At 35.5% G+C, this 57,671-nt stretch carries 46 protein-coding genes, 2 pseudogenes and 2 riboswitches (2 of these 50 cut by a window edge); of the genes and pseudogenes, 35 read left to right on the forward strand and 13 right to left on the reverse strand.

The features are described 5' to 3' along the window. Together ACWNMZ_RS07595 and ACWNMZ_RS07600 are read right to left on the reverse strand one after the other, a co-directional pair. Window positions 1-362, reverse strand: the start of a protein-coding gene (locus tag ACWNMZ_RS07595; protein ID WP_031540452.1) for an MFS transporter. 880 nt of this gene lie to the left of the window's left edge; 362 of the gene's 1,242 nt are visible here — the first part of the coding sequence; its start codon is at window positions 360-362; its stop codon lies off the left edge, out of view. A 53-nt stretch (window positions 363-415) separates the two neighbouring features. After that, a complete protein-coding gene (locus ACWNMZ_RS07600) occupies window positions 416-889 on the reverse strand; it encodes a hypothetical protein (protein ID WP_031540451.1) in 474 nt (157 codons plus the stop codon). Between the two features lie 188 nt (window positions 890-1,077). Between ACWNMZ_RS07600 and ACWNMZ_RS07605 the strand changes: the two genes are divergently transcribed. Continuing rightward, complete coding sequence (locus tag ACWNMZ_RS07605) at window positions 1,078-2,343, forward strand: ATP-binding protein (protein WP_031540450.1); 1,266 nt, start codon at window positions 1,078-1,080, stop codon at window positions 2,341-2,343. A gap of 113 nt (window positions 2,344-2,456) precedes the next feature. Here the strand turns inward: ACWNMZ_RS07605 and ACWNMZ_RS07610 are convergent, their stop codons facing one another. Beyond that, on the reverse strand, window positions 2,457-3,017 hold the full coding sequence (locus ACWNMZ_RS07610; RefSeq protein ID WP_031540449.1) for a BsuPI-related putative proteinase inhibitor: 561 nt from the start codon (window positions 3,015-3,017) through the stop codon (window positions 2,457-2,459). A 306-nt stretch (window positions 3,018-3,323) separates the two neighbouring features. On the opposite strand from ACWNMZ_RS07610, the gene ACWNMZ_RS07615 reads away from it, so the two are divergent. The 5 genes from ACWNMZ_RS07615 (at window position 3,324) to ACWNMZ_RS07635 (ending at window position 13,670) form a co-directional block, all read left to right on the forward strand. Next, window positions 3,324-7,853: an immune inhibitor A domain-containing protein gene (locus ACWNMZ_RS07615; protein WP_065429045.1), complete on the forward strand. Its 4,530-nt coding sequence runs from the start codon at window positions 3,324-3,326 to the stop codon at window positions 7,851-7,853. Between the two features lie 158 nt (window positions 7,854-8,011). Then, window positions 8,012-9,202 (forward strand): MalY/PatB family protein, encoded by a 1,191-nt coding sequence (locus tag ACWNMZ_RS07620; protein WP_251627650.1) that lies wholly within the window; start codon window positions 8,012-8,014, stop codon window positions 9,200-9,202. A gap of 421 nt (window positions 9,203-9,623) precedes the next feature. Continuing rightward, entirely contained in the window at window positions 9,624-10,979 is a 1,356-nt protein-coding gene (locus tag ACWNMZ_RS07625) for a polysaccharide pyruvyl transferase family protein (RefSeq protein ID WP_235252429.1), read from the forward strand. Window positions 10,980-11,249: 270 nt separating this feature from the next. After that, the gene (locus ACWNMZ_RS07630; RefSeq protein WP_251627649.1) at window positions 11,250-12,602 is read left to right on the forward strand and encodes a polysaccharide pyruvyl transferase family protein; all 1,353 of its coding nucleotides are present in this window, start codon (window positions 11,250-11,252) and stop codon (window positions 12,600-12,602) included. Window positions 12,603-12,809: 207 nt separating this feature from the next. Further along, a complete protein-coding gene (locus ACWNMZ_RS07635) occupies window positions 12,810-13,670 on the forward strand; it encodes a hypothetical protein (protein ID WP_031540444.1) in 861 nt (286 codons plus the stop codon). Between the two features lie 134 nt (window positions 13,671-13,804). On the opposite strand, the gene ACWNMZ_RS07640 is transcribed toward ACWNMZ_RS07635, so the two are convergent. The 4 genes from ACWNMZ_RS07640 to ACWNMZ_RS07655 form a co-directional block, all read right to left on the reverse strand. Beyond that, window positions 13,805-15,748: an FtsX-like permease family protein gene (locus ACWNMZ_RS07640; protein ID WP_251627647.1), complete on the reverse strand. Its 1,944-nt coding sequence runs from the start codon at window positions 15,746-15,748 to the stop codon at window positions 13,805-13,807. Next, window positions 15,735-16,499: an ABC transporter ATP-binding protein gene (locus ACWNMZ_RS07645; RefSeq protein ID WP_031540442.1), complete on the reverse strand. Its 765-nt coding sequence runs from the start codon at window positions 16,497-16,499 to the stop codon at window positions 15,735-15,737. Before ACWNMZ_RS07645 ends, ACWNMZ_RS07640 begins: the two co-directional genes overlap by 14 nt. Window positions 16,500-16,626: 127 nt before the next feature. Next, entirely contained in the window at window positions 16,627-17,628 is a 1,002-nt protein-coding gene (locus tag ACWNMZ_RS07650) for a sensor histidine kinase (RefSeq protein WP_251627646.1), read from the reverse strand. Next, window positions 17,625-18,314 carry a response regulator transcription factor gene (locus ACWNMZ_RS07655; protein ID WP_031540440.1) on the reverse strand — a complete coding sequence of 230 codons (690 nt, stop codon included), beginning with the start codon at window positions 18,312-18,314 and terminating at the stop codon, window positions 17,625-17,627. The genes ACWNMZ_RS07650 and ACWNMZ_RS07655 overlap by 4 nt, the downstream gene beginning before the upstream one ends. Window positions 18,315-19,007: 693 nt before the next feature. Between ACWNMZ_RS07655 and ACWNMZ_RS07660 the strand changes: the two are divergent. The 7 genes and pseudogenes from ACWNMZ_RS07660 to ACWNMZ_RS07690 form a co-directional block, all read left to right on the forward strand. Next, window positions 19,008-19,328, forward strand: a pseudogene (locus ACWNMZ_RS07660) (methyl-accepting chemotaxis protein); the annotation flags it as partial. A 144-nt stretch (window positions 19,329-19,472) separates the two neighbouring features. Continuing rightward, window positions 19,473-19,574: riboswitch (purine riboswitch) on the forward strand. 165 nt (window positions 19,575-19,739) lie between these two features. Continuing rightward, window positions 19,740-20,348 (forward strand): xanthine phosphoribosyltransferase, encoded by a 609-nt coding sequence (locus ACWNMZ_RS07665; protein ID WP_031540438.1) that lies wholly within the window; start codon window positions 19,740-19,742, stop codon window positions 20,346-20,348. A gap of 1 nt (window position 20,349) precedes the next feature. Further along, window positions 20,350-21,657, forward strand: a complete 1,308-nt coding sequence (locus ACWNMZ_RS07670; protein ID WP_031540437.1) for a nucleobase:cation symporter-2 family protein — start codon at window positions 20,350-20,352, stop codon at window positions 21,655-21,657. Window positions 21,658-21,950: 293 nt separating this feature from the next. Then, entirely contained in the window at window positions 21,951-22,778 is an 828-nt protein-coding gene (kdsA, locus tag ACWNMZ_RS07675; protein WP_031540436.1) for a 3-deoxy-8-phosphooctulonate synthase, read from the forward strand. 17 nt (window positions 22,779-22,795) lie between these two features. Next, on the forward strand, window positions 22,796-23,779 hold the full coding sequence (locus ACWNMZ_RS07680; protein ID WP_031540435.1) for a KpsF/GutQ family sugar-phosphate isomerase: 984 nt from the start codon (window positions 22,796-22,798) through the stop codon (window positions 23,777-23,779). A gap of 8 nt (window positions 23,780-23,787) precedes the next feature. Beyond that, the gene (locus ACWNMZ_RS07685; RefSeq protein WP_031540434.1) at window positions 23,788-24,309 is read left to right on the forward strand and encodes a KdsC family phosphatase; all 522 of its coding nucleotides are present in this window, start codon (window positions 23,788-23,790) and stop codon (window positions 24,307-24,309) included. 438 nt (window positions 24,310-24,747) lie between these two features. Beyond that, complete coding sequence (locus ACWNMZ_RS07690; protein ID WP_031540433.1) at window positions 24,748-25,929, forward strand: NupC/NupG family nucleoside CNT transporter; 1,182 nt, start codon at window positions 24,748-24,750, stop codon at window positions 25,927-25,929. Between the two features lie 56 nt (window positions 25,930-25,985). Here the strand turns inward: ACWNMZ_RS07690 and ACWNMZ_RS07695 are convergent, their stop codons facing one another. From ACWNMZ_RS07695 to ACWNMZ_RS07705, 3 genes are all read right to left on the reverse strand, one after another. After that, window positions 25,986-26,576, reverse strand: coding sequence for a DUF421 domain-containing protein (locus ACWNMZ_RS07695; RefSeq protein ID WP_031540432.1), 591 nt, complete (start codon window positions 26,574-26,576; stop codon window positions 25,986-25,988). A 183-nt stretch (window positions 26,577-26,759) separates the two neighbouring features. Next, complete coding sequence (locus ACWNMZ_RS07700) at window positions 26,760-27,164, reverse strand: YkvA family protein (protein ID WP_031540431.1); 405 nt, start codon at window positions 27,162-27,164, stop codon at window positions 26,760-26,762. 97 nt (window positions 27,165-27,261) lie between these two features. Continuing rightward, window positions 27,262-27,444, reverse strand: a complete 183-nt coding sequence (locus ACWNMZ_RS07705) for a hypothetical protein (protein ID WP_235250406.1) — start codon at window positions 27,442-27,444, stop codon at window positions 27,262-27,264. 37 nt (window positions 27,445-27,481) lie between these two features. Then, a riboswitch (cyclic di-GMP riboswitch) is annotated at window positions 27,482-27,598 on the reverse strand. 503 nt (window positions 27,599-28,101) lie between these two features. On the opposite strand from ACWNMZ_RS07705, the gene ACWNMZ_RS07710 reads away from it, so the two are divergent. The 5 genes from ACWNMZ_RS07710 (at window position 28,102) to ACWNMZ_RS07730 (ending at window position 32,960) form a co-directional block, all read left to right on the forward strand. Then, complete coding sequence (locus ACWNMZ_RS07710; protein WP_031540429.1) at window positions 28,102-29,796, forward strand: spore germination protein; 1,695 nt, start codon at window positions 28,102-28,104, stop codon at window positions 29,794-29,796. Continuing rightward, window positions 29,793-31,004: a Ger(x)C family spore germination protein gene (locus tag ACWNMZ_RS07715; protein ID WP_251627645.1), complete on the forward strand. Its 1,212-nt coding sequence runs from the start codon at window positions 29,793-29,795 to the stop codon at window positions 31,002-31,004. The genes ACWNMZ_RS07710 and ACWNMZ_RS07715 overlap by 4 nt, the downstream gene beginning before the upstream one ends. Then, window positions 31,004-32,113: a GerAB/ArcD/ProY family transporter gene (locus ACWNMZ_RS07720; protein ID WP_031540427.1), complete on the forward strand. Its 1,110-nt coding sequence runs from the start codon at window positions 31,004-31,006 to the stop codon at window positions 32,111-32,113. The genes ACWNMZ_RS07715 and ACWNMZ_RS07720 overlap by 1 nt, the downstream gene beginning before the upstream one ends. Before the next feature lie 99 nt (window positions 32,114-32,212). Then, window positions 32,213-32,689 (forward strand): hypothetical protein, encoded by a 477-nt coding sequence (locus ACWNMZ_RS07725; RefSeq protein WP_031540426.1) that lies wholly within the window; start codon window positions 32,213-32,215, stop codon window positions 32,687-32,689. Window positions 32,690-32,807: 118 nt separating this feature from the next. Then, the gene (locus tag ACWNMZ_RS07730; RefSeq protein ID WP_155986809.1) at window positions 32,808-32,960 is read left to right on the forward strand and encodes a hypothetical protein; all 153 of its coding nucleotides are present in this window, start codon (window positions 32,808-32,810) and stop codon (window positions 32,958-32,960) included. Window positions 32,961-33,154: 194 nt separating this feature from the next. Here ACWNMZ_RS07730 and ACWNMZ_RS07735 read toward each other — a convergent pair whose 3' ends face one another. Beyond that, complete coding sequence (locus ACWNMZ_RS07735) at window positions 33,155-34,789, reverse strand: PucR family transcriptional regulator (RefSeq protein WP_251627643.1); 1,635 nt, start codon at window positions 34,787-34,789, stop codon at window positions 33,155-33,157. A gap of 185 nt (window positions 34,790-34,974) precedes the next feature. On the opposite strand from ACWNMZ_RS07735, the pseudogene ACWNMZ_RS07740 reads away from it, so the two are divergent. The 8 genes and pseudogenes from ACWNMZ_RS07740 to ACWNMZ_RS07775 all read left to right on the forward strand — a co-directional run bounded on the left by ACWNMZ_RS07740 (window position 34,975) and on the right by ACWNMZ_RS07775 (window position 46,007). Then, window positions 34,975-36,351 (forward strand): annotated as a pseudogene (locus ACWNMZ_RS07740) (aminotransferase). A 407-nt stretch (window positions 36,352-36,758) separates the two neighbouring features. Further along, window positions 36,759-38,132 (forward strand): NAD(P)-dependent oxidoreductase, encoded by a 1,374-nt coding sequence (locus ACWNMZ_RS07745; protein WP_109767400.1) that lies wholly within the window; start codon window positions 36,759-36,761, stop codon window positions 38,130-38,132. Between the two features lie 15 nt (window positions 38,133-38,147). Continuing rightward, entirely contained in the window at window positions 38,148-39,434 is a 1,287-nt protein-coding gene (preA, locus tag ACWNMZ_RS07750) for an NAD-dependent dihydropyrimidine dehydrogenase subunit PreA (protein ID WP_031540421.1), read from the forward strand. Window positions 39,435-39,491: 57 nt separating this feature from the next. Further along, window positions 39,492-40,910, forward strand: coding sequence for a dihydropyrimidinase (hydA, locus tag ACWNMZ_RS07755; RefSeq protein WP_031540420.1), 1,419 nt, complete (start codon window positions 39,492-39,494; stop codon window positions 40,908-40,910). A 57-nt stretch (window positions 40,911-40,967) separates the two neighbouring features. After that, window positions 40,968-42,443, forward strand: a complete 1,476-nt coding sequence (locus ACWNMZ_RS07760) for an NCS1 family transporter (RefSeq protein WP_031540419.1) — start codon at window positions 40,968-40,970, stop codon at window positions 42,441-42,443. 137 nt (window positions 42,444-42,580) lie between these two features. Continuing rightward, entirely contained in the window at window positions 42,581-42,823 is a 243-nt protein-coding gene (locus ACWNMZ_RS07765) for a hypothetical protein (RefSeq protein WP_031540418.1), read from the forward strand. 19 nt (window positions 42,824-42,842) lie between these two features. Further along, on the forward strand, window positions 42,843-44,075 hold the full coding sequence (locus ACWNMZ_RS07770; RefSeq protein ID WP_031540417.1) for a Zn-dependent hydrolase: 1,233 nt from the start codon (window positions 42,843-42,845) through the stop codon (window positions 44,073-44,075). A 450-nt stretch (window positions 44,076-44,525) separates the two neighbouring features. Beyond that, on the forward strand, window positions 44,526-46,007 hold the full coding sequence (locus ACWNMZ_RS07775) for a glycosyltransferase family 2 protein (RefSeq protein WP_251627693.1): 1,482 nt from the start codon (window positions 44,526-44,528) through the stop codon (window positions 46,005-46,007). Between the two features lie 114 nt (window positions 46,008-46,121). On the opposite strand, the gene ACWNMZ_RS07780 is transcribed toward ACWNMZ_RS07775, so the two are convergent. Further along, entirely contained in the window at window positions 46,122-46,832 is a 711-nt protein-coding gene (locus tag ACWNMZ_RS07780; RefSeq protein ID WP_031540415.1) for a Crp/Fnr family transcriptional regulator, read from the reverse strand. Window positions 46,833-46,985: 153 nt separating this feature from the next. Between ACWNMZ_RS07780 and ric the strand changes: the two genes are divergently transcribed. After that, entirely contained in the window at window positions 46,986-47,675 is a 690-nt protein-coding gene (ric, locus tag ACWNMZ_RS07785) for an iron-sulfur cluster repair di-iron protein (protein WP_251627641.1), read from the forward strand. Window positions 47,676-47,808: 133 nt separating this feature from the next. Then, the gene (locus ACWNMZ_RS07790; protein ID WP_251627639.1) at window positions 47,809-48,672 is read left to right on the forward strand and encodes an NAD(P)-dependent oxidoreductase; all 864 of its coding nucleotides are present in this window, start codon (window positions 47,809-47,811) and stop codon (window positions 48,670-48,672) included. A gap of 31 nt (window positions 48,673-48,703) precedes the next feature. On the opposite strand, the gene ACWNMZ_RS07795 is transcribed toward ACWNMZ_RS07790, so the two are convergent. Next, the gene (locus ACWNMZ_RS07795; protein ID WP_031540412.1) at window positions 48,704-49,792 is read right to left on the reverse strand and encodes an iron-containing alcohol dehydrogenase family protein; all 1,089 of its coding nucleotides are present in this window, start codon (window positions 49,790-49,792) and stop codon (window positions 48,704-48,706) included. 175 nt (window positions 49,793-49,967) lie between these two features. Between ACWNMZ_RS07795 and ACWNMZ_RS07800 the strand changes: the two genes are divergently transcribed. The 7 genes from ACWNMZ_RS07800 to ACWNMZ_RS07830 all read left to right on the forward strand — a co-directional run. Then, complete coding sequence (locus ACWNMZ_RS07800; RefSeq protein ID WP_031540410.1) at window positions 49,968-50,552, forward strand: AAA family ATPase; 585 nt, start codon at window positions 49,968-49,970, stop codon at window positions 50,550-50,552. A 48-nt stretch (window positions 50,553-50,600) separates the two neighbouring features. After that, complete coding sequence (locus ACWNMZ_RS07805) at window positions 50,601-51,413, forward strand: MurR/RpiR family transcriptional regulator (protein WP_031540409.1); 813 nt, start codon at window positions 50,601-50,603, stop codon at window positions 51,411-51,413. A 107-nt stretch (window positions 51,414-51,520) separates the two neighbouring features. Continuing rightward, on the forward strand, window positions 51,521-52,516 hold the full coding sequence (locus ACWNMZ_RS07810; protein WP_251627690.1) for an NADPH:quinone oxidoreductase family protein: 996 nt from the start codon (window positions 51,521-51,523) through the stop codon (window positions 52,514-52,516). A 108-nt stretch (window positions 52,517-52,624) separates the two neighbouring features. Then, window positions 52,625-53,482 carry a nuclease-related domain-containing protein gene (locus ACWNMZ_RS07815; protein ID WP_449598555.1) on the forward strand — a complete coding sequence of 286 codons (858 nt, stop codon included), beginning with the start codon at window positions 52,625-52,627 and terminating at the stop codon, window positions 53,480-53,482. A 1,080-nt stretch (window positions 53,483-54,562) separates the two neighbouring features. Continuing rightward, window positions 54,563-55,003, forward strand: coding sequence for a VanZ family protein (locus tag ACWNMZ_RS07820; RefSeq protein ID WP_251627635.1), 441 nt, complete (start codon window positions 54,563-54,565; stop codon window positions 55,001-55,003). Window positions 55,004-55,255: 252 nt separating this feature from the next. After that, window positions 55,256-57,496, forward strand: coding sequence for a GAP1-N2 domain-containing protein (locus ACWNMZ_RS07825; protein WP_031540405.1), 2,241 nt, complete (start codon window positions 55,256-55,258; stop codon window positions 57,494-57,496). 152 nt (window positions 57,497-57,648) lie between these two features. Continuing rightward, window positions 57,649-57,671: the 5' portion of an NAD-dependent succinate-semialdehyde dehydrogenase gene (locus ACWNMZ_RS07830; protein ID WP_235250484.1), read on the forward strand. 1,411 nt of this gene lie beyond the right edge of the window; 23 of the gene's 1,434 nt are visible here — the first part of the coding sequence; the start codon lies at window positions 57,649-57,651; the stop codon falls past the right edge of the window.

The following is a 57,671-nucleotide window of genomic DNA, read 5'->3' on the forward strand; positions in this document are numbered from 1 at the left end:
CCATTTCCAATATATAAAAGGAAATAGGAAGAAGAAAGGGCAAAATATTTTTCAGAGAAATATAGACATATGCCAGAGACAGCCATTGATGCAAAAGCAACAATACCTGTCCATTTAATGCCAATCCTATTTGCTAAAGCAGCTGTAAAGGTACAGGCAATTAAATAGCCGAGGGAGTTGATTGCAAGCAAAAATCCTATTTGCGACTCACTTAAAAGGAAGTCAGCTTGAATGATTGGTATGGCAGGTCCTTTCACATTTTCTGATAATCCGAAAATAAGAAAACCGCCAAAAATGACAATAAGAAGAAGATAGTAATTAAGTTTTGACTTTTCTTTACTAGAAGCGTTTAAGTGATCCATAGGCATCCTTTCTTTTTCCTAAATGTGGTGTGATATAAAGATTATGAAAATACTTATTTATGATATCGGGATTGACGAGATGGAAGATGTTCATTATTTTCGACAGTAGGACTGTCGTTACTGTCTGATCGATTGTTTCTTTTATGAAAAGTCTTTTTAATTCCTTTAAAAATTAAGGTGATAACTAGATATATTCCGAAAAAAAGAAGGAAACCGTTAATACCCGCCACAGCATCTGCGAACTCCATATTCCCCCGTCCAGTAATCCCCTGCTGAATTTCAATAGCAAATACTAATACGAGGATGAGCGTAAAAGTATAGATAAAAGAAATGCTCTTAATGCTCCAGGCTGCTAAGCGTTTAAAGATGAATTGCACAATAAAGAATGAAATAATTCCAATGATACCAATAATCCATAAATGTAAGTCTTTATCTGTAGCTTGCCAGCCAAGAATAGAGGCAACGTCCATAATAATATCGTGGAGAATATTGACAATTTCAGCTATTATTTTAAAAAACTCTACCATTTTATACCTCCTTTAAAAAGTCATCTTTCATCAAATTATACTTGACGATGGGAAAAAATAAAATAAGTAATCTATTATTCTATCCTTGAAATATCCTTCAAGTTAAGGGATAAACATGTTACTATAGGAGAAAAGATGTTCATTACAACGAACAGTTTTGGAAATAATATATTGAAGGGGCAATGACCATGCTACTTTGGAATCGTAATAGACAAATATGGGGACAAATTACGTTAGTATTAATCTCTGTATTATTTACTACTTACCAATTTGTGATTAATCATGATCCATTTTTTACTATTGATTTTTTCCTGTTTACGATATTAGCATGGATTGTTGGCTGGAGATATGATCTATCTCGATATTATGAAAAGAAGGCAAAGGATAGTGAAGAAAGCTATCGACTCCTTATGGATTCTTTGCCTGAATCCATATTCATCCAATCACAATGTGACAATAAATTGATTTATGTCAATCATGCCGCTATAAGAATGATGGGAGCATCGAGTAGAGAGGAGTTAATCAATCAATCTTTTGGAGAATTTGTATCGGCTGATTATATAGAACGCTGGAAAATGAGAGTAAAGATAGCGATGAAAAAAAAGAGGCCACTATCTCATATCGAGTATAAAATGAAAAGGATAGATGGAAGTGATTTTTTCTATGAAGCATCCTGTTTAGCGATTAAGTTATATGGAAAAGAAGCAGTATTGTCTATCGGAAAAGACGTTACAGCTAGTAAAGAGGAGACAATGAATTTACTGCAAAAGTCGGAAAAACTAGCGATTTTGGGAGAAATGTCTGCAGGGATTGCACATGAAATTAGAAATCCACTAACTTCTATTAAAGGGTTTATTCAACTTGCTATATCAGAAAACCCCCAAAATAAGTATTTTGCAATTGTATTATCAGAGATTGAAAGAATTAATAGTATTGTTGGAGAGTTGCTTTTCCTTGCTAAACCTACTGCTGATGTTTTTTTAGTTAAAGATATTCGAAATATTATTAAAGATGTGGTTACTTTAATACATACCCAATTGAGCTTACATAACATACAGATTAATGAAGTATATGACTGGGATATACCGAAAATTTTATGTGAAGAGCAGCGATTGAAACAAGTATTTATTAATCTTTTGCAAAATGCCATCGAAGCTATGCCAAAAGGTGGGTATATTTCTATTAAGGGGACTTTCTTGGGCGAGGGCAATATTTCGATTGAAATCATGGATCAAGGAGTTGGAATTCCTGAGGAAAGAATTTCTACACTCGGTGAACCATTTTATACAACAAAGGAAAAAGGGACAGGTCTTGGTCTAATGACCTGTTATAAAATTATTGAAAGTCATAATGGCAAACTTTGCTTTCAAAGTGAAGTAAACAAAGGAACAAAAGTAACAATTATTTTTCCAGCTGCCACACAGGATACTTTGCTAGGCACAGCCATTCATTGAATGAAGACATGAAGAGATAAAATAATCAAAATCCCCGCTCATATAGTGGGGATTTTGATTATGAAATGCATTTTGCGGAAATAGAACTTAGCTTTTTTGTTGAAGCTATTTCCTTACTGCTCTACAGAAAAATCGAAAGACTTCTTTAATTCTAATTCTTTGGCGAGAAATACAAAACTAATCGTGTAAGAACCAGGTGGCAGCTTTTCTTCTGAAACTTCATACAAGGAAGAGCCTCCAGGCTTTATGAATACAGTAGAAGGCAGCTTTATATCAGATGATGTTTTAACCTGCTTCACAAGTTCTCCGTCTGCTTTTCTAATCGTGTATGCATATTGCTGCATCGTATCAAAGTGAAAAGTAAAATCGTGCTTAGCGTTATTTGTTACTTGAAAAACAAAATGTAGACTTGATTCTTCTTCTGTATAAGAAATCGAAGCTTCTATTTTACTTAAAACATTTTTATCCTCCCCTTGAAAGTCGAAATCATCTTTTGCAGGAACAGTAGTCTCTATCTCCTTATCTTCGTTCTCCGTTTTAGGTGAACGAATGGGAGAAGCTGATTCCTCTTGTTCGCTGGTAGAGGGCTGGTTTTGGGACTCTGTCATATTTCCATCTGAGCAAGCGGTTAACATTAGGAAAATAGATAAAACAATTCCCTTTTTAACTCCCATGCTAAAACCTCCTTTACTATTTTTCTTTTTAAAATCTATAAATATTACAAAACTTCTCGAAGAAGGCTTTTACTCTATTATTCCTTATTATTTACAATATTATAATAATATTGTAATAGTTGCTAAGAAAAAGTAAGAAATTAGTAATATTTATTGGAAAATATATTCTTTTTCTCTATTGTTTTTGTTATAGTAATATTCAGACATCTCAGAATTTTCCTATATAAATATTATGAAAATACAAAGAGACACTTCAAAAGGAGGGATTGGAGAAAACTGTCATAAAAAAACATTGGGGGATTTGAAATGGTAAATTGGAAGAAAGTGATGGGAACTTCAGTATTATCCGCTAGTTTAGTTTTTACTTCTTTTGGTTCATTATTTGGAAATGTTGATAAAGTGGAAGCAAAGACTAGCCCTGTATTACATACTCATGATGATTCTGCTCTGCCGTTTATGAGCAAGCATGCAAGTGGTCCATTTGATATTGGAATGGTGAATGAAGAAAAGGTACTTGCATCTTTAATTGAACAAGGAATTATTAGTAAAAATGCGTCGAAAGATGAACAACAGAAGAAATTATTATCCTACTTAAAGAATCGTGCTGACAAAGCGGAAGCATTGGTTGATGATCCAAAAGAAGCACGGAATGAAATTCAAAAGAAAACCGGGCTAGATCCTGTTGCTGCTGGGATTCCAAAAGAGTCAAAAAAAGAAAAAATTGCTGCCAAAAAGACATCACCAGATTCTATTGTAGAGGAGAATTGGGATGGCGAAGTAATTGAAGACGAAGTGTTAGTATTACTGATTGATTTCCCAGACTATCCACATAGTAGTATTACTCAAGAGGATAATCCAGTACTCTTATATGATGACTATTCAAAAGAACACTATGAAGAAATGGTATTTGGAGACACTACTTATAAAGGTGGAAATGATGAAGATTTCATCTCCATGAAAGCATATTATGAAGAACAATCAGGGGGAAGCTATACCATTGATGGAGTAGTATCTGACTGGTATACAGCAAAACATCCAGCTGCCTATTATGGTGGAAACTATCCTACAGCAGATGGCAGTGATATTCGTCCAAGAGATTTAGTGCAAGAAGCCTTAGAAGCTGCATCAAAGGATCCTAATATTGATCTGTCTCAATTCGATAGAGAAGATCTATATGATTTAGACGGAGATGGAGATTATCGTGAACCAGATGGCATCATTGATCACTTGATGATCGTTCACTCTGGAACAGGAGAAGAAGCAGGTGGTGGCGCTATTGGTGCTGATGCTATTTGGTCACATAGTTGGAGTCTAGCAGAGCCTACTGTTATTTCTGGTACGGAAGGACAAGCAGAAGTCCCTTACTGGGGTGGAGGGTTAACTGCTTATGACTATACTATTCAGCCAGAAGATGGTGCAACAGGTGTTTTTGCCCATGAATTCGGCCATGATTTAGGCTTACCTGATGAATATGATACGAATTATACGGCTGGTGGTGTAGGTGCACCTACCGATTATTGGACGATTATGGCATCTGGAAGCTGGGCAGGTATCATTGGCGGTACAGAGCCTACTGGATTTAGTCCATACGATAAGGAGTACTTGCAAAATAAATGGCCAAATTCTAACTGGTTCAAACCAGTAGAATATAGCCTAGACGATATTATGAATGGTACGAAAACACTGAATATCGATCAAGCAAGTATGAAAGGGACAAACGCAGATGCCATAAGAGTATCTCTTCCTAATAAGAAAACAGTTATTAACACGCCAACTAGTGGAGAATACGAGTATCATAGTGGAAGTGGGAATGATTTAAATAATGATCTCGTTACAACCGTTGATTTAACGAAAGCTACAGAAGCTGCATTAACTTTTAATGCTAATTATGATATTGAAGAAAATTGGGATTACGCTTCTGTACAAGTAGACGAAGGTTCAGGATGGAAGGCAATTCCAGGTAATATTACAACCGATCAGGATCCAGAAGGATATGGACAAAATCCAGGACATGGTATTACAGGAACATCGAATGGATGGGTCAATGCTTCATTTGATTTATCTGCATATGCAGGGAAAGAAATTAAACTGAAAATAAATTACTGGACAGATAGTTATGTTGCAATGCCAGGTTTATATGTAGATGATCTAGTCGTTACTATTGATGGAGAAGAAGTTATAGTAGATGACGCAGAATCAGATGAATCCCTATTCACACTTGAAGGATTTGCAAAAAGTAATGGTTTAAAAGAGTCAGAACATTATTATTTAGTAGAATGGAGAAACTGGGCAGCAGCGGATACAGCGTTAGGTAGAATAACTCGCGGTAACTCTGTATTAACACTTGATCCAGGAATGGTTGTTTGGTATGTGGACAATCTATATGACAATAACTGGGTAGGAGATCATCCAGGTGATGGATTTTTAGGAGTAGTAGATGCACATCAAGCCACCGCAGCATGGTCTGATGGAGCAGTAGCTTCTACTAGATACCAAATCCAAGATGCAGCATTTTCTTTAAACCCAACGGATAAAATGTTTATTGACTATTTAGCTGTTGATAATACAAGTATTACATTACCTTCTCAGCCAGCGGTTCCGACCTTTAATGATTACAAGGATTATTCTAATCCAGGTCAAATTTACTCTGGACGTAATGTGCCGAAATATGGGTTAAATATTAGTGTGCTTTCACAAGCAGAGGACAATAGTGTAGCACAGATTCAATTATCTTATGATGATCATAATCCAAAAGTAGAAGTTAGTGGATTGAATGATACTTATTCAAGTAATGAAGGCTATAATACTCTTGATTTATCTGTCATCAGTGACGATGAAGCATTAGATCAAGATATTACTGTCACAGCAAAAGTAGTAAATAAAGAGCAAGATACTGTTGTTTCTGCGGAACAAAAATATGTCTCTGATTTAGAAGAGAAAGAGTTAAACTTCCAGCTTACCCTTCCTGAAAAATTAGAATCTGGTGAATATACGCTAGAAGTCACCGTAGCAACAGCAGACAAGGTAATCGTCTCTAAAACAGATACATTTAATGTAGATAATGAAGCTCCAATTCCAGATGTTGGAGAAAATAATGGTTCTACAGAGCCAATTAATCAAGTTTCTGTTACAGTGAATATTCCAGACGCGAAGGATGATACGTTAGAATATTTATGGTCCGAATCGGAAGAATTAGACTCTGTAGAGGCCGTAACCGCAAAAGGAATGAAAAATTCGGTAACAGAACTAAATGCATGGAAACCATTTAAAAATGGAGATACATTAACCTTAGAAGGACAGAGTGGAATATATTATCTACATGTTCGTGGAAAAGATGTATTAGATAATACAATTAATTGGACTTCTAACGCCTTTACTGTTGATGCAGATGTGCCTGTTATCACTTTAGAGGGAGATAATCCATTCGTTATTCAAGCTGGTACAGAGTATGTAGAACCAGGATTCGCTGCTAATGATAATGTGGATGGAGATGTAACATCTTCAGTAGAGGTTACAGGTTTAGAATCACTCGATGTAACGAAACCAGGAGAATATGTATTAACATACACAGTAAGTGATACAGCTGGAAATAGTGGAGAAGTTCAAAGGAAAATCCATGTAGTCGATGAAGAAAAGCCGTATATTTCTTTAACAGAAGGTAATGTAGAAATAGAAGTAGGAGATGAATATACAGAACCAGGATATACTGCCATTGATAATGTGGATGGAGATGTAACAGATAAAGTAGAAGTTGCTGGTGATGTAGATACATCGACACCAGGTGAATATACGTTAACCTATACAGTTACAGATTCCAGTGATAACAGCTATTCTGTTACACGCATAGTAAAGGTAATTGACACAACTGCACCAGTTCTAGCTTTAGAGGGTGAAGAGAAAATTATCATAGAGGGCGGTACAGAATATGTAGAACCTGGTTATACTGCTACAGATAATGTCGATGGAAATCTTACTGAAGCTGTTGAGGTATATGGTAGCGTAGATGTAACAAAGGTAGGAGATTATGAATTAAAATACCATGTAATCGACTCGAGTGGTAATGAAGCAATTGCTATTCGTACTGTAACAGTTCAAGATACAACAGCACCGGTAATTAAGCTTTCAGGTGAAGATACGATAACATTAGATTTAGGTCAAGCTTACTTAGAGCCTGGGTTTACTGCAACTGATACGTTAGATGGGAATATTACGGATCAAGTAGTAGTATCTGGAACACTTCGCTTTGAAGTAGGAACCTATACAATTACGTATACAGTAACAGATGCTGCAGGAAATGAATCAACTGCTAAACGTACAGTTAAAGTCGCTGATAAAACGGCACCAAATTTAACCTTAAAGGGCAGTTCTTCAATCACTCTAACAAAGGGAGAGAAATATGAAGAGCCTGGTTATAAAGCGAGAGACAATGTAGATGGAGATTTAACAGATGAAGTAATAGTTTCTGGAAAAGTAGATACTAACAAAGTAGGAGCATATACACTGACATATACTGTTACTGACTCTTCTGGAAATAAAACATCTGTAGAAAGAATTATTATCGTGAATGAAGAACCTGCTACAGACACGGACGATAATAAAGGCGGATCGAACAATGGCGGATCAGATAATGATACTGATAGTCCGTCCGATTCTAAAGGTGGAACTGTAAATAACGGTAAATCGAATGGAACAAACACTACTGGAAATGCAAGTAGCCAGTCTGGTAGTAATTTACCGAATACAGCAACTTCCACTTACAATTGGATTTTAGCAGGAACAATTATAATTGTTGCTGGTATAAGTTTATTTATTATTCAAAGAAGAAGAAAAGCATAATTTAAGCAATCCATACTGTACAGAAAAGAGAAATCATCTCTTTTTTGTACAGTATTTTTTTGAGAAAAATCAACAGTTTATGTGGAAGCAGGTCAAGGTATTGTAGCAATTTTTCGTGTTATAATGACTACATTAATAGGAAGAGGATGGTGGATATTATGATTAACAATTTTGATGAAGTAGTAAATCGACGAAATACTTATTCCGTTAAATGGGATGGTGGAAAGATGATTAAGGAGATGGGATTAACAGAGCGTTATGATGAGGAGACTATTCCGCTCTTTACAGCAGATATGGATTTGCCTGTACCACAAGCATTAGTTGATGCATTACATAAAACGGTTGATAATCGCATCTATGGCTATTCCGTTTTTCCAGACGAATATTATGAAGCAATTCAGTACTGGTTCAAAAAAAGACATGATTGGAATATAGAGAGAGACTCTATTGTCTATAGTCCAGGAACGGTTCATGCGATTAATATGGCTGTTCGTGCTTTTACAGAAGCTGGAGATGGGGTAATTATTCAACGTCCGGTTTATCCGCCATTCACCTCAGCAATTGAAGAAAATGGAAGGGTAGTAAGAAATAACGCATTACTTAAAGACGAAGAAGGATACTATACGATAGATTTTGCTGATTTTGAAGAAAAGGCAAAGGAAGAATCAACAAAGCTATTTATTCTTTGTAATCCCCATAATCCAACGGGGCGTATTTTTTCAGTAGAAGAACTTACTCGCTTATATGAGATTTGTATGAAAAATAATGTGATAATTATCGCAGACGAAATCCATGGTGATTTAATAAGGTGCAATCAGAAATTCACTCCAATTGCCAAAGTGGCAGAAAATAATGACCATTTGATTACTTGTACGGCGATCAATAAAACATTTAATGTAGCAGGACTTCATTGTACAAATTTAATTATTCCGAATGTAAAGCTACGAAATAAATTTAAAAAAACGATGGGACATCAATTAGCGTCTCCTTTCACCATTTCTGCGCTTATTGCAGTGTATAAGGATGGAGAAGAATGGCTAGAGGAATTAAAAGAATATATTGACGGTACAATGGAATGGGTGAAGGCGTACATAGACGAACATATGCCAAAGGTAAAAGTAATGATTCCGGAAGGTACCTATATTATGTGGATGGATTTTGGAGGTTATGGAATTACTCCGGACGAAGTACATGAACGTATTTATCATCGAGCTAATGTTTTGCTGGAGGATGGTAGTATGTTTGGAGAAGAGGGAATTACTTATCAACGAATCTGCATCCCATCTCCAAGATCAATTATTAAAGAAGCAATTGAAAGAATTGCAAAAGAGTTTGCGGATTTGAAATAAGAGAAATATTCTTTTTTTTAGGATCTGATACTAGAAGATACTTTATTTCAGCTAGTGTAACAGGAGAAACTGTGCACTTAGTTGAAAAATGATATCTTTTACAATCAGATTCTTTTTTTGCTGCTAAATTTTCAGGTTTAGATTTAATAAATATGGGGAAAGGGAAGATGGTTGGTTTTTTAAAATTGGATCTAATACATTTTTTAGTTAAGAAAAAATTAAGCTTCTCATTTTATCCTACAGATTAAGAAGGAAATTTTATAGATTTATCATTTGCAAATATACGATTGAATATATTAGTTGTACTACTGTATAAAAAAATGAAAAGTGCTAATGATGTTACTAGGTATTTATCAAGTAGGTTAGTAGTAAATGGAATAAATGATGTTATTAATTTTGTTTTATAGAAAGGGTTAGTAAAATGAAGAATATATTGATTAGAGCAGGCATGTCACCTCTAGATATTTTTGATGCATCTTACATACTAAACAATAATTCGATTGGCGGGAATGTTGGAAACCTAATATATCAATATAGTGTTTTCCGTACATTAATGACAGAGGACACAATCATAACGCCAGATTACTATGATTATGAACCATCCAGAGCAGATGAAATTAATGAAAAATATGACTGTTATGTCATTCCATTGGCAGATGCATTTCGGAAAGAATTTGTTCCGACGTTACGTAAGTACACACAATTAATAAAAAGATTAAAGATTCCAGTTTATGTTATTGGTGTTGGGCTCCGTGCTCCATTTGAACCAAAATTAAATGAGGGGTTTCCTTTTGATGAAGATGTAAAAGAATTTATTAAAGCAGTTTTAGAAAAATCAAATATAGTTGGATTACGAGGCGAGATTACATCGAAGTATTTGACTGGTTTGGGCTTTAAGGAAGGAGTAGATCATACTGTAATTGGATGCCCTTCTATGTATACGTTTGGCAGAGAATTGACTATTAGAGAAACAAATATTACGAAAGAATCTATGGTTTGTGTGAATTCTTCTCGATTATCGCCAAAAAACGTCCTCGACTTTATTACTAGAGGCATGCAGGAATATCCAAATCATTATTTTATTCCACAATGGCTTAAAGAATTAAGACTAGTACATTTAGGTGCACCAGCAATAGCGCCAGACAGCAACAATTATCCAGTTAAGATTTCTGATGCAGCATATGCGAATAATAGAGTACGTTATCCATTGAATGCGCCAACTTGGTTTGATTTTATTGGTCAAGCCGATTTAAGCTTTGGAGCTAGACTACATGGGAACATTACTGCAACTATATCTGGAACACCAAGCATCATTATTCCAAAAGATGCTCGGATGAGGGAGTTGGCAGAATATCATCAGCTAACACATGTGATGGCAAATGAAATTAATGAGACAACAAGATTATCTGACTTAATTGATAAAGTAGATTTCCAACAGCCGACAAAACGTCAAGCGGAGAATTTTGATAACTATATTAATTTCCTGAATAAAAATAAAATCGATCATATTTATAAAGAAACGAATCACCCGGCACGAATACCATTGGAAGAAAGATTGTCTAACGTTTCATTACTTCCATTAGAAGTACCAATTAGTGCTTGCGGTATTGAAGAAACGGTTGCTAGATGGGAGAAATTCTATTCAGGGGAATCTCCACAAATTAATGCATTGAAGAAGAAAGTAAAAGACAAAGACAATAAAATTAAAAAGCTAGAAGGACAATTAAATCGGAAGTCTGTCAAACTAGTATTGAAAGCTGCAAATGTATTTAGGTAAGGTTGATGCCGTATATGATTTTATTTAAAGGACATCCTTTTCATAAGTACTTCAAACAACTGAAGCAACAATCTTTTAGAATTAATACTTAAGTAAAAAAGATAAGCACCCATGTTAAACAGTGAGGTGCTTTTTTTAATATGGATTCACTTTAAATGCTAGGTTTAAAAGGATTCTATCCTGTCAAAAATATAAAAATGCATGTCTTTTAAACACAGGCTAAAATAGGACAAAGGTACGATAAAAAAATGTGGTGAGGAAGAAGCGAATATGAAAAAAATATTAATAAGAGCTGGTATGTCACCCTTAGAACCATTTGATGCGGCAAAAATGATGATTGATAATACCTTTGGTGGGAATATCGGAAACCTAATCTATCAATTCAGTGTGTTTCGGACGTTGATGACTGAAGATACAATGATTACACCAGATTATTATACATATGGCCCTGAGAGAGCAGATGAAATAAACGAAAATTATGATTGCTATGTTATCCCATTAGCGGACGCTTTTCGGAATGAATTTATTCCATCCCTTAGACGATATACGAAATTAATCAATAAGTTAAAAGTCCCAGTTATTGTAATTGGCGTCGGATTAAGAGCTCCTTTTGAACCAAAGCTAAATGAAGGATTTCCATTCGATAAAGATGTGAAAAATTTTGTTCAAGCTGTTTTAAAGAAATCATCTATAATTGGCGTCCGTGGAGAAATTACAGCAAAATATCTAACTCGTTTAGGCTTTCGTGAAGGCATTGACCATGTAGTAATTGGCTGTCCTTCCATGTATACCTTTGGAAGAGAATTACATATAAGAAATACTCATATAACGAAAGAGTCAAAAATCTGTGTTAATTCTTCTCGTCGTTCCCAAAAAAAGGTCCTAGACTTTATTGCTAGAGGGATGGAAGAATATCCAAATCATTATTTTATTCCGCAATGGTTAAAAGAATTGAAATTAACGTATTTGGGAGCACCATCCATAGCAGAAGTAAGCAAAAAATATCCAATTAAAATGTCAGATCCTGTATATATGAACAATAGAGTCCGATTTTTCCTAAATGTACCTACATGGTTAGACTTTATGAAAGATGCTGATCTGAGTTTTGGAGCAAGGCTGCATGGGAATATTGCAGCAACGATTGCAGGAACCCCAAGTTTAATTATTCCTAAGGATGCTCGAATGAGGGAATTAGCTGAGTACCATCAACTAACAAAGTTAATGGCTAATAAAATAACGAGCAAGACAACCTTGTCTGGAATAATAGAGAAAAGTGACTTTCAAGCACCTACAAAGGTACACGCTATGAATTTTGATCACTTTATTGATTTTCTTAATAAGAATAAATTAGAGCATATTTATAAAGATACAAATACACCATCGATTGTTCCATTAGATCGAAAGCTGGCAGAAATTAAACTTGAACCTCCTGTGCACCCATTAAGTGGATGTAGTCTAGAGGAAATGGTAGAGCGATGGGAGCGATATTATCCATTAGAAAATAGCCCGAAAAATACAAGTACACCATCTATTACAAAAGACCATTTTAAGACAATGTTTATCGATATGATTGCAACAAAAAAGGAGAAAGTCTTCAAAAAGTTCTCAAATAATAGGCAGTAGGTAACGAAAATCACTGTGAAAATAAATATAGCTATTAGAAAGTATTTCAGCTTCCTTTCTAATAGTTATATTTAGTTATTCCACATAAAAAAGATTTTTTTATAAAACACGACGTATTCTTTACCAATAGACAAAAGATAATATATAATAGAGAAGAAGGAATTCCACTTTTTGTGGACTTGCTATATTTTTTACTAAATTGAAAGGATGATTTTTATTGTTATTCAACAGGCAGTACAAACCGAATTAATTAAAAAGTATTGGGAAATGTATGAAAGTAAGAAAGAGAGGCCGTATCTTGTAAAGCCTTCAATGCCAGTTATGTATTTTGGTAATAGTAAGAAGTATTTTGAATCCCCTATCCGCATCATTACTGTAGGTCTAAATCCGTCTAGGCGCGATTTCCCTGACCCTGACCCTTTCCAAAGGTTTCAATCAATGAAACGAGACCATCACTATCAATTCAATCAACAATATATTACTGCACTTGACCAGTATTTTGAAAAAGACCCATATAAAGCATGGTATGAGCCTTCTTTTGAACCGATTTTGAATGGATTAAATGCAAGCTTTTATGGTAATAAAGAAAATACGGCATTGCATACAGATATTTGCTCACCGCTTGCAACGAATCCTACTTGGGATAGTTTAAGCAAAGAAGCAAAGAAAGACCTTCAAGCTAGTGGCGTGAAATTATGGCATGAGCTTATCGAATACTTACAACCAGATGTTATTCTTATTTCAGCTGCAGGAGAACATCTATCAAAAATTAAATTTGAGACAGAAAGTGATTGGGAGACAGTTTATACGGTTCCTAATTCACGTTATTTAATAAATAGTAAGAAAGTAAAATTAGCGAATAAAACAGTGAATGTCTATTACGGCAGATCAGCAGAAATACCATTTGGCCAAGTTTCTCCAAGCAATAAGGTGAAGATTGGTGAATATATTAGGGTGATTGCTGAGAAGAAGGATCAGCCGATTGATTTTAGAGCATTTCACCATGCGGTTTTAGAATCGGAGCAGCGAGATAATCAACTTTTTGGCTGGAGTCAAGAAGCGAACTAATATAAAAAGGAATCAGACAGTTATGTTTGATTCCTTTTTGTATTTAGTAAAACCATTTAAAAATAAATCTTCGAAAATAGCCGGTTATTTTTTGCTCCAGTTATTGAACATTTTCTCCGCTTTCATAGCTAATACTACAAAGCATCGGCTATAATTTTTTTATAAAAAGCAACAGATAGAATCCCAAATATCGAATAGAGTACTGCATAGAGTCCCATTACGATGAACATGGGAGCCCATAATTCTGTCCCGAAGAAAAACCAGCCAGACTGAACAGCAAAATAACTATGAAGCAAGCCGACTAGTAATGGGATACCAAAGTTAAATAGCTGTTTTATTTTGATTCCATTTAATAAGTCATTCTGTGTATATCCTAATTTGCGGAGAATGGTATAAGTATATTTTTCTTCTTCTCCTTCATCCATTTGTTTAAAATAGAGAATACAACCAGACGTTATGAGAAAGGTAAGTCCAAGAAAACCGACGATAAACATTGTCAAACCCATCATTTCTTTTTGGGTTTGGATTCTATCATAGCGTGAAATAGAACTTGAATTTTCTAAAGATAGCTGTTGATAAAGTTTATTTGCAGCTGCGATTTCATGGTCCTTGTTAATATGAATTCCAATATATATATTAGATGGTGTTTGGATACTTTCATCCATATTCTTTTCTAGTAAATGAAAAACAGATGAGTCGACAATAACGGTTGGAAGTCCGCCACTAGTAAAGGTATAAGGGATAAGGAATAGATCCTTTTGTCCTACATAATTTAATGAGAGTGAGCTTCCATTGACCAAAATGGAAATAGTTCCTTTTGACTTTAGGTTTATAAACTTTTCTAATGCAGAACTATACCTAGTGAAAGCTACTTCCTCTTTTGATAAGCTCACACCCTTTACATATTCTTCGCTAATGACAGGCAATTGCATCTTGGTAGAATCTAGGGTGGATTCGCCTGGAATGTCGTTCAAGATGTCTTTTACATTGAAATCTGCTTGAATAACAGGAATTCTTTCTTCCTTATAAGCGATTTCTTGTTTATTCAGTAGCTTAGAGAATGCTTCGGCATCTTCTGAATGAGCAAAGGTGAAATCTGCTGGAACAGTTTCCTTCGCTGTTTTTTCAGCAGAATAGTAGGATATATAGCTTAAGCATAATAAGCCTATTGCTAGCGCCGATACAGATGTGATTATCGTTAATAAAATAGAGTTCGATTTCATACGAAACATAATACTAGATAAGGAAAGAACTTGATTAATATTAATGTAACCATTTTTCTTTTTGCGAATAAGGTTGAATAGAAAACTAACGGATCCCTTATAAAACAAATAGGTTCCAATTATTACAAGGGATAGAATCGAAATCATTGCCATAAATAGCATATTCATTGTTTGAAAAGAACCACTAAATAGTTTTGAAGAGATAAAATAGCCGCTAATAATAAAGACAATGCCAACAATACCAATGATTATTTCCCATACTGACATTTTCTTCACTCGTGCTTGTGTAGAAGAAGTAATACGGAATAAGGAAAGGATGGTCTGTCTTTTAATGAAAATATAATTCATTAACATAATGAAAATGTATATGATACAAAAAACTATGATTGTTTGCACAAGAGCCTCGGTAGAAAAGTGAAGCTTGGTAATGGCTGTTACACCAGTTACTTTAAATAAAATCATGACGGTTACTTTTGAAAAAGAAAATCCGATAAAAATACCAATAATGATAGATAAAAAGTATAAGATGAAATTTTCCAGTGTTAACAAACGAAAGATTCTGCTTTTCGTCATTCCAATCAATTGAAACAAGCCAATTTCTTTTCCGCGCCGTTTAATAAAAATCGTATTAGCGTAAAGGAGAAAAATCGAAACGATAGCAACTAATAATAAGGAAGCAGCTTTAATGGCAGCAGCACCTTTCACTGTGTTCCCGGCAGCATCCATTGACGGATCATATTGTAATGTCACAAAGGAAAAATACAATGAAACACTAAATACTAAGGCAAAAATATATAGATAATAGTATTTTATATTTTTTTTGAGATTACGAATGACTAGATTACTTAAAGTCATTTTGCACACCACCCAAAATTCCTTGTGTTTTGATAATATCTTGGAAAAAACGTTGTCTATCTTGATCCCCTTTATAAAGCTGTGTATAAATTTGTCCATCTTTAATGAAAACTACTCTGCTGCAATAGCTTGCAGCTACTGCATCATGTGTAACCATGAGGATTGTTGCATTTCTTGTTTGATTTAGATGGCTTAATTTATTTAATAAATCAGAAGCGGATTTCGAATCAAGCGCTCCAGTCGGTTCATCAGCAAAAATAATGTCTGGCTCATGGATGAATGCCCTTGCTGCAGACGTTCGTTGTTTTTGCCCTCCTGATATCTCGTTTGGATACTTATTCTTTATCTCGTAAATACCTAGGTCTTTTGCTAATTTATCAAAGCGTTGATGTGCCTCTTTTTGTGGTGTCTTTGTAATGGATAATGGCAAAAGAATATTTTCTTTTACTGTTAAAGTATCGAGTAAATTATAATCTTGAAAGATAAATCCTAAATGATTTTTTCGGAATTCAGCTAACTGTTTTTCCTTTAGACGTGTAATTTCTTTTTCAACAATGTGAATGGTTCCACCGGTAGCTTGGTCAATGGAAGAAAGGACGTTTAAAAGCGTAGTCTTTCCCGAACCCGATGCCCCCATAATGCTGACAAATTCAGCTTTTTGGACGCTTAAGTCTACACCTTTAAGCACTTCCTGGCGATTTGCTTTATTCCCATAACTTTTATGAACTTTTGAAGCAACTAATATGTCCATTTTTTTCACACTCCTATACATGATAGATTCATTATATAAAAGGATTTTTATACATTCCTTCGATTTGGCGAACAAATAAAAGAGGCATGTGACATTTTTGTCACGATGCCTCCCACAAACATTTTAATTAATGATGAAGTTGATCAAATGCATTGTTTTTCGGAAATGTTAGAGTCACTGTTGTTCCTTCATCTACCTTTGAATCCACCTCGATGATGATTTTTAGAGCGTCTGCAATTTTTTTGGATAGATATAATCCCATGCCTGTCGCATGATTATTTTGATGTTTAGCGGTAGAAGTGAAGCCTTTATCAAAAATTCTAGGCAAATCCTGAATGGCGATTCCAATCCCGCTATCCGCAATTTTCAAACATGTATAACCATGATGATCATAGCTTTTTAGGATAATATCTCCCTTGCTTCTATATTTCACAGCATTACTAATCAGTTGTCTCACAACAAAAGAAAGCCATTTTCCATCTGTTAGCACAGTGGTCTTTTGTAACTCGATATCAAAGCCAATCCCTTTTTGTATGCACCAAGATTGTAATGCCTTGATTTCATCGAAAAGGATATTCTCGAGATCGATACTTTCTATATATAAATCATTTTGAATAAAGGGAAACCGTTTTTGGTGGAGCTGTTGATCCAGCAAATGATGAATTCTCAGCCACTCGAACGTTAGGGATGCTTTTATTTCATGATTATCAATGGAGTCAATCAATAAACGTAATGCCGTTAACGGTGTTTTTACTTCGTGAATCCATGAAAGCAGTTCATCTTTTTCACGTTCAAGCTGTTCAAGATTTTGATTGCGCTCTTTCATTAGAATGGCAGTTTGCTGTGTAAAACTGTCCTCCATGATTTTCTCAAAAGGTGTTTTTGCTTTTGGTAAGGATGTAAGGTCTAAATCATCCTCTCGGGTAGAAAGCCCTTTATAAAAGTTTATTTCCTTTTGATATTGAAAGATTGAGAAGAGTAGAAACAAAAGCATGCTAATAAAGCAAATATAGACCATTGAATAAAAAGAGATGGTCTCATCGATACTTGCCATAAATAATTGAAACAGTTGTAGAAATAGAATAAAGATAATCCAGCTTTTTTTTTCAATTAAATATTGTTTAATCATTTTATGTCCTCTTCAATCGCCATATATCCTTGGCCAACTTTTGTTTCTATATTGCTACCAAGATGGAGCTCATCGAGTTTTTTTCGTAAACGATTTACATTTACTGTTAACGTATTGTCGCTAACGAACCGTTTATCATTCCAAAGTTCATTTATAAGATGATCTCTAGAGACGATTTTATTTTTCTGCTCTAGTAGGATTTTTAAGATGAACATTTCATTTTTCGTTAGTTCAATTTCTCCAACAGTAGAAGTTACCGTATTTTTTTCAAAATCTATTGTTGCATCGCACCATGTTTTAAGTATCGACTGCTCTAAGCTGTAATTATAAACACGACGGAGAATTGCCTGTATTTTTGCAATTAAGACATCAAAATGAAACGGTTTTTGCACAAAGTCATCTGCTCCGAGCTGCATCGACATAACCATGTCAGTTGGGTGATCTCTTGAGGATAGGAATATAATTGGCACGTTTGAATGGCCCCTTATCATTCGACACCAATGAAATCCATCATATTTAGGAAGCTGGATATCGATAAGCACTAAATCAGGTTTTATCTCCGTAAATTCCTGCATGACTCTATTGAAATCATTTATTCCAAAAGCTTCATAGGACCATTGCTCTAAGCGTTCCTTTATGGCATGAAATAATGTTTGATCATCTTCGATTAATAGTATTTTAAACATGGAAATCACCACATAATAGTTAGGTTTTAATTCTCTTTTTTGTCAATAATAAGAAGAGAACTAATATCATTATAACATGTTGCAATATATTCCAATACGAAAGAGTCGAAATCAAAAGTAAAAAATTGTGAAAATATGGTATGTTTATGGTAGTATGTTGAAGTGATTTAGAAAGATTGGAGTGCGACAACTGTGATTAAACAAGTAGAATCCTTAGAAGATATTATCCCTATAGTTCCCATTATTAAAGCAGCAATTCCTGCTGATCTCTCTATTGCAATTTGCGATAGGGACAAATTTATTGCTTATTTTCCTGGAAAGGTTATTGATTTACATATTAAACCGAATCAAGCTCTGCAGCCTGATGAACCATTAAAAGAGGCAATACGTGAAAAGAAAACGTTAAAGCAAGAGGTGCCAGCAGATTTTTACGGTTTTGAATTTATTGGAACAGCTTCTCCGATTATCAATACAAAAGGAGAAGTGATTGGCGGAATAGCTGTTCAGTTAAAAAGGCAAACAGAGATACGAAATATCGTAGATGAAATAACAAGATCTTTATCACAATCACAAGAACATATTAATAACATAGCCGATGGATCGCATTCCTTAGTGGATTTTTCCAAACTACTTTTAGAGCAATCAAATGTTGCAGAAGAAAATATAAGGAAAACGAGTGAAGTAGTTTCGATTATAAAAAAAGTGGCCGATCAGACGAATCTATTAGGATTAAATGCTGCTATTGAAGCAGCAAGAGCTGGAGAAAAGGGGAAGGGCTTTGAGGTAGTAGCGAATGAAATACGTAAATTCTCAAAAGAAACAGTCAACTTTACACAAACTATTTCTCAAACGATGGAAGAAATTAGAAGCACTACTAATGCAATCAATGAATCAATTGAAAAAATTGCGGCAATTGGTGAAAAACAAGCAGACTCGATTCAGCATACATCGGTTATTATGGAACAAATATTAGAAATGGCAAAAAAATTAAATGATTACTCAAATAAACTGTAAATAGAGTTTTGAGAATGTCGAAAAATTGTCAGAATATTAGTGCCTAATGGATGTTATAATAAAAATAGATGGAAACTTTTCCCCTTTAAAAAATTATGGTTTTCATTTCAAAGAAAATCCGTTATAATCCATTATGTTGTCAAATAATCTAACAAAATAACCACTCGTATAATAGCAGGAATATGGCCTGCAAGTTTCTACCAGATGACCGTTAATCATCTGACTACGGGTAAGCGCATAAAAATGGAGATATACTGATCTATTGCCTAAATAGAGCAGTTTATTTTGCTCGAAAAAGCACATTCGCTTACTCATAGAGTAAGCGAATGTGCTTTTTTTCGTATTAAGAGAGGACAGTCATTACGAATACTTTGGTAACACTGTCCTCTAAAAAAGGAGAGAGTCTAGTTAATGGATTTATTGAAGAAGAAAATTGAAGAAGAAGGTATTGTTTTAAGTGATCATGTATTAAAAGTAGATTCATTCATTAATCACCAAATGGACCCTCATCTGATGAAAGAGATTGGCCTTGAATTTGCTAGATTGTTTAAAGAAGCAGGAATTACTAGAATCTTAACAATAGAGTCATCTGGTATCGCACCAGCTATAATGGCAGGGCTGGCATTAGATGTTCCTGTAATTTTTGCAAGAAAAAGAAAATCCCTGACATTAACAAGTGATTTGTATACAGCAACGGTTTATTCCTTTACTAAACGAGAGTCAAATGAAATTACTGTTTCTAAAAAGTATATTCATCCAGAAGACCATGTTCTAGTAATTGATGACTTTTTGGCTAATGGACAGGCTGCTCTTGGCTTAGCGAACATTGTCGAGCAAGCTGGTGCGACTGTAAGTGGGATTGGGATATTGATCGAAAAATCATTCCAGCAAGGAGCAGAAGAGTTAATCGCAAAAGGCTATCGATTAGAGTCTTTAGCAAGAATTGCATCTTTAAAGGGTGGAAAAGTTACATTTGCTGAACAACGAATACACGAAGGCATTTATGCAGGAGGATATTAAAATGGAAAAAATGACAGCAAAAACTTGGTCTGTAGGTCTACAACATGTACTAGCGATGTATGCAGGTGCTGTGCTCGTGCCTTTAATCGTTGGTGGGGCTCTAAACTTAACATCAGAACAATTAGCATACCTTATTTCAATCGACCTATTAACTTGTGGGGTAGCGACATTGTTACAGGTTTGGAAAAACAAATTCTTTGGGATCGGTCTTCCTGTTATGTTAGGTTGTACATTTACAGCTGTTGGTCCAATGATTGCAATTGGAACTAAGCATGGAATATCCGCTATTTATGGAGCAATTATTGTTTCTGGTATTATTGTCGTTCTTATTTCATCTATTTTCAGCAAACTAGTAAAATTCTTTCCGCCAGTTGTTACTGGCTCTGTTGTTACAATCATAGGTCTTACTTTAATTCCTGTAGCCTTTAATGATATGGCTGGTGGAGAAGGTAGTGCAGATTTTGGTAACCTAAAAAATTTAGTTCTTGCTTTTGGTGTGTTAGCAATCATTATTTTACTTAATAAGTTTACAACTGGATTTATCAAAACAATCTCTATTTTACTTGGTATTATTATTGGAACCATTATTGCATCATTTATGGGGATGGTTCATTTTTCAGAGGTAGGAGAAGCAAAGTGGCTTCATGGAATTACTCCGTTTTATTTCGGGGCTCCAACCTTCGATCTTACTTCTATCATTACGATGACACTTGTTGCTATTGTGAGTTTAATTGAATCAACAGGCGTTTATCTAGCACTCGGAGATATTACAAACAAAGAGGTATCTGAAAAGGATCTAGCGAAGGGCTATCGTTCAGAAGGAGTGGCATCTGTTATTGGTGGAATATTTAATTCATTCCCTTACACTGCGTATTCGCAAAATGTTGGGCTTGTTCAGCTAACAGGTGTAAAAACGAAAAATGTCATTTATGCAGCTGGTACGATTTTAATTATTTTAGGCTTTATTCCTAAAATTGCAGCTATCACAACATTGATTCCAACTCCAGTCCTTGGGGGAGCTTCTCTTGCGATGTTTGGAATGGTAGTGTCCTATGGTATTAAAATGCTTGGAAAAGTAGACTTTAATCAACAAGGTAACTTATTAATTCTTGCATGCTCAATAGGGATGGGACTTGGTGTAACTGTCGTTCCTGATATTTTTATGAAATTCCCAGAAAGCATCCGCATTCTTTTCCAAAGTGGTATCGTGGCAGGTGGAATAACCGCGATAATATTAAATATTTTATTTAATATTATTCCAGGTTCTCGAGTCAAAACAACTCAAATGGAAGAAAAGACAATAGCTTAATTCATTTCCTAAGGCAAAGCTTTATGAAGAGAGACTTTCCTAATATAACGGAAAGTCTTTTTTTGTCAGAAAAATAACGATGTTTTAGGGGGAAATAAAAAAAGTGTGTCAGATAATGTAACAAAATCCTTTTCAAAACATCTTCTTTCATATATTATGTAAACTACACGGTATATAATTAGAAAATTCCAAAAAATATCCTTTCCCTTATCCATCTCATCTACCACATTTTGCTTATAAAACATCATTCAGAATAATTTTAAGGAAATTCATTTATAGAGGAGGTATGTACCATTACACAAAAAGTTATATTAAACGATACTATTGTCTTTGGAGGCATGGAACCCTTTGTTCTAATTGCTGGTCCCTGTGTTATGGAGGATGAGAAACTTGTTATGGAAACGGCTGAACACCTAAAGGAATTAACAACAAAGCTAAACATCCCTTTTATCTTCAAGGCATCCTATGACAAAGCAAATCGCTCTTCCATTCATTCTTTTCGAGGACCAGGTTTGGAGAAAGGTCTTGAAATGTTAGCTAAGGTAAAAGAAACATTTGATGTGCCAGTTACATCAGATATTCATGAGCGAGCCCAAGCGATTGTTGCAGCAGAAGTATTGGATGTATTGCAAATACCAGCTTTTTTATGCAGACAAACTGATTTATTGGTTGCTGCCGCAGAAACAGGAAAGATTGTGAATGTGAAAAAGGGACAGTTTTTGGCACCGTGGGATATGAAAAATGTTGTTACTAAGTTAAGAGAGAGCGGAAATGAACAGATTTTATTAACGGAACGTGGTTCCACATTTGGCTATAATAATTTAGTTGTGGATATGCGATCTCTTATAACGATGCAGGAATTAGGGGTACCAGTCGTTTTTGATGCCACACATAGTGTTCAAATACCAGGCGGCAATGGAACAACAACTGGTGGAAAAAGAGAATTTGTTCCCTATTTATCAAGAGCTGCAGCTGCAGTAGGGATTTCTTCCATATTTATGGAGGTTCATCCGAATCCTGATGAAGCAATGTCTGATGGACCAAACATGGTGAAATTAGCCGAGTTAGAGGAAGTGTTAAAGCCAATAGTGGAGATTGATGCACTGGTGAAAAATCTGTAAGAATGGGAGTGATTTATATGCAAGAAATTAATTTACCGAAATTCGATTACACAGATACATTAGCAAACGTTTTAGAAAAAGAAGCACAAGCAATATTGGATTTAAGAGATATGTTGGATAATTCAGTAGAAGATGCCATTCAACTAATTTTATCCTGTGAAGGGAAGGTAGTGGTAACGGGTATAGGAAAGTCAGGTATTATTGGTAGAAAGATACAGGCGACTTTCTCAAGCACAGGAACACCATCCTGCTATTTGCATCCATCTGAAGGGTTGCATGGAGATTTAGGGATGGTGACTTCAGATGATGTTGTACTCGCTATTTCAAATAGTGGAGAAAGTGATGAAGTACTACGATTACTTCCTTCCATAGAAACGATTGGAGCGAAGTTAATTGCTATTACGAAAAATGTATTTTCCACTTTAGCAATGAAGGCTGATGTAGCTCTATGTCTAGGGGAGTTTGAAGAAGCATGTCCGTTAGGCTTAGCACCAACAACAAGCACAACTGTAACCCTTGCCTTAGGCGATGCTATTGCTATTGCGTTATTAGAAGCACGAAAGTTTAGACCAGAGGATTTTGCACTTTATCATCCAAATGGTTCTTTGGGTAGGAAATTATTATTAAAGGTCGACGATATTATTTTTCATACGAGGAAAAACCCTATTGTCCGAGAAGGAGACAAAGTGAAAGATGCCTTATTTGCGATGACAGATCAAGGTTTAGGAGCAGCATCGATTGTGAATGAAAACGATCAATTAATAGGGGTTCTTACAGATGGAGATATCCGTAGAGCCTTTGCCCTCTCGATGGATGTCATGAATGAAAATGTCGAAAATTTAATCTCTGCTCCGTCGATTGTAATTGAAAGAGGTGCTTTAGCTGCTGAAGCCCTGCAATTAATGGAGGAGAAAGAAATAACCGTACTCCCAATTGTGGATCCCTATAATAAACCAGTTGGAATGCTCCATCTCCATGATTTAATGAAGTTAGGCATTTAAGTAATTACATGGCGATTAAGTTAATTGTATTAGACGTGGATGGAGTATTAACAGATGGGAGACTGTATATTGGTTCAGACGGAACGGAGTATAAAGCTTTTCATACCCAGGACGGAATGGGGATTAGTCTAGCTAAACAAGTAGGGATAAAGACTGCTATTATAACGGGCAGGAAGTCTGAAGCAGTTAGAAAAAGAGCAGAAGAGTTAAAATTTGACTATGTTTTTGAAGGAATTCATGATAAGTTGATAACACTTCAGAAGATAATCGATGAAATAGGAATAGGGTTTGAGGAAGTATGCTATATGGGTGATGATCTCAACGATATTCCTATTTTAACAAAGGTAGGATGGCCATGTGCTCCCAAAAATGCGATTGATTTTGTGAAAAATCAAGTCGCATTTGTAGCTGAATCAAATGGAGGAGATGGTGCAGTTCGAGAAATGATCGATTCTCTTCTCCTGCAAAAGTATAGTCAAGAAGAAATAGTTCAGCTTTTTTTATCAAAAAAAGCAAAGATAACACAATAGTAAGGATTGGAAAGTGCGAAAGTACTTTAAAATAGTGTCCTTTTACACAGTGTGAATAATGCATATGAAACTGCAAAGCAAGAAAAGGAAAATATTCATTAAAGAATAAGAAGTAGAATATATAATAGGATAAAAGGAAGCAATTTTAGGGAGTACTTTCTAAAATTGCTTCCTTTTATTTCTGTGATTTTTGGAAAAGAATTTTGAATCGTAGAAATTAAATATATTTAGATAATTTTTTGAAAGGTTTTAATTTTATTAATTTAACCTGATATTCAATTAAAGGATGACAATGGCCTAAATATAAGGTAACATCTAAAACTGTATATCGTTTTTAATGTATTAACAATGCTTATCGAAAACATATTAACTATATTGAGATAGTTTTATGTTAAGGAGAAAGGCTTGTTTTTGTTTCTTATTTAGGAGGAATTTTCTATGTCGATTTTAGTTGGGATATTAGGTATCATCGTAACGATAGCAATTGCCTTTTTACTATCAAATGATAAAAAAAGGATTAATTTCAGAGCTATCCTCGTATTATTTGTGCTTGAATTTATTGTTGCACTAATAATGTTTAAAACTACTGTAGGACTAAAAATAGTTGAAGCTACATCCAATGGAGTTTCCAAAGTTCTTAACTATGGGAATGAAGGTGTTAGTTTTGTTACAGGTGGATTAGTTCCAGAAGGTGGAAGTGTATTTTTTATAAATGTACTGATGCTTATCATTTTCACTTCTACTTTATTATCTTTATTAACCCACATAAAAGTTTTGCCGCTAGCGATTAAATATATTGGTGGGGCATTGGCGAAAATTACTGGGTTATCAAAGGTAGTTACATTTAATAGCATTAACTCTATCTTCTTTGGTCAATCTGAATCACTTATTGCGATTAAAACACACTTAGATTCTATGAATGCCAATAAGCTATTCATTGTTTGTACATCTGCTATGGCATCTGTATCTGCATCCATTATGGGAGCATATATGGAAATGATTCCTCCGCAATATGTACTTGCTGCTATGATTTTAAATGCATTATCTGCATTAATAATTGCAACATTAGTTGCTCCTATTTCAAAAGATGAAGATGAGACAATTAACATTAAAGATGTTTCCAACACCAATTCTGTATTTGGAGCAATCTCAGCAGGAGCTTTAGATGGTGGACGCGTTGCTTTAATTGTTGCCGCTATGCTAGTTGCTTATGTAGGTTTACTAGCTTTAATTGATGGTTTCTTTACAAGTATTTTCGGAATCGGATTTACTGGATTATTAGGATATGTATTTGCGCCGGTTGCTTGGATAATGGGGATACCTGTCAGTGAAATTGTAACTGCTGGATCTGTAATGGGTACGAAATTAGCTGCAAATGAATTTGTAGCAATGCTGCAATTCCAGCCAATGATTGGGGAGTTATCAGAGAAAACAGTAGGAATTGTCTCTACATTCCTTGTATCTTTTGCAAACTTCTCTAGTATTGGGATTATTGCTGGATCGATACAAGCGATTAATGCGAAAAAAGCAGATATCGTTGCAAAATTCGGTTTGAAAATGTTATTAACAGCAACACTTGCTTCTACTTTAACAGCGACAATTGTTGGGTTGTTTTTATAATAACAAAAAAGGGACTGTCCGAAAGTCATGTTACAGACTTTTGGAGTCCCTTTTATTTATTGAAGCCACTTAGGATTATGCTGATCCTGCTCATTTATTTCGCTGAAGATATTGTTTCCATTACTCATGGTCCGAGTAGGATTAGGATTTTGTGGATTCGAAAAATACGTATGCATTATTTTTTGAAATTCTCCAACTGTTAGAGGCTTGGCGTTCTCCATATATTCAAACCCTAATTGACCATTAGGCTCGATTGTCGCATGTTTTATGTCCTCTATTTTACTGATACCATTGTTTCTTAAACGCATTTCTAATTGATCTACTGTCAATCTTAACTTTTTTAGCACTTTACTATTTATTTGTCCGTTATTAATCACTACTTTTGATTTACCTGTTATAAACTTTTCAAATCGATTTGATCTAAGCTGTAAGAACTCTAAAAGGAGTATAGTGACAACAAAAATACCCGCACTAATAATAGCTTTAAAAGTACTTTTTTCGACAATCGGTTGAACAATAATGGTTCCTAAAGAAATCATAATAACCGTTTGAGCTAGTGTCATTTGAGAAATGGATTTTCTACCAGCCAAACGGAGTAGCAATATTCCGGAAAGTATAAGTATGATTGACTGCCATATATAAGACAAAGATAACACCATCCTATTTTTAAGATAAAGATAGTTTAGCCTTGACTTCAATAATTATCCTAGAAATACTTAGGTTGTTTGCTTTCGGTTACTTTGATTTTTGGGAATAAAAAAGCAAGCGAAGAAAATAGTTGATATTTTTTCACCTGCTTTATTTTTAGGACATTAGAGATCTTTTTTTCGTTAATGCAATTTTTTATCTATATCCGTGGTATCCACTTTGTTACCAAACCACTCTGCAAGCTTTGTTCTTGCTTTAGATTTAATATCATCATCAATATACATGGCTACTTGGAGTAATGCAATCCCTAAAGCACCTAAATCATCGGTATAGCCTATCCCAACTAGAAAATCAGGTATTAAATCAATTGGTAAGATAAAATAGCCTAAAGCTCCAATAATAGTTGCTTTTACTTTTTTAGGTACATTTGGTTTTTGTAAGGTGTAATATAAAAGTAAAACCGCATAAACAACAGAGGAACCTGCTTTTTTACCAAACCTTGCAAGTTTCTTCCAGAATTTTTCCTCGGAATAATGCTTTCCTGCTACCGATATTTCTTGTTCTAATTTTTCTTTTGAATCTTCCATTATGAAAGCTCCTTTCCTAATGGTTTCCATGCCTATTCTTATCATGATTATATGCCCTTATTCCGTATAAGTAAAATATTTTCATGTTGGTTAGGTTTTACTTCTCCAATAAAAAAAGGAAAATACGAAGCCATCCAAAAAAAGAAATCCATAATGGAGTGCTTATGAGCATGCCGAAAAATAAGCCTCTTCCTATATGGCCAGTTTCAATAGAATCAATTTGTTCCTTCACAATTCTTGCTCGTTTTATTATTAATTCATCGTTATTTTCCTGTCTCAATTTTCTAGTCCCCTTCATCTGAATCGTCGAAGGTATATTCGGTAGCTGGCTGGCAAGAATATGAAATGATTGGAAATAATTCCGTCTACCTTTATACTCTGAAGCCCCTATAGCTTTGCGTCATCATTTTTCAATGATTTTGCCCTTTCGTCGATTAGTTAAATTATATACTTAGACTAGTACAAAGTAGTCCATTATACCAGTATCCAAAGACCTACAAATCTTAGTCAACAGTAAAAATAATTAATAAAAAAGTGATTAGAGGTAAATGATATAGGAGAACACTCTTCTTTTGGAAATTATCTCAAATAGAATAAAAGAATTAGAACTTCTTCTCCTCTTTCGAATTTTTCTTTTTTTTCTTTCCTTTTCCCCATTTTAGGATGGATTTTCCATTCATTAAGCACCATATAATGATGGGGGACAAAATATTAAATGTTAGAACAAAAATAACAATCATCCACAAAAGCCATTCTGTATTTATAACATTTTTATATAGCCATGTATGGTAAAAATTCAAAATATCTCCGCCTTTAAATATGTTTCTTGTCACTTGTTTATACGAAAAAAAAACCTTTTATACATTTTCTTGTTTAACGAATAGAAATTCCTTCACTTGGTTAGGAAGAATAATAGTAAATAGTAAGGGTGGACGAAATGGAGACAACAAGCAAAGACAAAAGGTTCACAGCGGAATTAGAAAAAAATATAGCGATAATTAGAAGGGAATTAGGAGATAGTATCGACCTTGTTAAAAGGAATATTTTCTTTCTAGGGAATAGACAAGTTTCCTCCGTTCTTTTTTATATTGACGGTCTCGCTAGTGTAGAGCATGTGGAAAAAGTAATAGATGCGATGATGTTTGAAGGAAATGAATTTATTAAAAGAAATCAATTATTAATTTCCGATCTTCAAACTTTGATTGAACAACATGTTTTAATGAATACTTCTTTTTCCTTGATTGAAGAAGTGGAAAAGGCCCTTATAGCAATCCTTTCTGGTGATAGTATTCTTTTTGTAGATGGGTGCCAAAAGGCTTTTCATATCCAAACAAAAGGATGGGACACAAGAAGTGTGGATGAGCCGCAAACAGAGCAGGTTGTCCGCGGATCAAGAGATGGCTTCACCGAAAGTATACGTACTAATACTGCGCTAGTTAGAAGAAGAATCCGTGATCCAGAGCTAAGGTTAGAAACAATGAGTATTGGTTTACGGACAAGAACAGATGTAAATATTGCATACATTAACGGAGTAGTAAAAAAAGGATTAGTAGATGAGGTAAAGAAGCGATTAAATCGAATTCAGATTGATGGAATTCTGGAAAGTGGATATATAGAAGAAATGATCGCTGATTCTCCTTTTTCCCCGTTTACTACCATAATGAGTACAGAAAGACCAGATAAAGTGGCTTCAGCTTTGTTAGAGGGACGAGTAGCTATTTTTGTCGATAATACACCGTTTGTTTTAGTAGTTCCTACATATTTTTGGCAGTTCTTGCAGGCGAGTGATGACTATTATATGGGATTTATGGCAGGGAGTTTTTTTCGAATCATTCGCTATATTGCCTTTATTATTAGTCTCACGCTTACTTCAATTTATGTCATGCTAGTCAGTTTCCATCAGGAGATGATTCCTACTCCATTAGCATTAACCATTGCATCTGGGAGAGAAATAGTACCATTTCCCGTCCTTTTAGAGGCGCTATTAATGGAGATTACCTTCGAATTAATGAGGGAAGCGGGGCTCCGGATGCCAAAGCCGGTTGGGCAGGCTGTTAGTATTGTGGGCTCTCTTGTTATTGGACAGGCAGCTGTTCAGGCAGGGATTGTTTCCCCTTTTATGGTTATTGTAGTAGCGGTCACTGGGATATCGTCTTTTGCAATACCAAATTATTCTGCCTCTTACTCCATACGGTTAATTCGCTTTCCTTTATTAATTGCATCAGGAACGCTAGGATTACTTGGCTTTTCGGTTATGTTTACTTTATTGGCAATTCATGCGCTGAGTATTCGTTCTTTTGGGGAATCTTATTTAGCCCCAGCAACTCCTTTTCAACCAAATGATCAGAAGGATACACTTATTCGCTTTCCTTGGTGGGGGATGAAAAAAAGACCTCAGCTTGCAGATGGTGACACGATAAAATTAGGTAGCCATCAGAAGCCAAAACCACCAAATAAAGTGAAGGATCCAATAGAGAAGAATAAGGACAATCAATCAGAATCAGGAGGGGAAGAAAATCAAAAACAAGAGACTAAATCAAATATGGAAAGCAGAGATAATAGCGATATAACAGGCTTAAGAAGATGGAAAAAGAAAACCGGGGATAATAAAGGAGAGAAAAGAAAGGAATGAAGCTAGCTAAGTTTTTTATTTTCATTATTTTTAGTTCATTATTATTGACTGGTTGTGCTGGCAAAAGAGAAATCAATGATCTTGCCCTAGTAATGGCAGTTGGGATTGATAAGGGGTCAAAGGATGGAATGGTAAAGGTTACGGCACAAGTTTCTAGACCGGGAGACGCCAGGGGACAGACTGGTGCTCCTATAGGTCAATCAGGAGAAACATCATGGAATGTTGAAGCAGAGGGAGAGACTATTTTTGAAGCGATTCGAAATTTGACTGGCATTTCGTCGCGAAGAGTATTTTGGGCACATAATTTTATTATAGTAATAAATGAAGAAGTAGCAAAAGAAGGCATCGGAGATATTATTGATTTTTTTACAAGAAACCCAGAACTTCGAATGAAAACATTGGTTGCCCTTACCCCAGATAAAGCAAGTGAAATTACATCTACAATAACAAGTTTAGAAGTAGTTCCTGGAGAAGCATTAAGTAAATTATTTCGATATGCCAATATTTCAACCCTTGCACCCCATACGGAAATAAAAGACTTGCTAGCAGCATATTTAAGTGAGTCTACAGAGCCCATACTTGCAAGGCTAACCCTTGAAGAAAGAAAAATTGATAGTCTTAAACCAGAGGAAGGCGCAAAAGTGAACCAAGTTGAGTTATCTGGAGCAGGTGTTTTTAAAAACGATAAATTGGTAGGGATATTACAAGCAGATGAATTGCAAGGAATTATTCTTTTTAGAGACAAGATTGATTCAGAAGTAGTAGTTATTGATTGTCCTAAAGAACCAAAGAATGAGATTAGTGTCGAGTTAAATAAGCAAAAGTTTGATGTGGAACCAACTTATAAAAATGATAAAGTTAGTTTCAATGCTAAGCTAGATGCTACTGTCACTGTAGTAGAAGCAGGCTGTCCATTCTCTATTAGTGATAAAGAAGCTGTAAAACAATTAGAAAAGTCTGTAGAAGCTAAATTAAATGATGACATCAATAAGTCTATTGAGAAAATCCAAAAGGAATATCAATCCGATGTATTAGAATTAGGAAAAGTATTTCAAAATAAATACCCATATGAGTGGAAGAAGATGAAAAAGGATTGGGCAGATACATTTGCAAATGCAGAGATAACTCTTAGCATTCAAGCAAATGTAGAAAGTGGTTCATTATTATTCCAGCCTACAATATCTGGGAAAGAAAGGGAGGGAGAATAATGAAGGTGCAGATATCCAATGGTATGCTAATGGCATTAATTATCAATATGCTTTATGCAAAATCCATTGGCATGACACAAGGAATAATGGCACGTGAAGTGAAAGGAGATATTTGGATATCAACTTTCTTCTCCACTTTTCAGGGAGTTCTTCTAATTGCTCTAATCGTTATAGTAATGAAACGTATACCTGAAGGAGATTTAATTGATCAATTTCACCGCATTTTAGGGAAATTTCCCGGGAAACTTGTCGCTATTTCTGTGTTTGTATTTTTTGTGGGCGCATATGGGAGTATTATGGCAACATTTGTTTATCATTTAAAAGATTATTTCTTGCCAGAGGCTCCCACCTTATTATTTGTTTTAGCTGCCTTCTTAATCGGTATTTATGCTATTCATTTTGGAATTGAAGTGGTTGCAAGAATGGCATTGATTGGAGTATTCTCTATAATTGCTTTGAACATCTTGCTAATGCTTGGATCTCTTAGTAATTTTGATATAAGAGAGCTTCAGCCAGTTTTTCAATCAGGATTTAAAGAAACGGTTTGGGCGAGCCGTCATCATAATACAGATTATGCGATGGCTGCCATGATGATTTGTATGATTCTTCCTTTAGTAAGGGACAAAGAGACATGGATAAAATCTTCCACAGCAGGTATTTTTTATGGTGGAATAATCATCGTTATGTGGCCAATTCTCGAAACAGGAGTGCTTACAGCAGACGTCGCAGCCCAGTATATTGTTTCCTGTATGCAAATGGCAAGGAGTGCGGAAATTGGTCTTTTTATCCATCGTTATGAAATGATTATGATTGCATTTTTTGCGTTATCGATTTTAACTCAAATTATTATGGCATTTCTCTGCTCATCCATAGCTGTTCAAAAGCTATTGGGATTAAAAGATTACCGTCCAGTTATTATTCCTGTAGGTCTTATTTTAAGTGGCTCTTGCTATTGGCTAGTAAAGGATCATCATCGAGCAATGCATTTTATAGAAGGTCCATGGGTATATTTGAGCATTGGAACGGTGGTTGGATTAATTGGTATATTATGGATTTCGGGTCTTGTTTTTCGTAAAAAATGGAAAGCAAATTATGAGGTAAAGCAATAGCTTAGTCGTTTTCTCTTAAGGGTGGAGGTTACTATAACCTTGCACCTTGACTGGGTGAATTGCATAGATTAATACATCAAAAAAGAAAGGGGAAAAATGATGTATTTTCAGCCTTATTATCCTTACTATGTTCAACAAGTATCTCCACAACAAAATAGAATAATCTTCCCGCCGATTGGTGGAGGGACTGTTCCACATATACCTCCAATCGGAGGAGGCGTTTTGCCGCCATTTCCTGGAGGTGAAATGCCACCAGCAGGTCCAGGAGGACATCCTGCTCATCCGGATGCTCCAAATATTGGGGGTGGAGCAGATCACGGACCACCAACAACACCGCCACCATCCTTTACACCACAATTAAATCAGTCGTCTGTAAGTACTTTTGCAGTCGATTCTGGTTCAATGAGACCTTGTCTGTTCCGTTTTACTTATGTTTGGCTAGAGAATGGTCGAGGATTTTGGTTCTATCCAACTTTTGTTGGACGACATTCCATTGCAGGATATCGTTGGCGAATGAATCATTGGTCTTATTACGGCACAGATACTAACCGCATTCGTTCTTTTCAGTGTAATTAATAATAATAGAAAGGGAGGTGAATTTAAAAATGTTCACCTCCCTATTCTGTTGATGAATAAATAATAATGAAAACCAAAAGAAGCAGATGCTTGAGGGAAAGTGGTGTTCATAGGGAAGATGAAAACCAAAAAGTGCAGGCAACAGAGAAAAAGTGGTGTTCATCCGGAAGATGAAAACCAAAAAGCAGAGGCAACAGCAGAAAAGTGGCGTTTATCCCAAAAACGAAAGCCGAAATTCATAAAAAATAAGGGGAAACCGGCGTTGCCTTAAACATAAAAGCCAGAATTCCCCATTGAATAGGAGACAAACAGCGGAATGTACCATTCTTCTCTCCAATCAGGACGGCTACCTAAATAATATTCGCCTTACCATAAAAGTAACAACCTAACTTGCCTCTTCCCCACGCAAAATAGGTCCCCACCCAAAATATGAAATAACAAAATCGAAGCATAGTAGAAGTCGAATTATTTTGCATCAGCAATTAGTTGATCTTTAACGTACATCTCGTCTTCTTCTAAGGAAAAGGCCTTTATGGCAACTTCAATTGCTAATCGATTAGACGAATGCATAAAGTCGGGGCCGAGAATTCCTTCAAGCTTCTCTATGCGGTGATAAAGGGTCTGTCGTACGATAAATAAGCGCTCAGAAGCTTCTTTTTTATTGCCGTTACAGTCTAAATAGATAGTAAGCGTTTTAAGGAGTTCGCTATTATTCACTCGATCATAATCGATCACTTTTCCTAGATGAACGTCGATATACGCTTTAATAATATTCGTTTTTAATAATGGAAGAACTAAATGGTAGATTCCTATTTGCTCATAAGTATGGGAATCAATTAATTTTTTCTGTTTTAAGAGGATGATTTGCTTTGCTTCTTCATAGGCAGTTCTTGCTTTAATTGGTTCTTGATGAATGGAACTGATACCAAAAAATGTTTGTGCAGGAAAATAAGTCTCAGTAAGTTTTGATATTTTATCAGTGATTTGTTGCCAATTTACTTTTTTTTCTTTGGAGAGATTCATATATATCATTACTATTAATTCTTGGTGTCGGAAGGAGATGATGGGATGAAATCCTAATTTGTTGAAAAAAGGGCGTAATAATGTTAAGAGATAGAGTTTAAATTCTTCCCCTTTACTGGAATTAACTTGTTCATCTTCAAGTAGTGGCCAGCAAATAAGTCGGAAAGAATGGGAAAAACAATACATTGGTAAGATGTTCTTTAGCTGGTTACTTTCCAAGTTTTCCATGTTAAGGAGTGAATGAATCAGCTCTGCCTCGTCGCTTTGCTTTCGTTCTTCTATCGTTCGATTGCGAAGGAGAATATGAGAAAGTGCAATTGATGCTCGATCTAACATAAGAGCAGTAAGCTCAGAGGAAGGGAATTTGCTAGTTTCTATTAATAGATAGCCCCAAACTTGTTCGAATACTTGCACTGCATTCACGCTAAATGATTTGTTATTTAAACAAAATGTTGATAATGTTTTTGGTTCATTTGAATGGTTATTTATTAATTTTCTAATGGCAGCTTCCGTTTCCCCTTGATTAGTAGGGTAGTAGTATTTTTCATTACTTGTAATGAAAAAGCATGGACTTTGGAAATATAGAGATAGCTCCTGAAGGATTTTTAGTATTCCGTTAGGTTGCAACGAAAGCTTATTAAAATTCTGAGATAAGCGGTCAAGATCCAACATATTTTGATGATGTCGATTAATCAACAGGGAATGAATATCTTGGGTTATATCAATGAATCTCACCGTTTTCTCAAAAATTATGATTGGATAATTTTGTTGTTCTGCTAAAGATAAAAGGTTCCTAGGAATTTCATGCATAAAAGAGCCTAATTCAATACATAATCCAGCTGTTTGCTTTTTTATCAATGTTTCTACATAGTTTCTTTGATTATCAGAATCTAATAATCCGATGCCAGTAGTTAAAATTAATTCTCCTCCATTGATAAATAAATCGATATCCTTCACTTCTAATATATGACACCAATTAATTACTCTATTTAATCCATTTACACCTGTCAATACTTTCGCGTGCTGAAACGTATGTCGTTTTAATGCTTCTTCAACCGTTAATTTGCCAAGAACCATTTTGAGCACCCTCCTATATGTAAAATAAAATATTAAAACATTTGACACCATGTAAAATGAAAATAGTGAGAATAATCTGTAAATTATATAGTATCTTAGTTAACAAGCATCGTCAATTAATTGTCCTTTCTTTTATGGCAATTAAAAAAGTACGAATGCTTAACCTGTTTTTAAGGAGTGGTTCCATGGAAAAAACAAAGACAGATTCATTAATTGAACGGGATCAAAGTAATGTTTGGCATCATATCTCTCCATATGTTGAAGAAAACCCAGCAATGATTGCTGTTAAGGGGGAGGGATCATGGATTATCGATTATGATGGGAATCGCTACCTAGATGGAATGTCTGGACTCTGGTGTGTCAATATCGGATATGGAAGAGAGGAATTGGCAAAAGCAGCATATGAACAAATGAAAGAATTATGCTATATGCCCTTAACCCAAAGCCATATTCCGGCTATAAAGCTTGCAGAGAAAATTAATGAATGGCTAGAAGGAGAATATATGATTTTCTATTCAAATAGCGGTTCAGACGCGAATGAGGTCGCCTTTAAATTAATTCGTCAGTATCATCAGCAAAATGGAGAGCATGGTCGATTTAAATTCATTTCAAGACACCGTGCCTATCATGGAAGTTCAATGGGAGCCTTATCGGCAACGGGACAGGCACTTCGAAAATATAAATATGAGCCCCTTGCAAGTGGATTTCTTCACATCTCACCTCCAGATTCCTATCGGAGACCCGACAATATGTCAATAGAGGCATTTCATTCTATGTTGATGGAAGAATTGGAGAGAAAAATAATTTGGGAGCAAAAGGAGACAATTGCAGGGGTTATTATGGAGCCGTTGATAACGGGAGGAGGAGTATTAATTCCGCATCCTTCTTATCTAGAAAAGGTACAGGAGCTTTGTAAAAAATATGGAATCTTACTTATTATGGATGAAGTAATTTGTGGCTTTGGAAGAACTGGCAAGAAATTTGGTCACCAACATTTTAATATCAAACCAGATATTGTAACGATGGCTAAAGGGTTAACAAGTGCTTATTTACCTTTATCTGTAACAGCTGTTAAAAAAGAAATTTTTGAGAAGTTTAAAGGAACAGAAGAAAATGTCCATTTTCGCCATATCAATACCTTTGGTGGGAATCCATCTTCTTGTGCTGTTGCCTTAAAAAATCTCGAAATATTAGAAAAGGAAAATTTAGTAGAAAAATCTGCTCAGAGTGGGATATATCTTTTAGAACATCTAAAAAATGGCTTACATAGTCATCCAAATGTGGGAGATATAAGAGGATTAGGACTAGTTTTGGGTATAGAGCTAGTCGAAGATAAATTTACAAAGGTGCCTGTATCATCTAAATATATGGCTAAGATTGTTGCAGAATGTAAAAAAGAAGGACTTATAATAGGGAAAAGTGGGGCAACATTTGATGGATAGAAAATTATTTTAACCCTTAGCCCGCCATTATCATCTACAGAAGATGACCTAAACTTTATTATTTCTGTCTTAATGAAAGTGCTACAAAATAATCAATCGACTCAGAAAGTTCTTTCTTAGATAAAAATCGAAGTACCAAGAATATTAATTACGAAAGAAAATCTAACATGTTTAGCAACAATTTTAAGAAAATAGTAGGATATTGTTAATTTTCTATAAAATCCATTTACTAAATATGTCAATCAGCTTATAATAGGGAAATCTTATCCTATAAATGTTATGAAAACTAACATCATCAATCGTAACTTCTTCTTCGTCGTTTAACATTAAAACAACTATTCTACTTATTCTACAACAACACTTACTTAAACAGATTTAATTCCATACAAGACTCCGACACGGTAGAGAATTTTTTTCATGTCCAATAGGCTGTGATTTATTTAATACTAATTAAAGAGTTTGTTGTATAAACAGCCTATTAATTTTTCTTAATCGCAATTTAATAACCAATTTAAAGGAGGTCGATTATGAGAAAATCTAATGCTACGCTTTCTTATGAACAGTTATTGGCTAATTTCTCTGAAGTAGAAGAAGCACTTTCCAATCAGGAGGCATTAGAAGAAGCAAATCGTTGTCTATATTGTTATGATGCGCCTTGTATAACGGCTTGTCCAACTGGTATTGATATCCCTAGTTTTATTAAAAAAATTGCTTCAGGAAACTTGAAGGGATCTGCGAAGACAATTATGTCAGCAAATCCTGTCGGGGCAAGTTGTTCTAGAGTCTGTCCAACAGAAGAATTGTGTGAGGGAGCTTGTGTGCTGAACAATTCAACAAAACCAATTATGATTGGAAACCTTCAGCGATATGCAACGGATTGGGCGAGGTATAACAACCAGGTACTATTTAAGCGAAATGTCCCTCCAATAAATAAAAGCATCGCAATTGTAGGCGGTGGTCCAGCAGGACTTTCAGCAGCAAGAGAACTGGCGCTACTCGGGTATAATGTCACTATTTTTGAAGCGGAAAGTAATGCGGGAGGTTTAAATACATATGGGATTGTCTCCTTCCGTCTTCCAAAAGAAGTTTCTTATTGGGAAGTAGAACAAGTAAGAGATTTAGAAGTTGAAATCCGGACGAATACAAGGGTTGGAGAGGATATTTCTGTACAAGAGATTCTTGAAAACTATGATTCGGTATTGCTTGCGATTGGAATGGCTAATGTACCTAATATAGGTATTCCAGGTGAAACATTAACTGGCGTTTATGATGCGATTGAGTTTGTAAAAGAAACAAAGACAAAGCCATTATCGACAGATTTAATTGGAAAAAGGGTTGCAGTAATTGGCGCTGGAAATACAGCGATAGATGCTGCAACTTGTTCCATTCGCTTAGGCGCCGAGAATGTCAAAATAGTATATCGGCGTACAGAAGCCGAAATGTCTGCATATGATTTTGAGTACGAATTTGCAAAACAGGATGGCATTGAATTCAGATGGCTAACTGCTCCGAAAAAAATTATTGGGAATGAAAAGGGAGAAGTTATTGGCTTAGAATGTGTCAAAATGATGCTTGGAGAACCAGATGCAGATGGTCGAAGAAGACCTATTGAACAAGAAAACTCAGAATTTATATTGGAAGTAGATGCTGTAATTAAGGCAATTGGGCAATCTAGATATATAGATTTAATCGAGGAATTCGGATTAGAACATGATCAAGGAATTGTCAACATTCACTCTGCAACCTATCAAACTAGTAATAGTAAAGTATTCGCATGTGGTGATGTTATATTTGGAAAAGGGCAAGGTGAGGCTATGGTTGTATCAGCGGCACAGCAAGGGAAGGAAAGTGCCTATCATATTCATCAATCTTTTCTTTCGAAAAAGATGGAAACCGCATAACAAAGGAGGAATAGCATGGCAGACTTACGTGTTGATTTAGCAGGTATTAAATCACCAAACCCGTTTTGGCTAGCTTCTGCTCCGCCAACAAATTCTGGTTATCAAGTGCAACGCGCCTTTGAAGCGGGTTGGGGAGGTGCTGTGTGGAAGACACTAGGAGATCCGATTTTAAATGTATCCTCAAGGTTTGCAGCTGTAAGCTTTAATGGGCAAAGGGTTGCGGGTTTTAATAATATTGAATTAATTACCGACAGACCATTAGATGTAAATTTAAAAGAAATATATGAAACAAAGAAAAGATTTCCCAATCATGCCATAGTTGCTTCTTTAATGGTGGAACCAAAGCAGGAAAAATGGCATGAAATTGTTAAAAAAGTAGAGGCAGTAGGTGTTGATGGATTAGAACTTAATTTTGGCTGTCCACACGGAATGGCAGAAAGAGGAATGGGGGCTGCATCTGGGCAAGTTCCAGAGTTGGTTGAAAAGCAGACATATTGGGTGAAGGAAGTAGCACAGACACCTGTAATTGTAAAATTAACCCCTAATATAACGGATATAACTGCAACTGCAGAAGCAGCAGTGAATGGAGGAGCAGATTCCATTAGTATGATAAATACAATTAATAGTTTAGCAGGGGTAGATATTGATACTTGGGATACGATTCCTCATGTTGCTGGAAAAGGGGCCCATGGTGGCTATTGTGGACCAGCAGTCAAGCCAATCGCATTGCATATGGTAGGAGAATGTGCTAGAAATCCTTTAATTAATGTTCCTATTTCAGGAATTGGCGGCATCTCCAATTGGCAAAATGCTGTGGAATTTATGCTAATGGGAGCAACAAATGTGCAAATCTGTACAGCTGCTATGCACCATGGTTTTCGAATCGTCGAAGATATGATAGATGGGTTGAATAATTATTTAGATGATAAAAATCTTTCATCTGTTATGGAATTAGTAGGGAAATCTGTACCGAAATATTCGGACTGGGGAGACCTCGATTTAAATTACCAAATTGTAGCACAAATCAATAATGACGTTTGCATCAATTGCAATAAATGTCATATTGCTTGTGAAGATACAAGTCATCAATGTATTGACATGCTAAAGGATAGTAATGGAAAAAGCTATTTAAAGGTAAGAGAGGAGGATTGTGTAGGATGCAATCTCTGTTCCATTGTATGTCCAGTGGATGGAGCCATTGAAATGATAGAAGTTGCTCATTCTATGCCTGCGATGACATGGAATGAACGACAAGCCGTAATTGGAGCATTTCCTACTGCATTAGGAATAGGAAATAAGTAAATTTTTTCAGCTGAAAAAGATAATGTTCAGACCTAAAAAGTAAATGGAGGAATGACCATGAAAAAAATTATTAAAAATGGTTGTATTGTAACAGCAACTGATACGTATAATGCAGATATTGCAATGGAAAATGGAGTAATTACCCAAATTGCCGAGAACATAATAGATCTTCAGGCTGAAATCATTGATGCAAAAGGAATGTATGTTTTTCCAGGAGGCATTGATCCGCATACGCATTTAGATATGCCGTTTGGGGGGACAATGACGAAAGATGATTTTGAAACAGGAACAATGGCTGCTGCGTTTGGAGGGACGACTTCTATTATTGATTTTTGTTTAACGACGAAAGGAAAAAGCTTAAAAAGCGCAATCGAAACTTGGCATGCCAAAGCTAAAGATAAGGCAGTGATTGATTATGGATTTCATTTGCAAATAGTAGAAGTAACAGATCTGGTGCTAGAGGAACTACAGGAAATGATCACAGAGGAAGGCATCACTTCCTTAAAAGTATTTATGGCATATAAAAATCAATTTCAAGCGGACGACGAGACATTATTTAAGACGTTAATAGCAGCAAAGGAATTAGGCGCACTAGTTATGGTTCATGCAGAAAATGGGGATGTAATTGATTATTTGGTAAAAAAGGCATTGGAAGAAGGAAATACTGACCCCATTTATCATGCATTAACAAGACCACCAGAAGCAGAAGGAGAAGCAACAGGTAGAGCTGCAACATTAACACAGCTAGCCAATTCACAACTTTATGTTGTCCATGTTTCCTGTGCAGAAGCAGTGAAACAATTAGAGGAGGCTAGGAAAAAAGGAGTAGATATTTGGGGAGAAACATGTCCTCAATATTTGGTATTAGATCAATCCTATTTGGAAAAGCCTAATTTTGAAGGAGCGAAGTATGTATGGTCTCCGCCTTTAAGAGAAGCTTGGAATCAAGATGTATTATGGAATGCATTGAAAACTGGTCAACTGCAAACATTAGGATCAGATCAATGTTCATTTGATTTTAAAGGACAGAAAGATTTAGGGAGAGGCGATTTTTCAAAGATACCGAATGGTGGACCAATTATTGAAGATAGAATGAGTATTTTATTTTCTGAAGGTGTAAAAAAAGGAAGAATTACCTTAAATCAATTTGTAGAGATAACTTCCACTCGTGCTGCCAAGTTATTTGGTCTATATCCGAAAAAAGGAACGATTGCTATTGGTGCAGATGCTGATATCGTTCTTTTTGATCCAGAGACAGAAAGAATAATTTCCGCTGAAACACATCATATGGCTGTTGATTATAATCCGTTTGAAGGCATGGAGATTATAGGAGAGCCAGTTACGGTATTTTCAAGAGGGGAATATGTGATTAAAAATAAAGTATTTGTAGGAACAGCAGGTAAAGGTCAGTATTTAAAACGTGCAAAGTATGGAGAAGCATTATCTGCAAAAAGCAAATCACTAACAATGAAGTAGTAATGTATGATTTTTGAATTCTTAATATTCTGAATAAATAAAAGGAAGGTGTTTTATATGTCCCAAAAAAGTAATTATTTAAAATCTCCTGATTTATTGCCGATTAGTCACGAAAAACGAAGTATTGGACCATTTGGTTTTGCGGTTATTTGGGTAGGGATGGCAATTGTACTGGCGGCATTTGCCATTGGCGGGGGAGGGATTATAAACCTTCCTTTAGGTATGGTTATCTTAGCAACAATCATCGGTTCAGTAGCTATAGGAATTCTTATGACGATTATTGGCGATATAGGGGTGGAGCATGGCCTATCGTTTCCTGTTTATATGAGGGCTCCATTTGGAACGATTGGGACACATATTCCTTCTATTGTAAGGGGGGTTACTGCCGCTTGCTGGTTTGGAATTAACACGTATTTTGGATCGACTGCCATTAATGCCATATTAAATTTATTATTTGGCTTTGACAATTGGCTAGTATGCTTTTTTCTCTTTGCTGCATTGCAATTATTAAATACTTCATTAGGGATTAAATCAATTGAACGATTTGCTGATTTGGCGGCACCTATTATTATCCTCATCTCATGCTGGATGTATGTCTCTTTATCTGATAAAGCCATTGCAGATGGAAAGGATGTGTGGACTTGGGTGGAAAGCCCTGTAACAGGGGGAGCTGCTTTTACAGCATTTATGGTCATTGTCATGAGCAATATGGGATTTTGGGCAACATTAGCTGCCGATATGCCTTCTCTCTCTCGTTTTTTTAAAGCACCAAAAGAAGAAAGAAATTGGTTTAAAAGAAATAAAACACAGCTACTAGGAAGCATTGTTGTAATGCCGATTGTGAATACATTTATGATTATCATTGGTGCAGTATCCTATATGGCTGTTTCTAACGCAGATCCTGTCGTTGCTTTGCAAGAAGCTGCAAGTGGTTTCGCATTAGGAATCTTATTATTAATGATTGTTCTTGCACAGTGGTCTACAAATACATCTGCTAACGTTATACCAGCAGCCACTATTTTTTCAAATGTAGGTGGACCAAAGATGCCTTTTTGGGTAGGCGTGGTGATTGCAGGAATTATTGGTGTCATTGCACAGCCATGGAGTTTATTTGAAGTATTAAATAGTGCCCTGCTTGTTATCGGCGGAATTTTAACATCCATTGTAGGAATCTTGTTTGCAGATTACTATCTTTTAAGAAAAAGAAGGGTAAATGTCATCGATTTATATGAACCAGATGGACAATTTCGATATATGAAAGGAATAAATCTTGCTGGATTCATCGCTTGGATTGTTGGTGGAGTGCTGGCAAATCTTCTTTCTTCTTATTCTTCCATCGTTGGTTTTGTTGTAGGATCAGGGCTTTATTATGTATTGGCAAAATATTGGTGGTTTAAAAAATATCCACAAGCAGAAATAGAGGATCCTTGTGATGAAAAATATTTAGGTATCACGGTAAGTCATGACTGGTATATTGATGGAGCAGAAGAGGAAGCTACAGAAATAGAGGATGCAATGGTGGAAAGAGTTTAGTTACTAGAATGTAATTGGAAATATTTAAACAGCGACAGTAAGTGAATGGGAAGCTCCCCTGCTTGAAGTAGATTTATCTTGAATAAATAATCATGTTGAATCCCGTGAAGAAAGACTTTTTAAAAAGGAGGAGTTAGATGTCCGATTATCAGAAATTCTTACATGAGCGTGACCAAATAGATTATTTAATTTCGGACGGCTATCGAATAAAAAGTATATTAGAAGATTTAAATGGTGCGATGGTTCAACTAGAAAAACAGGATAGAACTAATCGACTAGTAGAACAGCAAACACTACGAATCCATACGGCTAACGGAAGAAAATACTTTTCTGTGCTTTTACTAGAGCAATTAAAAATGCATCACGCTTCAAAAAGTTAAAAAAGGGAGTGAATCAAGGATGGAGGGCCAAAAAGTATTAATAAATGGTGATCGCTTAAAAGCTTCATTAGAAAAATTTGCAGACTTTGGTAGGACAGAAAATAATGGCGTTACGAGACTTGCCTTGTCAAAAGAAGATGAGGAGGCTAGAAATTATTTTCGCAGCTGCTGTGAAGAACTGGGGATGATCGTAAGTATTGATGATATGGGAAATATGTATGCCCTTTTGGAGGGGGAAACAGAGCATCCACCAATTGTAATGGGATCTCATTTGGATTCTGTGAAAAAAGGGGGCCGATTTGATGGAGTATTTGGTGTTGCAGCAGGACTTGAGGTCATTAGAACGATTGTAGACAGCAGCATTAAACCAAGGATTCCGTTAATGCTTGTTAATTTCACAAATGAAGAAGGAGCAAGGTTCGAACCTTCCATGATGGCTTCAGGTGTTATAACAGGAAAATTTGAAAAAGAAATAATGATGAGAAAAAAAGATGAAAATGGCATTACTTTTGAACAGGCATTAAAAGCAATCGGCTATGATGGGGATAAGAAAAACCGATTAACAAAGGCCACAGCATTACTAGAAATGCATATTGAGCAAGGACCAGTTCTTGAAGCAGAGAATCTAACAATTGGCGTTGTTGAATGTGTTGTTGGAATGGTGTGTTATGAAATAACAGTAAGTGGCGAATCGAATCATGCTGGAACGACGCCAATGTCAATGAGAAAAGATGCGCTTTTTGCTGCTAATGATATAATAGCGGAAATAAGAAAGCAGCTTGGAAAATTAGATAGTGAATTAGTTTTTACGATAGGCAGAATGAATACATATCCTAATATTCATACTGTTATTCCCAATAAGGTGATTTTTACAGTAGAGGCGCGGCATAAGGATCCACTTATTATGAAACAAGTGGAAAGTGTTTTGCAAGATTTAGATACTTCTGTTGAACTAGAAGATTGTAGCTTGACGGCCATAAAACTATGGGATAGAAATACCGTCTGGTTTGATGAAAGGATTTTGGAACAAATAGAAGAGTCCGTAAAAACTTTAGGCTACTCCTATAAGACAATGGCAAGTGGCGCGGGACATGATGCTCAATTTATGGCAAGTGTGGTACCTACAGCGATGATTTTTGTACCAAGTATAAAGGGGAAAAGTCACTGTGAGGAAGAACTAACGCCATGGGAGGATTGTGAGAAGGGTGTAAATGTTTTATTAGAAACTGTCTTAAGTTTAGGAAAACAATAGTAAGAGTAAATAGAACGGTAGCGAAATAGTCGAATGATGGTTGGAGGCTGGTCAAAACAATGGCTAGCCTTTTATTTTGACATAAAGGGGACAGCAAAAATGAAAGAGTTCCAATAATAGCTACAGGTGTTCATTATTTTGAAGTGTTTTTCCTGTCATCCAGAAATGATGTTGTTCTATAAAAGGAACGAAAAAAGAAAAAGTAAAAGGATTTGATTGACTTTTAGGCAATTATAATGATAAAATGTTCTTAAATAAGAACGAATGGTGGAGATGAATCCAAAAGTTATTATTTTATTTTTTGTTCACTTGTTCTTTTTAAAGAACGATTTGTTTTTTAGTAAGACAACCTGATGAAGTCTAACATAGCATTATGAAGAAAAATGAAAGTTGGTGGATTCATTGTCATTAGTAGTAGAAGAGGAAAAAGGTAGTATATCGTTTTTTAGCATGCCTGGTATAAAAAAATCCTATATGAAACCTAGAATTGTAGCACTAATTCCTGCTCACAACGAAGAAAAATCCATTAGAGATTGTTTAGCCGGAATTAATGATCAATTGCTACCAAAAGGCGTAGAGTTAGATGTTTATGTCATCGCAGATAACTGTACAGATCGCACGGAAGAAAAGGCAATAAAGGCAGGCGAAGAATTCGGCTTAAATCTAAAAGTGATTATTACGGAAGGAAATAAACTTCGGAAGGTTGGCGCTTTAAATAGCGGATGGAAATTATTGTATGGGGATATTATGGATTTCTATAATATTCAATTAACCGAATCGCAAGAATTATATAAACAAAGTATTAAAGCGATTCTTGGGATGGATGCAGATAGTCGTTTAGCCCCTAACTGTTTAAAATATCTATGGGAAGGGTTGATGAGTGGCCGCAACATTGGTGGAGTTATGGCTAAATATACAATGCGTATGCCGAAAAAGAAGAGCTTATTAAGCAAACATGATGTCTATTATGAAGAAAAGATAGCTAGCGGTGAGTACGGTGGTCCCATTAGTAGATGGTGGACACATCAGCAAAAACAAGATATGGCAAGCTGGCTATTAGATCTTCAGTATCATGGTGGCAGCACATATGTACTTGGAGGTCAAGCAACCTTATTTCGACCAGAAGCATTGCAAGAAGTAGTAAACCATAATAAATTAGATGGCCCATGGCAGAATGATAGTGATGTAGAAGATATGCTACTTACTTGGCAATTGCAAAAATCGGGATGGAAGACGCTTATTAGTCCAAAGGGCCGCTGCTTTGTAGATGCAATGCGCTCGTACCATACTTTTAGGGAACAACGAAATAAGTGGAATTCCGGAACGGTTGAATTGCTTACAAATAAAGATTTAAGTATTCAGACGCGACACAAGGGGAAAATTTGGCGAAACCAACTAAAGTCATTTTCGGATTTAGTAATACGTGTCCTCTTTGTCATTTTATTAAGTGTTGCATTAGCGACAGATCAATTTTATTGGTCCTGGATATGGTTAACACCAATAGTACTGGCATCTATTCTTAATACGATTCTTGCTATCAAAACACCGATGCATCGGACAATAGATGTCATTTTTGCGGCACTATTGATTGCTCCCGAAGTTTATTTATGGGTAAATTTAATGACTTTTAGTCAGGTGTGGCTGCAAAAGCTATCTGCTAATAAGAAAGACGGATGGGCAAATCAATATGCTGCCGAGTCAGGAAAAACGCGAAGCAAATTAGCCCAAGGAATCTTGCTTGGAACAATAACTATTTTAATTATCGGCTATATATGTTTTTCTTATCGTGATTTTCTTACAAGTGAGGCTGTTCAACAAGCAATTAATCCATATTTGATGGGTGGTTGGATAACATTAACATACTTGACTATTTTAAAATCTTTCATGATGGCTTATCAAATTTGGACATTGCGCGGAAGACATACAGCTTAAGATTTAATGGAGAAACGTTTAGATAGATTATCTAAGCGTTTTTTTCTATTTTAGACTCCGCAAAATGGTACATATAAATAACAGGAAAAAGAGTGATCCACGAAAAATGATTGGTTAAAAATCGAGGAGGGGATCACCCGTCGTTTGCAGCTTTCCTTTATTTTTAATAAGGATTTGTTTATTTCCGATCAACGTAAGAATTCCTTTATCCGCAAACTTTGCAAGTTTTCGACTAATTGTTTCTCTTGTTAAACCTACGTAACTAGAAATCTCTTCTCTAGTAATGGGAAGATTAATCAGAATAGCATTTTGTTTCTCTGTCCCAAAAATTTCACAAAACTCTAGAAGCATATTAGCAATTCTAACTTCAGGGTCTTTTGTCGCTAATGTTCTCGCTAAGTCCTCTGTATGGGCTAAGCGCTTTGTGATTGTTTTTAGGAATTTGAAAGAGATGTCAGGATTATTTGCCATAATTTGATCAAAATCTTGTTTCTTTAAAAGGCATATCTTTGTATCTTCTACTGCATAGCCGCTTAAGTTCATAACCGTATTGTCATGAAAGAGATTTTGTTCTCCAAAGAAATCACCAACTGTTAATAAATGGACAATTTGTTCTTTCCCCTGAACAGTTAATTTAGATAATTTTATTTTTCCACTATGAATAATATAGAGGGAAGTTGATTTTTCCCCTTCCTCTATAATTCTTTCGCCTTTTTTAAAGACTTTATGATGGACAACGTCAGTTATTTTTTGAATTTCTAGTTCGGATAAAGAATGGAAAATTGGCACACGTTTAGGACAAGGCTCATTCGCATATGGTTGCATATAAACACCTCAGTAGAGTTTGTGTATTTTTTCACAATTAATAATGTGAATATCTGAATAAATTATAACAAGGATTGATATGTGATTTCAATCCTATTTTGCTTTGCTTTTTTCTCCTATACTGAAGCTATTCTAAAAAAGGAGAGTGTCAAAATGAATACCATTTTTACAGAGGATACAAAAACAGGTGATATTATTATTAAGTTTCCAGCTGCGAGTAAGCTATTTAAAGAATATAAAATTGACTTTTGCTGTGGAGGGAACCGTCCAATTGGCGAAATTATTAAGTCCTTACAGCTTGAAGAGAAGGATTTAATAAAAGTGCTCAATATTATGTACGAGCAAATGCAAGCAACAGAAGAAGTGGATTGGATGAATATACCGTTAACAGATTTAGTAAACCATATCATTAGCCATTATCATGCACAAACAAGGGATTTACTAGAAGAGTTATCTGCATTTGTGAGTAAAGTATACCGTGTGCATGGAGAAAGAGACACCCATTTGAAAGAAGTATATACCCAATTTTTCTTATTAAAAGATGAATTAGAGCAGCATTTGCTTGGAGAAGAACAACGAATTTTTCCAAAGATAATGAAATATGATTTAAATAAATCACTTGATATTCTTGAAGAAGCAAGAGCAGAAATTAGTATATTAGAAGAGGAGCATGAAGGGGCAGGAGATATACTGAAAAAAATCCGTCAAGCTACAGAAGATTATTCCATTCCTGTGAATGCATGCAATACCTACCGATTAACCTATTTAAAATTGGAAGAATTAGAAAGCCTAACATTTGATCATATTCATTTAGAGAATAATGTATTGTTTAGAAGGTTATAAAAATCTAAGAAAATATGAGGAGAACCCTCTTTCATTATATTTTTAACCTAGCGCCTCTCCTTTCCATACGTATTTTTATATACGATATGGTAAAATGTGTATGAATAGGAGAACGAAAGGACGGGATGTTTGCGTGAAAATTGGTTGGATTGGATTAGGAAATATGGGAATTCCAATGGCTTTAAATTTAGTAAAGGCTGGATATAAATTAACATTTTATAATCGTACACCAGATAAGGGAGAGGAACTGGCTGAACTAGGTGCTAAACAGGCGACTTCTTTAACAGAATTAGTTAATCAAAGTGATGTCATTTTTACGATGGTATCTGACGATAATGCGGTGAAAAGCATTTATATTGAAAACGGGATTTTATCGCAAGCAGAAGCAGGCAAAGTATTTATTGATATGAGTACTGTTTCCCCGCAAACATCTCAATTCATATACAACACTGCTTTAGAAAATGGTGTGAAATATCTTGATGCTCCTGTATCAGGAAGTGTTCAGCCAGCAAAGGATGGGAAACTACTAGTTCTGGTCGGCGGAGAGGAAGAAGTGTATGAACAGGTAAAATCGATATTTGAACCGATGAGTAAACTATCTATTTATCTCGGAAATTCTGGAGCTGGCAGTAATGCTAAATTAGCGATCAATCTTTTATTGGGGATTACTGTACAGGGAATTGCTGAATCTGTTCTTTTTGCAGAAAAACAAGGTATTAAGCAGGAGGACATGTTAACCATTATTAATGAGAGTGCGGTCGGAACCGCTATCTCGAAAATGAAAACACCGTCCATATTAAAGAATGAATTTCCTGCTGCATTTGCGCTAAAGCATATGGCAAAAGATTTGCGCTTAGCAAGTGAAACAATGGAATTACAGGCAGTTGGTGCATCTGCCAATAAAACCTACCAGCGTGCACTTGAAAAGGGACTAGGAGAATTAGATGTAATGGCTGTTTTAAAAGAGCTAAAAGGAGATGGATCAACATCGCTTTAATGCGATGTTAGATTCATCTCCTTTACAATTTTTACACTTGTTTCATAGCAGTGAGATTTTCAAGTACATTTATTGCTGCTATAACTTCATCCACCGTATATGAACCCATTAGCTGAAGAGATTCTTTTGGATTAACAGCATGTGCAGCAATTTTATGCAAGGCTTCTGGTTGATTGTCGACAATATTTAACTCGGCTAAATTGGTAGGGAATCCAAGCTTTTGATAATACGATAATAATGCTTCGATTTCGTCTAGGCGATTTTCTAAAGCAAGCTGAACTAAAATGCCAAATGCTACCTTTTGTCCATGAAGGATTGTATGTGTTTCTTCAATAAAGCTTAGTCCGTTGTGGACGGCATGCGCTCCAGACATTCTGCCATATCTTCCTCCAAATCCACCTACTGTTCCTGCTAAAGTGATGACTGCTTCAATCGTTTTAGTAAAGCTTGGTGTAACATTACCTGCTTCACTGTTTTGAACAGCTTCAATACTTTCTTTTAGCAAAATATCGCGGATAAATACAGACTGGCTTAAAGCAGCTTGGACAAATAAAGATTGTGATCTTTCATCGTTCGCATTGCGAATAATAGCTTCTGCTTCATACCACTTTGTTAATGTATCACCAATACCACTTTTTAAATAATCAATTGGCGCATGTATTAAAAAGGAAGGATCGATTAATGTTAAATAACTAGAACGACGATGATAAGCAACTCGTTCAAACACTCCTTCGGGCGAATAAATGACACTTAATGGAGTACTAGCAGCACAGGTTCCTGCAACGGTTGGAATTAATACCACTTCGATATTTAGTTGATTTGCAATAGCTTTAGCCGTATCTAAAACAAGACCACCACCAATGCCGACAATTACATCTGTACCTGTACACGTTTGAGAGATTTGATCTACTGCTTGTTGAGAACTATAGCCTGTATGCTGAATAACTTGCCAATCAATAGGAATAGAATCAACATATTGTGAAAATGCTTGAAAAGACTTATAGCCTGTTATAATAGTAGGAGATTGAAAAGGAGACAGAAAACTACTTAATTCCTTTAGAATTCCTTCTTTACAAATGTATTGATTAGGACCACTTCTAACGATATCCTCTGGTTGAATTTGCATGTTTTTTCCTCCTTACAATAATCCAATAGTAATAAATTCTATTATTCTAAAAATTATACAACTTTTGAGAACCGAAAAGTAGATATTCTTATAAATTTCATAAAGAAAGAAGAGTGCTTGAGAAATTTGCTATAGTAAAGAGAAGAATCTTTCTGTTTGGGGGAGTCCTATGATTATTTGGATTAATGGAACATTTGGTTCAGGAAAAACGACAACAGCCTATGAGTTAGAAAAAAGAGTAGAAAAAGCATTTGTTTTTGATCCAGAAAGCTTTGGATATGTATTGATGAAAAATATCCCTAAGTCCTTACAAAAGGAAGACTTTCAAGATTTTCCTATTTGGAGAGAAACAAACTATTCCTTATTAAAGCAAATCGCCATAAATTATGAAGGGATCATTATTGTACCGATGACAATCACAAATGAAGAATACTTTCACGAAATTCTCTCTCGATTACGGAAGGATCAAATACGTGTTAAGCATGTTACACTTATGGCATCGAAAGCTACCATTAAAAAAAGGTTACGGAGCAGATTAGAAGGAGAAAATTCTTGGGCATACAAACAAGCAGCAGTTAGATTACAGCAGCTACAAAGACCATTATTTAAAGAACATGTAGAGACAGATGATTTAACTGTAGAGGAAGTCTTAGAGAAAATTGCACAAGTTACAGGTTTAAAACTGAAAGAAGAGAAAAGAAGTCTACTTAGAAAAAGAATGGATCGATTCTTGATTAAGCTAAAAAGAGATTAGCTTATTTAAGTAAAGGTAAATAAATTAAATGAATAATGGTGGTATAAATTGAAAGATATTATTTTTCGTTTATTAGATTTTATTAATAATTACAAAACAAAAGATACAAATTATTTCATTGCATTAGCTCTATTAAAAGATGTGCATCATATTGCTAGTATGAATATCAGCATTTTGGCAGAATCCTGCTATACCTCGCCAGCCGCAATTACGAGATTCTGCAAGAAAATTGGCTATGCCTCTTTTCAAGAATTTAAAGATATAGCAAAAAATGATAGGCTAGAAAATCCAGTGGATGAATATATTGATCATGGATTACAAGGGAATGAAGTTGGCGCAGAACTTCAAAAACAGTTTTATCAAAAAATGGTAGAGTGGCTTGACACAATGGAAAAAGGGATGGATGTGGCGAATGTGAGGAAAATTTTAGACGTTATTCATCGTTCTAAGAAGGTTTCTTTTTTTGGAACCCAGTTATCACAAGCAATGGCCCAAGACTTCCAATATCGTTTAGTAAAGTATGGGAAGTTTATTCATGCCTTTTCAGATATACAAGAGCAAATGGAGGATGTAGCAGAATTAGACGAACATTCTGTTGCAATAATCACAAGTCCTTCTGGAAGGTTTATAGAAGGAAATAGGGAGTTGATCCAATCTATCCAAAGGAGTAAAGCAAAAATAATAATCATTACTCATAATGAAAAGGTTCCATTTATTGACACAGCTGATATAGTATATCGACTCCATGGAAAAACATATGATCGAACTGGTTTCTCCTCTGAACGATTTGGTCTTATGTACTTTTTTGATTTTGCCATTGGATTTTATCAAAAGCTTTATCCGGTTAAGCGTACAAAATAATTTGGTGTAATGGGAGAATTGTGCGTTATTACTGTGGAAATAGGGTAATTTCTTTGCTTTGACCTGCAATTTTTAAATTGGTACTATGAGTACGAGGTGACATAATGATGGAAAAAAATTTTCAAGCAGTCGTAGTTGATAATAAAGATGGTAATTTTTCAGTAGAAACAAAGCAAGTTTTTTTAGAAGATTTATCTTCTGGTGAAGTAGTTATCAAGGTTCATTATTCTGGAGTGAATTATAAAGATGGACTTGCTAGTACACCTGATGGGAAAATTGTCCGCTCCTATCCCCATATTCCAGGAATTGATTTGGCAGGTACTGTCGTTTCCTCAGAAGATAGCCGTTTTAAAGAAGGGGATCAAGTCATTGCGACTAGCTATGAAATTGGTGTATCTCATTCTGGTGGTTATAGTGAATATGCTCGTATTCCAGCTGATTGGATCGTACCACTGCCAACAGGATTAAGCCTGAAAGAAGCGATGATTGTCGGAACAGCAGGATTCACGGCAGCTCTTTCTGTGCAACGATTATTGGATAATGGGATGAAACCAGAAAATGGACCTGTATTGGTTACAGGTGCAACTGGTGGTGTAGGTAGCTTCGGTGTTGCCATGCTTTCTAAATTAGGCTTTAACGTTGTTGCAAGTTCAGGAAAGAAAGAGGCAGAAGACTATTTAACAAGCATCGGAGCATCAAGTGTCATCGGAAGAGAAGACGTGTATAACGGCAAGGTAAAAGCAATGGACAAGCAGTTATGGGCTGGAGCAGTTGACCCTGTCGGTGGAGAATCGTTGGCAGCTATTCTTAGTAAAATAACCTACGGCGGATCAGTTGCAGTAAGTGGTTTAACAGGTGGAGGAGCTGTACCGACAAGTGTATTTCCATTTATCCTGCGAGGAGTAAATCTCCTTGGAATCGACTCCGTTTATTGTCCAATGGAGAAAAGACAAAAAATCTGGGAGCGAATCGCAACTGATTTAAAGCCAGAAGCTCTTACTTCTTTTATATACAAAGAAGTAACTTTAGAGCAACTTCCTAATGAACTGCCAACTATTTTAGAAGGCGGAATAACAGGAAGAATCATTGTTGCTGTAGTATAAAAAAAGGTGAGGCTGTTCTTACGGAATAGCCTCTAAAAAAGGATGAGTCCAATTATTATGCTTTACAAACCTCGTACAGTATCTCCAGAAATATTCGTTTTAAATTCCTTGAATAAGCGGTTGGAACTTAGTGCGAATGAAAAACAATATTTAGTTAATTTGCAAAAAGGTTTTGAAGGAGAAAAAATGTTTGATAGCTTCACGGAAAAACTTATAGAAAATGGCTATATCATCCATGATTTATTGCTCCAAACGAACAATAACATTTTTCAGATTGACTCCACAATCATCACATTAGAAGAAATTCATCTTTTTGAAATAAAGAATTACGAAGGAGATTATTACTATCAAAATGATCGCATCTATACGATGAATCATAAGGAAATCAGTAATCCATTAAATCAAATAAGAAGGAATGAAACACTATTTCAACAAATACTTCAAAAGCATGGTTTGGAGAATAAAACAATCACTTCCTCTGTTGTTTTTATTAATCCTGAGTTTACCCTATATCAAGCACCATTAACGTTACCTTTTATTTTTCCAACACAAATCCAGCGATATTTAAAAAGAATAAATCATCATTCCCAAAAGACAAACAAATCTCAGAAGCAACTAGCTGAAAAATTAACATCGTTGCATATTAATAAGTCCCCTTTTTCAAAATTACCTCCATATGAATTTAAAGAATTACAGAAAGGGATTTTCTGCGAAGTGTGCAACTCATTCGAAGTAGCAGAAGCAGGAACGAATGTACTTTGCAAAGAATGTGGACATGAAGAAGCATTCGAAAAGGTGGTATTACGAAATGTAGAAGAACTTAAGATACTTTTCCCCAATGAAAAAATAACAACACCCCTATTATATGATTGGTGTAGAATCATTGCTTCGAAGAAAAGGATCCGGAAAATATTAGAAAAGCATTATAAGCTAATCGGAAACAATCGTTGGAGTTATTTTGAATAATTATTGAAAGAATGATTAAGTTTATTGTTCTTGAGTGGGAAAGAAATAGAGACAGTCTGCCTCCCCTTTTAAAAAAAAGAGGATTGGAAGGGAATAGAGAGAGCGTCTCTGAGCCCGAAATCCAGCAAAAGAAGGTGCAAAGGTAAAAGAGAAAGCGTCTCTGAGCCCGAGATCTGGAAAAAGGAGTAGCAAAGGTAAAAGAGAGCGCTTCTCTGAGCCTGAAATGCAGCAAAAGAAGGTGCAAAGGTAACAGAGAGCGCCTCTCTGAGCCCGAAATGCGGAAAAAGGAGTAGCAAAGGTAAAAGAGAGCGCCTCTCTAAGCCCGAAATCCAGCAAAAGAAGGTGCAAAGGTAACAGAGAGCGCCTCTCTAAGCCCGAAATGCAGCAAAAGAAGGTGCAAAGGTAACAGAGAGAGCGTCTCTGAGCCCGAAATGCGGAAAAAGGAGTAGCAAAGGTAACAGAGAGCGCCTCTCTAAGCCCGAAATGCAGCAAAAGAAGGTGTAAAGGTAACAGAGAGCGCCTCTCTAAGCCCGAAATGCAGCAAAAGAAGGTGCAAAGGTAACAGAGAAAGCGTCTCTGAGCCCGAAATGCGGAAAAAGGAGTAGCAAAGGTAACAGAGAGCGCCTCTCTGAGCCCGAAATGCAGCAAAAGAAGGTGCAAAGGTAAAAGAGAGCGCCTCTCTGAGCCCGAAATGCGGAAAAAGGAGTAGCAAAGGTAACAGAGAAAGCGTCTCTGAGCCCGAAATGCGGAAAAAGGAGTAGCAAAGGTAACAGAGAGCGCCTCTCTAAGCCCGAAATGCGGAAAAAGGAGTAGCAAAGGTAACAGAGAGAGCGTCTCTAAGCCCGAAATCCGGAAAAAGGAGTAGTAAAGGTAACAGAGAGCGCCTCTCTGAGCCCGAAATCCGGAAAAAACAGTAACCAACGTAACAGAACCCCCATATCTAAGCCCTCACACAACCACAACCAGAATAAAACAGAAGGCAACGTAACAGAGCCCACAATCTCCCCATAAACAAATTATTGGAATAAAACACCAAATAAATGGATAATCTAATTAAAAAAATAAAAATGTAGGTTGTTAATGAATAGAAAACAAATAGTTATGGATGGTTTATTCCTCACTTCTTTATTAGCTATCGTTTATTTAACAATGTTTCCCAATATGTATTTAGGAACTGGTATCGCCAAAGGGGGACATAATTTTACACCCTTTTTGATGATAACGGAGATTTTCCTAGATGGTAGTGTATTTTCTGCTGTTGTAAATAATATTGGAAATATCGCTATGTTTATTCCATTTGGATTACTTTACCCGTTAACCTTTCCGAAAAAAAGTTCGTTTCTCCCCGTGCTATTAGCGGGAGCAGGGCTTTCATGCTCTATTGAAATGATTCAATGGTTTATGGAAAATAGATGGAGTGATATAGACGATTTGATTTTAAATACATTTGGGACTGTATTGGGATACGGAATATATCAAGGAATTAGGAGAATGAAGAAAAGAATTTCTATATTTCTTTGAAAAGTCTTGCAAAGTTGGTTTTTAAAAAAACGGCATGCCTGTATAATACAGGTATTAGCTGTTTTTTTATTTATCCATATTCATGGAATAATTACTCTCCTCATTAGGAGAAACAAATGTTTTTTTAGGAAAACGGACCATTAGAAGCGATAAGTATGCTGCTTTTTATTTACTATTAATGTAGCGTTTTTATATATGTTTTTGATAAATTTGCAGTAAATTCCTATTAAAGAGAAGAAAGGGGAGAGGATAATGGGAAAAAGCCTGATACAGCAGCAAATAGTAACGAAGGATAGTAAAGGTTTTTTTCTTTCCAGTGAGGGTGCTGATACAATAGTCATTTCGCCAAACGTTGATGAAAGCTTCGTGAAAAAATATCTTAATCCCATTAGTACCTATCATATGCCGAGTGAATTAAAGAAAAGCGGTGATAAAGAAATAGACGCCTATCCGCCGCTATTTACCATGATTCAGCCTGAGTCAGGTGAATTCGTTATAGGAAAATCTAATTTTGCACCTGCAGAAAGCTCGAAGCAAAAGAATCGTCTTTTTGTACATAATTATATTATTCCGGCAAATAGAAAAGAAGAATGGATCCTTCAGCCTTCCCAAATTTTTCATATTGATCAATTTTATGGTTTGGAAGATATGGAAAATTTAAAAGGGGAACTAGAAGAAATCGACCATATACCTTATAAAAACGAAAATATATATGCTAAAAAGCAAGAACTATTTCATGTTTTACAGTTGGATGAAAAGAAATATAAGGAGCTGCTGTGTGCGTGTATTACTGCAGTTGCTGAAAAGAAAAGAGTCTATATATCGTTTCAGGCTCCACCTAATATGCAACATAAATATGCCATGTGGCTATTGGAGTTACTATTTCTATATATGCCCTATGAAACAAGAAAACTGTTTGGAGCAACGACATTTCATAATGAACCGGAGATTATCGAAAATATCCATGTTATGTTTGTAGAACAAGGATCGATTCGTCTACGAAACAGAGCGGTGGAAAATCAATTTACATTTGACTTAAGTCAGCATAAAAGCAGTGGATTAACCTTTAAGGAAGAAGAACATGATTATCTCCATTTCGCTTATGAAGCACTTCAGACTGCCACGGAGCTTGACGAGTTTTTCATATACTGTGAGCGGGCCTTACAAGGATTAGATCAGCAAAAGAAACTAACTATTCAAACATATGATGATTTATTTCTGCTGTTTTATATGGAGAAGCTAGATTACTATTTTTATGAAAAGGATAAAGTAGGCACTTTACAAATGCTGTTAGCTTTTCTTCAAAAAAATCATCGAGAAAAAGTGGAATTGGTAAATATATTCACACACTTGCTTCAAAGAGAAGAAAGAATGAAGGATGCTTCCATTGTACAGGATTATTTGAGATTCGTTTTGGAAATTCAAAAGGCAGTAGAACATGTAAATGTTGTTGACTTTATAGTGAAAAGCCTTGCTTACTATGAAGGAGAAGCTATCTGTCAATCGCTATGGAGGATTTTAGAAAAATACCCAGACATTTATCAGCAAGTTTTATCTTATATGAGTGATATTTTTTCTTACGCTGAGATGATGGAAGATTACCTAAAGGATAAATTTAGCTTTCAACATTCTTTAGCAGATGTATTGATTAATATAAAGAGCTTATTAAATGTTAATTCCTCTTTTGAACATAATGCAATTTTCTTAAAATTAACGAAAAATAGACTAGTGTATGAAGTCAAAAAAAGTAGTCATCCTATTTCTGTCGTTTTTGAAGTAATTACATACTTTGAACGATCCATTCCATTTCAAACATATAAACGAATGGCTCTGCCAGATGTAAAGGCACAGCTTTTGGTGCAATTACAGCTAGAAAAAGTGAATCTAGTAGATGTGAAAAATTTTGGGGAAATATTTTTACTAGATAAAGAGGAACATAGCTTTGAAATTAAAGGCTGGGAGAAGGAGAAATTTGAGGTGTTAGAGCTGCTGTATACCTACTTCTATCTTCCTATTGAACAAACACAGCATGTATTTCGGATGGCGAGTACACCAATCAAGGCGAAAGCAAGTGATTTGGCACAGGAGATTATCAAAGACAATGGCCTTTTTAAACCATATGAACGTTTCCTCCTTTTGTTCCCAGGCGGAATGGAAGGGGTGGAATTTCGCCAAGTATTTTCGAATATAGCCATCTATGGATCAGAAGATGAAATGCTTGATTATATAGAATGGTCTCTGAAAAAATATGGGACAAGTCCAAGATTTAGCCATGCTTTAAAGGACTATTTAATAACAGATCGAAACTCCATATGGAAGAAAAAAGACATGAAAAAAGAATTAACAAGTATCCGGTCACAATCATTGAAGAAGTTATTAAAAGAGGTGCGTGAGCAAACGGCAAATCCAGGAGTAAGGTTTTTTCGAAAATATGGTGTACTATTAATCGTACTTGTCATTTTGGGAGTCGTTGGTTATTTTTATGTGAATTAATCGAAAAAAAGGAGTATCTTTTAAAAAAGGATGCTTCTTTTTTATAGAGTCTATTCCATTAATAGAGTAATTTTAGGAATGGAGTTTCATCAAGTGGAATTATCCAAAATGTTTGTTATGATAAAAAAAACAGACGAGAAAGGAGAATAGAAATGCAATATATTAATGGAGAATG

Source organism: Niallia sp. Marseille-Q9988, assembly GCF_976954375.1.

What these genes read in the sequence shown, in the direction of transcription:
- ACWNMZ_RS07715 (WP_251627645.1), top strand. Translation starts at nt 29,793, where the DNA reads ATGAAGCTAGCTAAGTTTTTTATTTTCATTATTTTTAGTTCATTATTA.
- preA (WP_031540421.1), top strand. Translation starts at nt 38,148, where the DNA reads ATGGCAGACTTACGTGTTGATTTAGCAGGTATTAAATCACCAAACCCG.
- ACWNMZ_RS07780 (WP_031540415.1), bottom strand. Translation starts at nt 46,832, where the DNA reads ATGCAACCATATGCGAATGAGCCTTGTCCTAAACGTGTGCCAATTTTC.
- ACWNMZ_RS07720 (WP_031540427.1), top strand. Translation starts at nt 31,004, where the DNA reads ATGAAGGTGCAGATATCCAATGGTATGCTAATGGCATTAATTATCAAT.
- ACWNMZ_RS07645 (WP_031540442.1), bottom strand. Translation starts at nt 16,499, where the DNA reads ATGGACATATTAGTTGCTTCAAAAGTTCATAAAAGTTATGGGAATAAA.
- ACWNMZ_RS07690 (WP_031540433.1), top strand. Translation starts at nt 24,748, where the DNA reads ATGTCGATTTTAGTTGGGATATTAGGTATCATCGTAACGATAGCAATT.
- ACWNMZ_RS07800 (WP_031540410.1), top strand. Translation starts at nt 49,968, where the DNA reads ATGATTATTTGGATTAATGGAACATTTGGTTCAGGAAAAACGACAACA.
- ACWNMZ_RS07610 (WP_031540449.1), bottom strand. Translation starts at nt 3,017, where the DNA reads ATGGGAGTTAAAAAGGGAATTGTTTTATCTATTTTCCTAATGTTAACC.
- ACWNMZ_RS07615 (WP_065429045.1), top strand. Translation starts at nt 3,324, where the DNA reads ATGGTAAATTGGAAGAAAGTGATGGGAACTTCAGTATTATCCGCTAGT.
- ACWNMZ_RS07730 (WP_155986809.1), top strand. Translation starts at nt 32,808, where the DNA reads ATGAAAACCAAAAAGTGCAGGCAACAGAGAAAAAGTGGTGTTCATCCG.
- ACWNMZ_RS07655 (WP_031540440.1), bottom strand. Translation starts at nt 18,314, where the DNA reads ATGTTTAAAATACTATTAATCGAAGATGATCAAACATTATTTCATGCC.
- ACWNMZ_RS07635 (WP_031540444.1), top strand. Translation starts at nt 12,810, where the DNA reads ATGATTTTTATTGTTATTCAACAGGCAGTACAAACCGAATTAATTAAA.
- ACWNMZ_RS07680 (WP_031540435.1), top strand. Translation starts at nt 22,796, where the DNA reads ATGCAAGAAATTAATTTACCGAAATTCGATTACACAGATACATTAGCA.
- ACWNMZ_RS07820 (WP_251627635.1), top strand. Translation starts at nt 54,563, where the DNA reads ATGAATAGAAAACAAATAGTTATGGATGGTTTATTCCTCACTTCTTTA.
- ACWNMZ_RS07625 (WP_235252429.1), top strand. Translation starts at nt 9,624, where the DNA reads ATGAAGAATATATTGATTAGAGCAGGCATGTCACCTCTAGATATTTTT.
- ACWNMZ_RS07745 (WP_109767400.1), top strand. Translation starts at nt 36,759, where the DNA reads ATGAGAAAATCTAATGCTACGCTTTCTTATGAACAGTTATTGGCTAAT.
- ACWNMZ_RS07605 (WP_031540450.1), top strand. Translation starts at nt 1,078, where the DNA reads ATGCTACTTTGGAATCGTAATAGACAAATATGGGGACAAATTACGTTA.
- ACWNMZ_RS07825 (WP_031540405.1), top strand. Translation starts at nt 55,256, where the DNA reads ATGGGAAAAAGCCTGATACAGCAGCAAATAGTAACGAAGGATAGTAAA.
- ACWNMZ_RS07775 (WP_251627693.1), top strand. Translation starts at nt 44,526, where the DNA reads ATGCCTGGTATAAAAAAATCCTATATGAAACCTAGAATTGTAGCACTA.
- ric (WP_251627641.1), top strand. Translation starts at nt 46,986, where the DNA reads ATGAATACCATTTTTACAGAGGATACAAAAACAGGTGATATTATTATT.
- ACWNMZ_RS07685 (WP_031540434.1), top strand. Translation starts at nt 23,788, where the DNA reads ATGGCGATTAAGTTAATTGTATTAGACGTGGATGGAGTATTAACAGAT.
- ACWNMZ_RS07770 (WP_031540417.1), top strand. Translation starts at nt 42,843, where the DNA reads ATGGAGGGCCAAAAAGTATTAATAAATGGTGATCGCTTAAAAGCTTCA.
- ACWNMZ_RS07760 (WP_031540419.1), top strand. Translation starts at nt 40,968, where the DNA reads ATGTCCCAAAAAAGTAATTATTTAAAATCTCCTGATTTATTGCCGATT.
- ACWNMZ_RS07650 (WP_251627646.1), bottom strand. Translation starts at nt 17,628, where the DNA reads ATGATTAAACAATATTTAATTGAAAAAAAAAGCTGGATTATCTTTATT.
- ACWNMZ_RS07665 (WP_031540438.1), top strand. Translation starts at nt 19,740, where the DNA reads ATGGATTTATTGAAGAAGAAAATTGAAGAAGAAGGTATTGTTTTAAGT.
- hydA (WP_031540420.1), top strand. Translation starts at nt 39,492, where the DNA reads ATGAAAAAAATTATTAAAAATGGTTGTATTGTAACAGCAACTGATACG.
- ACWNMZ_RS07710 (WP_031540429.1), top strand. Translation starts at nt 28,102, where the DNA reads ATGGAGACAACAAGCAAAGACAAAAGGTTCACAGCGGAATTAGAAAAA.
- ACWNMZ_RS07725 (WP_031540426.1), top strand. Translation starts at nt 32,213, where the DNA reads ATGTATTTTCAGCCTTATTATCCTTACTATGTTCAACAAGTATCTCCA.
- ACWNMZ_RS07765 (WP_031540418.1), top strand. Translation starts at nt 42,581, where the DNA reads ATGTCCGATTATCAGAAATTCTTACATGAGCGTGACCAAATAGATTAT.
- ACWNMZ_RS07810 (WP_251627690.1), top strand. Translation starts at nt 51,521, where the DNA reads ATGGAAAAAAATTTTCAAGCAGTCGTAGTTGATAATAAAGATGGTAAT.
- ACWNMZ_RS07640 (WP_251627647.1), bottom strand. Translation starts at nt 15,748, where the DNA reads ATGACTTTAAGTAATCTAGTCATTCGTAATCTCAAAAAAAATATAAAA.
- ACWNMZ_RS07620 (WP_251627650.1), top strand. Translation starts at nt 8,012, where the DNA reads ATGATTAACAATTTTGATGAAGTAGTAAATCGACGAAATACTTATTCC.
- ACWNMZ_RS07735 (WP_251627643.1), bottom strand. Translation starts at nt 34,789, where the DNA reads ATGGTTCTTGGCAAATTAACGGTTGAAGAAGCATTAAAACGACATACG.
- ACWNMZ_RS07630 (WP_251627649.1), top strand. Translation starts at nt 11,250, where the DNA reads ATGAAAAAAATATTAATAAGAGCTGGTATGTCACCCTTAGAACCATTT.
- ACWNMZ_RS07670 (WP_031540437.1), top strand. Translation starts at nt 20,350, where the DNA reads ATGGAAAAAATGACAGCAAAAACTTGGTCTGTAGGTCTACAACATGTA.
- ACWNMZ_RS07600 (WP_031540451.1), bottom strand. Translation starts at nt 889, where the DNA reads ATGGTAGAGTTTTTTAAAATAATAGCTGAAATTGTCAATATTCTCCAC.
- ACWNMZ_RS07700 (WP_031540431.1), bottom strand. Translation starts at nt 27,164, where the DNA reads ATGGAAGATTCAAAAGAAAAATTAGAACAAGAAATATCGGTAGCAGGA.